Here is a 57029-nt window from a genome sequence, read left to right as displayed (position 1 = left end):
ATGTTCCGGCTTTAGCATTATATTTATGTGGAATAATAGGCCTTGCAGTCTACTTAAGCCGTAAAGTAATACCGAGCCAAAGTAAACCGTCATAGCTTGTCGGTCGAGATATATATTTGTGCAAACCAACAAGTAAGTCTTTATAAATAGACAAAGCGTCTTTTAATAAGCTCACCCCGCTACGACCACCTCCTATCTATATTAGAATTTCCGCAAAACACATGGTGAGTAACGCTATCCGCAATCGAATACATCTTGCTGCGGCTGTCATCTGCACCGTCGGCATTGGACTCGCCTCAAGGAAGTTTCCGGCGCTGTTTCCTGCCGTTCTGGAAAAGTACCCCGGCGACGCTCTTTGGGCGCAGATGGTTTATTGGCTGGTTTGCCTCTTTATACCAAGCGCATCGGTCATCAAAGTCGCCTTGTACTCACTCGCCATCTCGTACGCCGATGAAATTAGCCAGTTGTATCAGTCACCTTGGATCAACCACATTCGCGCAACAACGCCAGGTCATCTGGTGCTCGGATCGCGCTTCTCATGGCTGGACATGCTCTCTTACACTATTGGCATAGCCATCGTTGCGCCGTTCGACGGGTGGTTCTTTAAGGCAAAAAATGCATGTAAATCAAAGGAAAATGCAAGACTATGAGGCAAACGGTGGGCAAAAAAGCCTGCCCACCCTACATCTAATTGATCCCATTCATGCCATTCGTCAAGCTCAGTGCCGACAGGCATAAAGCCGAACGGTAACTAATTGATTCCGTTCGTGCTGAGCTTGTCGAAGCATGAGCGGAAGCGATTAGTTCAGCACTTCCTTAATTTATCAACGCGTTAAGCCATCGCGGCTGTTATTACCGATTCCCATGTAGCAAGTTGCCTGCCGATAAGTTTGCTCAACTGCTGCCCATCATCAAACAACGCACTTTTAGATGCGCCTGTATCAGAATTCGCCAGAAGTTCGGCAAGAAATTCTGGCAAACCCGCATCAAGCAATGCTTTTTTATACACTTCTTCTGGTAAATTGACGTAGGGAATTGTCTTGCCACTTTGCTTGGAAATCTCAGCGGCAAATTCGCTTAACGTGAAGGCGGTGTCGCCTGCCAGTTCGTATATTTTTCCGGCCTGATGGTCGCTGGTTAGCACCACAGCGGCGGCTTCTGCGTAATCAGCCCGCGCAGCAGAAGAGATACGCCCATCACCTGCACAGCCATACAAAGCACCTAGCGACAGTGCCGCAGGAATGCTCGCCGTATAATTTTCGGTGTACCAGCCATTCCTCAGCATAACAAACGGCACGCCAGAAGCTTGAATAGCGGCTTCGGTTTGCCGATGTTCGTCTGCGAGTCCAAGTACCGAGGTGTCCGCATGGAGAACACTGGTATAAGCCAGCAGCTTTACACCCGCTCGCTTAGCTGCGTCGATAACGGCACTGTGCTGTTTGACGCGCTGCCCGATCTCGCTCGACGAAATCAATAAGACTTTGTCTGCACCTTGGAGCGCAGTATCCCAGCTGGCTGGTTGATTGTAATCGGCGTAACGGACCTGCACGCCTAACGCGGCAAAGTCCTTAGCTTTTTCCTCATTGCGGACCGCAACGACCAAGCTGGCGGCGGGAACTTTTGTTAATAGCGAAGTGATAACGTGGCGACCGAGTTGTCCGGTCGCGCCTGTGATAACGATCATAATGTCTCCTTTTGTATTTACAGTTTCGTAGTTGGATTGTGCAAACGGAGTATATCTTTTACAATTACTTTTAGTAAGTACATACAAAAAGGTAAGTGCAATGGATGAAACAAAAACAGGTCAACTGGCAGAGATGATGCGCCACGGAAAAGTGCTCGCCAAAGAATGCCCTTCGCGCGAAATTCTCAAGCATGTCACCAGTCAGTGGGGTGTTTTGGTGTTGGTGGTGCTAATCGGCGGCACACACCGATTCAGCGAATTGCGCCGCAAAATCGGTGGCGTCAGTGAAAAAATGCTGGCGCAAACCCTACAACAATTGGAACAGGATGGCTTTGTTCAGCGGGTATCGTATCCGGTGGTACCGCCGCATGTGGAGTACTCGCTCACCCCGTTGGGTGATGGTATTGCTCGTCAAGTGGAGGCACTGACGAACTGGATAGAGACGAATCTGCCGGAAATCATCAAGGGGCAACAGGCGGTGTCAGATCAGAAATGACGGTTTATTTAAGTGTCCGCGCACTGCCTAAACTGAAAAATCTGCCTTTGCATTGGGGTTCGTTTACAAGGTTAAAAGATTAGGGCATTATCTGGCCTGTCCAAAAAAGCAAAATCAGAGCTGTTGTTTGATTGATTCGCCTGAAGTGTAATGCAGCGTTTTTAGGACAGGCTGAGTGTTGGTAAGTGAAGGATAAAAAGAGTTTTTATTTTAAAAAATTTATGGGCAACTTTTTGACGTGTTTTTTTTCGTCTATAAGGATGCCCAATTAACGTTGGGCAAATTTAGGTAATATATGGCTAATTTTTACAATCTAGTTTTTTATAACGACACAAATGGAAGCAAGCAAATCCAAAAAGAAAAAGTTAATTTTTCAGGGCTGCTATCCGTATGGATTGATGGTTTACCAAGACGGCTTTATAACGCCCCATTTATTGAGAATCGCCCTCATGAGAACTTAAAACTTGAAGCACTTTGGTTTGGAAATGACAAATTTGAGTCTAACGGAAATTACGAAATTGACGAGTTTTATGAAGGATTGACGTTAATTCTAATAGATGATCAGTTAGCTCCATTAGAGTTTGATGAAATCAATACTTATGCCGGAGCTTTGTTATTGGAAGGCGGGTTCACGCCAAAAAAACTAAATAAACCAAAGAATGTGAAAATATTTCTGAGCCACAAAGGAATTGACAAACCTGTTGTAAGAGATTTTTTCAATATTCTTAGGGATTTTGGCTTTAATCCTTGGCTTGATGAGGATGCAATGCCTGCTGGAGTTCCACTTGAAAGAGCGCTATTAAAGGGAATGCAGGAGTCTTGTGCGGCTGTTTTTTTCATAACCACAAGCTACAAAGATGAAGATTTTCTTGCAACAGAAATTAATTACGCAATAGAACAAAAACGGGAAAAGAATGATAAATTTTCTATCATTCCATTAGTTTTTAAAGACTCTAGCGGAAATAAGGGTGTTGTTCCTGAACTTCTCAAACAGTATGTTTGGAAAGAGCCGGGTAGTTACATAGAGGGACTACGCGAAATTCTCGGATCATTACCGATTGAAGTTAAACATATCGGATGGAAGCAAAACTAACCCGTTAATATATTAGTTCGTAGGTTAGGATAAATTTGTGAACCCCAACAACTGAAACATCTGCCTTTGCGTTGGGGTTCGTTCCTTTTATGCCCTTGGGTACACCCCAACCTGCAAACTAAGGCTAACAGCAGAGGCGTCAATCCCATTACCGTAACAGTAGACAACTGAAGCGCGAACCACATGAAAACGTACCATCAGATTCGTAAGTATCCAGCTGATTTCATCGTCAGGTACCGCCTCTACGCACCATCAGAAGGTGGTCGAAAGGTGACATACCAGCATCTGCGTTGCGACTTCATGTACGAAGGCGACGATCCGCTAAAAGATTCGATCTACATGATTCATCCAGAATTCCTAGACGAATCAGGAACGCCATGCGATGACGAGGTGGTTGTTTCACTTTCAGGAAGGGCGTCTATGTGGATTCTTGTTCCCGAGATGCGGGAAATTGTCCACCGATCGAGAGCCAAAGTCGGTGTTCGAGGTTATTTCATGGAAGGCTCCCGAAAGATCGGTGATGTAGAAATCGAAGAAATTGCAGGCCTGCATACGAACCCAGACACCTAACTTGTAAGGATTCGCGCTAGCAATCCACCCTTTTGGACTACCGATGGCGGTTTGCTAGCACGAAACCGCCCTACTCTCTTAACATCTGACCACAACATTGAGTATCGCCATGACTGATCCATCGTTTTCGAAATTGACAGAGTTCCTGAAAAAAGTACCCGCAATATACGGTGCAATCGGTAGCGGTAAAGGCGAGGACGGGCGTTGGTGGGTTAAATTTTCAATCGACATCAACCACCCGCTTGCGTGGCATACCGTTCAAGAGTTCGGTCATGTTCTAAACTACCTGTCGCTAGATAATAGATTGCCCACTTCATTTCAGCCCGTTTCACCCCCGCCTTATATGAATGGTGGGCCAGACGATTTTCTGTCATGGGTTATCGAAGGCCATGACCCCAACTTCGGGCCGGATGATTGTGCAGAATGGTTGTTGGGTCGCCTTCCTAAGCCAGTAGATGATGAAAGCCAATGGATAGACTCAGACGATTAGGATGCAAACGCCTCCTCATTTATTTGGTTTTGCAAAAATCACCCAAATTGCCGCCGAAACCGCCAGACCCCAAAATTAAAAAATACCAAACCCAGCACCGACAAGCCTAACAGCGAATCCCACACAATCTCTATACCTGCGCCTTTGAGTAAAATCGCGTAGCTCATTTCGTTGTAGTAATACAAGGGCGAGATGGTCATGCCCATACGCATGGCGGATGGCATGGCTTCGGGCGGTGTCCAGGCACCGGATAACAACAGGATTGGCATGAGTAACATAATGCCTAACATGGTCATTTGCGCCATACTTTTACTGATGGTAGCGATGAACAAGCCAATCCCAGACGTGGTAAAAACATACAAAGCCGTCACCGAGAAAAACAATCCGAAGCTGCCTTTTACCGGCAAATGAAACAGCGGGATGATGATGCAAAACAAACACACCGCTACGCCCAGCAAGATCACCAAACCCATTGAGATGACTTTGGGCAATAAGATTTGCAAGGAACTTAAGGGCGATACGGCGAGCTGTTCGATGGTGCCGCGCTCTTTTTCGCGCACGGCTGCGGCTGCGGGTAGCAACATGGACAGCAGGGTGATGACGGTCAGTAATTCCGAGATCGACATAAACCAGCCATCGACTTGATTGGGGTTGTAGAGAACCCGAAAGCGGTTTTCGATAATCGGCAAGGCGGCTGTTTCGGTGTTAGTCAAACCCAGCCGACTGGTGACAAAATCTTGCCCAAAATCAGCGGTGATTTGCGTGGCATAAGCCGAGGCCAACGTGCCTAACACCGTATTGCTGCTATCGACTTGCAATTGCACAGCGGTGGCTTGGCCTTGGAGCAAATGCTGTTGGAAGTTTTCAGGAATATCCAGCACCGCCAGTATTTTGCCTTTATTGAGCAAATCTTCAGCTTGGGTTTTGCCCGTCACTTCGCCTTGAAAATGAAAATATGGTAAACGGAAGCGGTAAATCAATTCCCGCGAGGCTGCGCTGTGATCATTGTCTATCACCATTACCGCCGCATTGCGTAGGTTTAAATTAATACCAGAACCAGCCATGTAAACATCGGCGGTAAAAAAATAGGCGATGATTAACAATAGCATCGGGTCGCGTAGCAATTGTTTTAGTTCTTTTAGGGTCATGGCGATGATCCTATCTAAGTAGGTGTGCATACATTTTTAACCCTTTTATGAGAAGTCGTCATTCCGGCAGGGATTGCCGGAATCCAGATGCCAAGGATGGTGATATTTAAAATTACTGACTGTTTTCAAGTGAAAAAATATCAAGTTTCAGTCGAATTACACGTCCATGTGACCTAGATTCCGGCAATCCCTGCCGGAATGACGATACTTTGAAGATATTGCGGTGAAAAATAATAGTCGGTTCATGACGACGGCCTTTTGTGGAAATTCAGAAAACCCACCACCCACAAAATCAACGCATATACCACCAAAGCCAGCACATCAAACCAAAGCTCCCTCCAACCCAAGCCTTTTAAAAAACTGCCCCAGGTAATCCGCAAGTAATAAATCGGCGAGAACAAATGCGATTCGATTTTGGTCGCGAGGCCCATGGATTCAATCGGCACTAACAAACCGGAATACAACATGGCGGGGACAAATGAAAACACGACAGTGAGCATCACAGCGGCGACTTGTGTACGCACCATCAACGACACGACCAAGCCGACACCCGCTGTGCAAATGACGTAAATCACCGAAGCCAGATAATAAAACAGCGGATCGCCTTTGAACGGCGTACCGAACACCATCATCACCAAGCCCCAGAGAATGAAAATGTTCAGGCAGGAAATCAGTAAATACGGTAGGAATTTGCCTAAAATAAACTCACTTCTGGAAATGGTCGAGGCATAAATATTGTAAATCGAGCCATTTTCCTTTTCCCGCACCACGCCTAAGGCGGTCAAAAACGGCGGCGTGACCATTAAAACTAGCATCATCAAGCCAGAAGAAATCGACCATTGGCTGCGTAAGGCTTGGTTGTACAAATAGCGAGATTCCAAACGCACGGGTTGCACTTGGCTGAGTGCTTGTTCCTTGGCAAGGCCGCGCTTCAAGGCGAGATAGTTGACTAAAGATTGAGCGTTGAAATTGGCGATAATCGCCGATAAATAGCCTTTCGCCACTTCAGCGCGGTAGGGAAAAACGCCGTCGATCAAACTCTGCACCGACGTGGCTTGACCCGCCAGCAACTGTTCCTGAAAACGCGGAGGGATGATGATGGCAAAACGAATATCGCTGTGCGCCAACAACGGATCAAGCTCACGCTCGCTTTGCACATGGCCTTTGTAAGCAAAATAACGCGAATCCATAAAACGGTGCAGGAAATCGCGGCTCATCGCCGAGCCGTCGCGGTCTAGCACGGCGAAGGAGATTTTTTCGACATCGAAGGAAATGCCGAAGGCTAAAACGAGAAAAATGCCCACGGGTAGGATAAATGCCATAGCAAAGAACAGCTTATCGCGGAAAATTTCTCGCCATTCTTTATAGGTGACTGCCCAAACGCGGTTTAGATTCATGGGTGCAAATTATTCACAATGTAGGTCGGGTTAGCGATAGCGTAACCCGACAAATGTGGCGACGGGATTGTCGGGTTACGCTGACGCTAACCCGACCTACGATTTTTTATTCTCAACCGCCAAAACCCGATAAACAAACACATCTTCCAGCGTCGGGGCTTGGGTTTCGGTACTTATCAATTTAATCGACTGCTTTTCCAACAACTCCCGAATCTGTGTTTCAGTGGCTTTAGCATCTTTCGCCAGCAAATGGATATGCTTACCAAATAAAGCCACGCCCTGAAATTTAGCTTCTTGCAACAAGCCCAAAGCGGCCAATGGCTTGTCGGTGTTAATCTCTAACAATTGCCCAGCTTCATCTTGTAAGGCTTGGATCATATTGACGGGCGTGTCGTCGGCGATGACACGGCCTGCGTACATCAGCACCAAATGATCGCAATGTTCGGCTTCGCTCATGTAATGCGTGGTCACTAAAATCGCCACTTTTTCGATACGGGCGAGATGCACCAGAATTTCCCAAAAATGCCGCCGTCCGACCGGATCAACACCTGATGTCGGTTCATCCAAAAACAACACGCTCGGTTGATGCACCAAAGCACAACCCAAAGCCAGCCGTTGCCTTATGCCCATCGGCAAGCTGCCTGCCAATTGCTGGGTGACTGCCGCCAAGCCAGTCAGTTGGATCACCCAATCGACACGCTGTTGGCTGATGTTTCGCGCCACGCCATAAATGCTGGCAAACAGGCGGATGTTTTCGATGACGGTCAAATCCAGATACAAAGAAAATGCCTGCGACATATAGCCGATGCGCTCTTTAATGGTTTGCGCGGCATCGCGCATATCGGCTCCGGCGACTTGGCCTTCGCCTTCGGTGGGCGGCAAAATCCCAGTCAGCATTTTGATGGCGGTGGTTTTGCCCGCACCGTTCGCCCCTAACAAGCCAAAGATTTCGCCTTGTTTGACAACAAAATTCAGATGGTCAACCGAGCGGAATTTTGCAAAATCGCGGGTTAATTGTTTGGCTTCAATGGCGATACCTTCGGTATTGGGCAAGGGCGTGTCGAAGCGGGGAATAGTGTCATCGACAACTTTGGTTTCGGCGTTGGGACGCAAGCGCAACAAGGCAATAAAGGCATCTTCCAACTCTGCAGCAAATGCACGGACATTGCTGATTTTTATGTCCTTAAGCAAATCGGTAACGGTTTTTTCCGCATCAGCAATGTTGCTGTGATCGACAAATACACGGATTTTTGCGCCGATGGATTCTGTTTGCGGATAACGGGCTTTTATTTGCTTTAGCGCTTCTAGCTCTGGTTCGGCAGTCAATTCCAACAAACAGCCAGGCGCTTTTTCGCTGATGGCATCAGGTTCGCCAGCGGCTAAAATTTGCCCGTCGTACATCAAAGACAAACGCTGAAAACGCGCCGCTTCATCCATGTACGCAGTGGACACTAAAGCGGTAATGCCGCGTTCGCGCAACAACTCCGCCAAGATAGCCCAAAAATCCCGCCGCGAAACCGGATCAACGCCCGTCGTGGGTTCGTCCAAAATCACCAATTCGGGTTCGTGTATTAAGGTGCAAATCAAGCCCAGTTTTTGCTTCATGCCGCCGGAGAGATTTTTCATCGGGCGACCTCGAAATTCATCCAAGCGCGTCATGGTCAGCAATTTTTCTTTGCGCTCGCTCAGTTGCTCGCGGGTGACTTGGCGGAGTTGGGCGAAAAAATCGATATTTTCTTCCACCGACAAATCGCCGTATAAATTCAGCCCCAAGCCTTGAGGCATAAAACCTAATCGGCCTTTGACCTGTTCTGCCGCTGCTTCCGAATTGATCTCCACGCCGAACACTTGCAGATTGCCTTTTTCAAACGACAATACGCCCGCGATGGCTTTCATCAAACTGCTTTTGCCCGCGCCATCGGGGCCGATCAAACCATAAATTTCGCCACGATTGACGCTTAGGTCAACCGTATTCACCGCCAGTTTCTTTTTATAACTTTTGCACAAGCCGCTGATCGTGATAACAGCGTCGTTTACCAGCGCGGCTTCGCCCACGGGGTTTGCTCCTGCCAGCGGATCACCGCATCGGCTGGCAAGCCAGGGGTGAGTTGATGACCGGGGTTTTCATTCAAATACAATTTAACGGCGTAGACCAATTTCACCCGTTCATCCGGTGTTTGCACTTCTTTGGGCGTAAATTCGGCTTGCGAAGCGATGTAGCGGATGACCGCCGGAAAGGGTCGATCGGGATAAGCGTCAGTATAAATTTGTGCGGGCAAGCCTAAACGGACTTTGCCGACTTCTTTTTCTGGCACATAGACTTTCAGATAGAGCTGGTTCAAATCGACAATATCAAATAAAGGGCTGCCAGCGGCGACCATTTCGCCGTTGTCGGCAATGCGCGTGGTAATCATGCCAGCGGCGGGAGCGAGGATAATGAAATCATCCAACACGCTTTGCGCTTCTGCCAAAGCCGCTTGCGCTTGCCGGACTTTCGCAGCTAAGGCATCTACCTCTTCTTGTTTGGCTAGGATTTGCTCGCCGCCTAATCCCGCTTCTGCCAAGCGTTTTTCCGCTTGTATCCGTACCGATAAGGCTCCGCTATGTTGGGCACGCGCCACTTTCCAATTTAAATAAGCTTGTTCGCTGCGCTGTTCGGCAACGGTTTCCCTGCTGAACAATTCACGGAAGCGTTCGGCATCTTTATAAGCTTGTTCTTGATTGGCTTTGCTGGCGTACACATCGGCATCAGCGCGGCTTAGTCCGGCTTTTGCTGTGTCTATCGTCAATTGGACATTCTTTTTATAAACCGATAAAACCGCAAACGCGGCTTGGTATTGGGCTTGGCTGATGTCTACCGCCGCTTGAGCCTGGCTGACTTTGGCAAGAATTTGGGCATCGTCCAATTCCATCATGGCTTGGTCTTTTTCGACCAAATCACCTTCATGTACCAGTAAAGAAACGACCCGCCCAGGCCATTTGCCGGAAACCGTGTAATGGTCACCTTCAATACGTCCGTTGGCTTGTACCAAACCTTCGGGGAAAGGCGGCACACGCCACCCAATCCACCAACCGGACATCATAATAAGCACGCCGCCGATAGCGAGGGCTGTGTAGGTTAAAAATTTAGATTTCTTTTCCATAATGGTTGCTTAAGCTCTGAGAGGGTTTGTGTCAACGAAAAGCACGAAAAACTTGAGCTTCTTAGCAGTAACGTCACTGCCCTGAAGAGTTTATGTAGGTGCGAATTCATTCGCACTGTGCGGATAAATCCGCACCTACAACTTGTACCCTTGTGTTATCGTCTCAAGGCCGGATTTTTCCGTTCATGCTTCGACTAGGCTCAGCACAAACGGAAAAATCCTCTCGGGTTACCAGGCTTCTGCTTAATGACCGAAGTCCCAGAAGTTCTCGCTCCGAGAAGAATCCTTATCTTCGTATTCTCTGTATTCTTCGTGGTTTTCGTATTTACAAAATCCCCATCGCCCGCCGCAAACGCAGATTAGCCAAAGCCTCGTCATAATGGGCGTTGTTGAAATTGTCATGGGTCTTCGCACGTAATTCTTCGGCTTTCAGTACTTCGGTGTTGGTCGTCAAACCCTGCTGATAAAGGTCAGTGGTCAGTTTCATATTCTCATCGCCTTGGGCAATCGCTTGTTGCGCGACGTGGATGCGCTCATGGGTTTCCTGACTTTCCAGCCACGCTTGGCGCACCTGCAAATGAATCAAACTGTTCAAATCGTCACGCTGTTCTTTTAAAGACATGGCTTGTTTAACCAGGGCATCGCTGTTGTGGCGAATACTGCCGTCGAACACTTTCCATTGCATCCCGACATTGACCATCCACAAACCCTGAAAAGCTTGATACTGGTTTTCCTGATACTGATAACCGCCATTGAGGCTGACTTGCGGCAAGGTTGCGGCTTTGACACTTTGCGCTTGTTGCTGCAACGCTTCGATTTGCTGAGCTAACACCAGTAATTCAGGCCGTTCGCTGACGGCGTTAGTGGTGAGCGCCACCAAGGTGCCTTGCGGAATTTGTGGAAACTGGGCGGCTAAATGCACGCTATCGGTCAGTTCACGAACTAATAATTGGTTGTAATGCGATTTGGCAAAATCGACTTGCTTACGTGCAACCAAGAGCAATTGTTGGGCGTTTGCCAATTCCACTTGAGCGGCTAGCAGGTCATTTTTCGCCACCACGCCTTGCTCAAACAGATTACAGACGTCTTTAAAATGAGCGCCAAGGCTATCCACATGACCTTGCGCCACTTGCAAACCGCCTTCGCTACGCAACACGGCGATATACACTTCGGCAACTTGCATCTTAATGTCCAACACCGAACTGCTTTCAATATGCTGGGCAGCCTGCAAAGCCGCTTCCGCCGCCTGAATGCCGTGGCTGATGCGCCCGCTGGTAAAAATCGGTAATGAAGCCATTGCTTGCGCTTTGACACTGCCAGCTTGCGCGGTAGTAAATTGCGCCGTTTGCCCCAAAAAATGGGCTTTCGCGGCAGGGCTTTCATTCAATTGCGTGTAGCCTGATGCGACATTCAGCTCCGGCAAACGCTGGCCTTGTGCTGCATACAATTGCTGTTCCGATGCGCGGGTATCGGCTTCAGCCGATTTGATCTGATGGTTTTTGCCCATTGCCGCATCCCAAGCCTGTTCTAGGGTTTCTGCCTGACAATAATCCGCCGCGAAAAATGGCGGGCAGCCGCTGAGCAGAACAATTATCAAGCGATGTTTTAACTGCGTAGGCATATAAGGCTTAATAAATTTTTACCCAGTATTGACCGGTTTGACCCATTGGCGAACAGCTTAAAGGCAAAGTTGGGGATTTTCCGTTCGGTAACGAACACTCTATTTAAGGTGGATTTTGCCCTGAATTTATGTGAGTCAACGCACCGACTTTGTTCGTTTTTGCGCTTACTATTTTTCCCAAGCAAATGGGAAAAGAGTCCTTTGCTTGACTGACGACGAATCTACGGAGGCGTGGAAGGTGGTTTTCAAAAGTACGCAGGTAAGGGTCGAATTGGCTTCAGTCATCCTTCAGCTTTTATCTGCGATTCAGTCTGCCGTCAATTGATGGCCCATGATGGAGATAGATATGCTTGAAAGTATTGCGATTATTCTCATTGTTCTGTGGATATTGGGGCTAGTTTCATCGTACACCATCGGTGGTTTTATACATGTCCTGCTTGTCATCGCCATCATTGTCATCATTCTACGAATAATTCAGGGGCGACGTATCTAGTACAAAAAATGCGCGGCCTTGTCTCTCAGCAACTGCCCAAACCTAACAATTTTATTGCTAATGTTCGATATATAACCACATTAAGGAATTATCATGAACCAAATGAAAACGCTCGAAAAATTGCTAAAAAACGAATTGTCTGCAACGGAAACCTACCAACAAGCGTTGGATAAACTCAAGGTAGATGTCGAAATGGGCGAAGCGGACGACTTAATGCCCCTTTATGAATGCCATAAAGAAGCTGTTTCTTCCTTACAAGCATTAACCACAAGACTTGGCGGAACACCCGCCGTCGATTCTGGCGCTTGGGGAGCGTGGGCTAAATTGGTTTTAGGAGGGGCTAATTTATTAGGTAAAAAAGCTGTCTTAACGGCTTTGCATGAAGGGGAAAAAAGTGGCGATGATGATTATAAAGAAGCCATGCTTGAAGATGAGCTACCGACTGATCTGCGTTCTTTAATTGAGACCAAATTACTGTCCGCCCAGACATCGCACCTAGCAAAATTAGACCAATTATTAGCGGCAGCCGCGTAAATCGCTGCTTTTATTTGAATTGAAGGGTGGATTCGCCGAAAGGCAATCCACCTTTTTAAGACCAACGATGGCGGTTTGCTATCGTAAAACAGAAGCCGGACGTCACAACACCTCAGCCCTGGCAATCTGCACAATTTTTTGAGCGATATTTTCCGGCGATAAGACAAAATCGATACAACCACTCGCCATTGCCGATTCCGGCATGTCTGGCTGAATAGCGGTGTCAAGTTTCTGGGCAATGGTGATACCACCCACTTCTTTGATGCCACAAAGAGCATCAGCCCCGTCACCGTCATAACCTGAAACAATCACCGCAATCAGCTGCCTCTGCCAGTGCTGGGTCAATGAGCGCAGGAAGACCGTGATGACATCCGGCCAGCCACGAGGCTTGGAGATTGGCCTTAAATGAAACTGTCCGTCGGTAAGATGTAAGTCCCGATTCGATGGAATGATAAATACGCAGTTAGGTTTAATTAGCAAACTTTCCGTGATTAACTCAACGGGCATGGCGGTATAACTTGGCAAAACTTCATGCAGCATAGTCGGCATCATCGTGATGTGATTGACAATAACAATAGCCACACCCAAGTCAGCCGGTAGATTTTGCAATAACCGGATATACGCATCCAGCCCGCCAGCCGAACCTCCTACACACACGACAGGAAAATCGTTCATCAAGCCAGCGCTTTCATTCAGTCGAGTGTCGTTTTCGTTCCCTAGACGGCCTGATTTTTGAACGGCCCTTTCTATCTTGTGGATCACTTTCACCTCTTTTTCAAAGCGGACGGGAGGTCTGCTGAAAGTTGCCGAAAAATGGCAGACAAACAACACTTAAGCTACTTATTTAAAAAATCACCTATGCATTGTTAGCGTTATTCAACATCCACATGCACTTCATTACGACGCAAAAACGGCAAAGTCCACGGTGGGTCATATGCTGCAGAGCGGCTCTCAGAGAGCTGTTTGAAATGGTTTTGCGCCAGCCACGCCAACAAAACTTGGCTTTTCTCGGCAATCCGTTCTTGATTTAAGCTGCCGGAATAACGCAATACCGCCACTTTTTTAGCCGGCATTTGTTTGATGATAACTTGATCGTCTAAAGGCTTCGGCAAAGTATCCAGCGTATAAATGGAGGACATCACAAATGTCATCACCCACTGATTGCCCTTTTTTTGCTGCAAAACCGGCGCAGTCATCGCAATAGTTTCGCTGGCGGCTTCGCGTAAAACCGGTGAGGTCATTGCCATTTGTTGCTTCTGGACATTGCCACCGAAAATATAACCCGCCAAGCGTTTAAACCCAATGCTGCCACTTTCCGCATAACTGGATTCAATCAATGTTTCCGCCACCAGCACAGGCGGATACAACCTGATTTGGATATTGCCGCTTTCCGACAACAAACTGTAAGGTGCTTCTTCGCTGCTACGTATGCCCATGACCGTACATCCCGTTAAAAATAAACTCACCAAAATTGTAATTGGGTTTTTCATATCATCCATCCCCTGTTAAATCTTTCTAAGGCATTAATATTAAATAATTTTATCCCGTTTGTATGTGCGTGTCCGCACAGAGGGATTTACTTGGATTGTATATAGTCACCGCACAGATGAATCATTTATCTGAACATCCCACCACATCCGCCCAGATCGGGCCAAGGAAAAATACAATGATAAATATCGACGAGATAAAACCTGAAATGCCTGTATTTTGCTCTCAAGACGGTCAGTTTGCCGTGGTTGACCACATGGAAGGCACAAGCACAATCAAGCTTAATAAAGACAGTTCTGGTCAACATCATTACATTCCACTGACTTGGGTGACGTCAACGGCAGGTGGCAAAATCAAAATTGACCGTCCTGGCGACCAAGCGATGCAAGAATGGTCGAAAGTGTCGCCAAACTACATTGCAGAATAACCAACTGACGTTACGCAGTAACGTGTTTTTGTTCCCGTTTGCTGCGTCGAGCACCGCAGCATTTGCCGGGAATAGCCCGAAGGGGTGCGGCATGGATGCCGCACGGCGGCAGATGGGCAGGAAGCCCATTCTGCCGTCCCCCGACAAATGCGAGGAGCGCAAGACATCAGCGGCAATAGGGTCGCTTTTTCTTTGGCTACTTTCTTTTGGCGGCACAAAAGAAAGTAGCTCGCCTTCGGGTGCGAGAACCCGATTAGAAAAACTGTCGTGACAACGACTCATCATTATTTGTTTTTATATCGCAGGATATGTCTACGTAACATCAGTAACCAACCCTCCACCGTCTACTCAACTCAAGGAAACTGTTATGGAAAATAACTTTGTAAAACCACAAACAATCACTCGGATATTACGGTCAAATTCGGGATTACTGGCTTTAGTAATGGGCTTTTTTGCCAGCCTCCCGATACAAGTAAACGCTGAAAATGACCATCCTAATTATCGCTATGTCGAATCCGTTAACGAAGCCACAACCAACTCAAAACCCGTTGAAAAGCCCAGCGACGGTAAAGGTGCTATGCCTACCTTCGCCGAGGCCGATGTGGATAGCAACCACTACATTACTAAAACAGAATTGAAAAATTTTCCGTATTTGCTGCAAGTGTTTGATAAGGTCGATGCCGGTGAAGATGGCAGATTGGAGCAACACGAATACCAAAACCTGAAAATGGAAACCAAACGTGAAGCAGAAGTCAGGTAAACCGCCCTGCCCTAAACATTCTGGGCTTTTTACCGTAACCGGCTAAAAAGCTTCAGATGTTGCTTAACTGCCCCGCCCCCGCTAAAAACAAAGCACCAAAGCCCTTTAAAATCTAGGTTCCCGAACGGCTAAGTAACTCTTCGGACATGTAATTACGGTCACCCAACACATCCAGCATTGGCCCGTACGGCCCGAAAGTGACAATGCTGACGGAGGCCGCCAGCGCGTTGATCCGATCACGGTATCGGCCTACGTCGATACCTAGCAAGCTGCAAAGAATGATACGAATGGTGGCTTTATGGGAAACCAGCAACACATTGCCGGTCGGGTGTTTCGCTTCAATTTCGGTAATCACTGGCAAAGCACGTGAGGCAATTTGGATAGCGGTTTCCCCGCCCGTCGGCGCATGCCAAGCGGGGTCGGTTTGCCAGTGCAAATAATCTTCTGCGTAGTGTTTTTGAACAGCGTCCAGTTCTTGGTCTTCCCAAAGGCCGTAATGGATTTCTTTCAGACCCTCCCTTAATTGTATGGGCAAATCCAAGGTGTCACACAAAGGTCGGGCCGTCGCCACAGCCCGCTTCATGGGGCTGCTGTAAACGGCTGTCCAAGGGAAACTGCAATACGCCGCTGCAAATAAGACTGCCATTTGCTTACCAGACTCGGTTAACGGCGCATCTAGCGACCCACAAAATGCCCCGCGCTGACTGTATTCGGTTTCACCATGCCGAAGCAGATAAATTTTTAAACTCATCGGATAATCTCCATTGCTTAAAAGGGTTGACCACGAAAAGCATTTCCTGCTTTGAACACGACATTTACAAAGAAGTTCGTGTCCTTCATGGCGGAAAACGCTAAAACCCTAGGTTTTCGCCGTTTTCGATGCATCAAAATGCCCCACTGCTTTTTTCATTACGCAAGTGTCCTAACCTTGGCTTCCCTATCCCATTGCCGGGTTTTAGCCGCTGCAATAAAACAATCCAAAGACGTTAAAGCGATGACACCGGCATCAACCTCTATGCCTGCTTTTTTCAGCAAAGCCAAACCGCCCGTATCAACGGCGATCGCTTTTAGATGATTGAAAGCATCACGGACAAAATCAATAGCGGCGGCTTCTTTACCCAATAAAACAACCGCTTCTTCAGACAGGACAATGGCAATGGCATCAAACAAAACCGACGGCGTACCCGCCAGCTGATTGTCAACGGGCAAAAGCCAGTCATCGGCAAGTTTGGCATCTCCCAGCTTCATCGCGATAATTTTCACTTTCGCGCCCGCATCGATAACGGCATCTTTAACCGCGTATAGCGTGTCCGACTCCGAGCCATCGGCAATCAAAATACCGATCACACGCCCGGCGAGCGTGTCCTTCATTTTGTCGATGAGCTGCAAGGCTGGCGATAAATCTAAATTTTGCACCACCCTAGCCGTAACAGGGGCGAGTGGTAATTTTTCAATACCCAAGCCCGAGGCAACGCGTATAGCCAGGTTTTCATTGATATGGCGTAAATGCCCGACCATCGCCACACGGATATGCGGATGCTCAACTTTTGACAATTCAAACACTAAAGCGGAAGCCAGATGCGCTTGTTCGTAAGCACTTTGGCTGAGATAAAACTGCCGCGCTTGGCTGTAATGGTCGGCAAAACTTTCTGCACGAATACGGCCTTTTACGCCTGTTTCTTCGACTGCCGCGCTACGAAAGCTTGTTGTCGCTTGTTCATGCGGAGAATTTGCCGCCAAAGTATTGGGTTCGTAAGCCACGCGTCCTTTCGGTTGCGCCATTTGCATGTGTCCGTCACGTTGGTGATTAGCGAACGGGCATTGCGGCGCATTGATGGGGATTTGGTGAAAATTAGCCGATCCCAAACGCGATAATTGTGTATCCAGATACGAAAACAAACGACCTTGCAACAAAGGATCATTGGAGAAATCAATGCCTGGCACGACATGCGACGGACAGAAAGCCACTTGTTCGGTTTCGGCAAAAAAGTTATCAGGCCAGCGGTTTAGTACCATGCGCCCGATCACTTGCAAGGGAACCAGTTCTTCAGGAATGAGTTTGGTAGCGTCGAGATGGTCGAACGGAAAACTGTCGGCTTGGGCTTGCGTGAACAATTGCACTGCAAAATCCCATTCGGGAAAATCCCCGGCGCTAATGGCTTCAAACATATCGCGGCGATGAAAATCGCTATCTGCTCCAGCAATTTTGACCGCTTCATCCCACAGCGTTGATTGCAAACCCAGCTTAGGCCGCCAATGGAATTTCACAAACGTTGATTCACCCGCTGCATTTATCAAACGGAAACTATGGATACCAAAGCCTTCGATCATGCGTAGCGAGCGCGGCAAGGTGCGGTCAGACATGATCCACATCACCATGTGCATGGTTTCCGGCGTTAGGGAAATGAAATCCCAAAAGGTGTCATGCGCCGACGCCGCTTGTGGAAAGCCACGGTCAGGTTCCATTTTGACCGCATGGATCAAGTCAGGAAATTTAATGGCATCTTGAATGAAAAACACCGGAATATTGTTGCCGACCAAATCCCAATTGCCTTCTTTGGTGTAAAACTTAGTGGCAAAACCACGGACATCACGCGGCGTATCCGCCGAACCCGAACCACCCGCAACCGTTGAAATACGTGTGAATAAAGGTGTTTGCACACCTACTTCGGTGAGCACTTTCGCCGTGGTGTATTTTTCCAAGGAATGGGTCAATTCAAAAAAACCGTGTGCGCCTGTGCCACGCGCATGGACGATGCGTTCGGGGATGCGTTCATGGTCGAAATGGGTGATTTTTTCGCGCAGGATGAAATCTTCCAACAAGGTTGAGCCTTTCGGATTCGCCCGCAAGGAATTTTGGTTGTCGGCAATCGGCAAACCTTGGTTGGTGGTCAATACGGGTTGGCCTTCGGTGGCGGATTGATGCCATTCGCCACCATTGCCGACGGTCATAGGCGGCGTTTGCGCGTCTAACTTTGCTGGACTGCCTGTCATCGTTTGTGCTGTGGTCATTATGAATCTCCAATAGTGTCGCTTAAGGAATCGGTGAACAAAGCCTTTAACAAGCTCCCGGCAACTGACCAGGATTCCTTAACGTTAAGGTAACGGAACGGGCTTTTGAGCCGCACCATTCGATTTTTCATCGATTAAGCGGCTTTTGCGCTCGGTAACGGTTTAACAGGCTTCTGTTCCTGAGGGATTGCGAACAGTAAATCAGCCAAGTCATCGGCATGTTCCTCTTCCACGGCAAGAATGGATTCCAACAGTCGTTTGGTCGTTGAATCATGGTCTCCGAGATATTGGATAAATTCGCGGTAACTGTCGATGGCGATACGCTCGGCGACAAGGTTTTCCTTAATCATGTCGGCTAACGTAACCCCTTCCACATATTCGGCGTGGCTGCGCGCCGTTAATTCTTGCGGTGAAAAATCAGGTTCGCCACCTAGCTGAACAATACGTTCGGCGAGCAAATCGGCATGTTCCAGCTCTTCATCAGCATGCATCAGGAATTCTTCAGAAATGGCTTGCGAATGGATACCCCGCACCATGAAATGATGGCGACGGTAGCGCAACATGCAGACGATTTCGGTCGCGAGCGCATCGTTCAATAGTGCCAGTACTTTCTTTCGGTCGGCCTGATAACCCGCCGTTACAGCCCCTTCTTCAATATGAAGACGGGCGCGTTCGCGTAGCGTTTTAACATCGGACATTACGGTTGGATTTTTCATGGTTGTCCCTTATGTGCGTGAGGTTGGCAGAGTGTGAGAAGACAAACAATAAGGCTAAGTCCAGCGGGCGTCGGTTCGTTGTGACACATAGAGCCCGCTATGGAGGCTGCAATCGATCGGACACGGGATGATTGTGCGATAGCGTACCGACTACGTTAATTTTGTTGGCTAGAGTACGTCCTGAGATTGTCGGGTGAATGGCTAAACCCAAGAGTAGAAAAGCCGAACCTAATCCGACACACCACCCGGTTTTCTATTTAAGCGGCAACGCCTTAAGTGGCTAGCCGCTTTTTTAAGCCCACCCGTTGCCAGCTCGGAGCATTCCATGAATCACTTAAGCCAATCTGTAGAAGCCATGCAAGCTTGTATAAAAGCTTGTTGCCATTGCCATAAAACCTGTTTGGAAACCGCTATGAACCATTGCCTGGAAACAGGCGGGGCGCATGTCGAAGCCAACCATTTTCGTCTGATGATGAACTGCGCCGAAATCTGCCAAACCTCAGCCAATTTTCAGCTGAGCAACTCCCATTTTCACCATCAGGTTTGTGCCGTTTGCGCAGAAATCTGCGAGGCCTGCGCCTTAGATTGCGAAAAAATTGGCGGTATGGATGATTGTGTTGAAGCCTGTAAAGCCTGTGCTGAAAGTTGTCGGCAAATGGCGGGCATGAAGCATTAAGACCCTTTGATGATAGCCGTGCGTAATGTTTGCTTATCCGCGCTAATAACGATAGGGCTAGTGGCGTGCGGTGAAGTGGCAGAGTTGCCGCTTTCAGCAGGTATGGGTAGCCATCCGCAATTGCCACCCCCGCGTCCAACCTTGTTTCCCACGGTAAACATCGCCCAGGCGGTAGGTTGGCCTGCGTATGGAATACCTACGCCAGCTCCGGATATGTCAGTCATCGCTTTTGCCCGTGGACTCGACCATCCGCGCTGGCTTTATGTCTTGCCCAACGGTGATGTCTTGGTCGCCGAGACCAATGCGCCGGCAAGGCCGGAAGATGGGCAAAGCCTCAAAGGCTGGCTTTTGGGACAGTTTATGGACAAGGCCGGTGCAGGCGCACCCAGTGCCAACCGCATCACATTGTTACGTGATACCAATGGCGACGGTATCGCGGATCTACGGACAGAATTTCTAAAAGGGCTTAACTCGCCCTTCGGCATGGCTTTGATCGGCAACGATTTCTACGTCGCCAACACCAATGCACTGATGAAATTTACCTATCAATCCGGTGCCACACAAATCCTCCAGCCAGGTATAAAAATTGTAGATTTACCCGCAGGGCCCATTAATCATCATTGGACGAAAAACATTCTCGCCAGCCGTGATGGCAGCCGCATTTATGTGACGGTCGGCTCGAACAGTAATGCGGCTGAAAATGGCATTGATAACGAGCTAAGCCGCGCCGCCATTTGGGAAGTGACATTAAAAAGCGGTAGCCATCGCATTTATTCATCAGGCTTGCGCAATCCGAACGGACTGGCTTGGGATTCGGATTACGGCAGCTTGTGGACAGTGGTCAATGAACGCGATGAGATCGGTAGCGATTTGGTACCCGATTATCTGACTTCAATTACTGACGGCAGTTTTTTCGGTTGGCCCTTCAGCTACTTTGGTCAGCATTGGGATGAACGGGTACAGCCGCAACGCCCGGACTTGATCGCCAAAGCCATCGTCCCCGATTACGCATTAGGCCCACATACCGCTTCATTGGGTTTGGCGTTTACAAAAAACACCGTCTGGCCCGCACCTTTTAACAATGGCGTTTTTATCGGTCAGCACGGTTCGTGGAACCGCGAGCCGCGCAGTGGCTACCGGGTTATTTTCGTACCGTTCAAAAATGGCAAACCTTTTGGAATGCCTTTGGATGTACTGACGGGATTTCTCAGTGCAGACGGCGAAGCTTTCGGAAGGCCGGTAGGGGTTGTGTTGGATAAGCAATCGGCGTTACTGGTTGCCGATGATGTCGGCAACACGGTCTGGCGGGTAACAGCACCCTCCAAACCCAGACAATCAAACTAAGTTAACAATCTAAGGAAGCCCCTCATGAGCCTATTCACCACCACAGACGGTACAGACATTTACTATAAAGACTGGGGAACCGGTTTTCCTGTCGTTTTTAGTCACGGATGGCCGCTAACGGCTGATGCTTGGGAAAACCAAATGGTTTTTCTTGCCAGCAACGGCTATCGCTGTATCGCCCATGATCGGCGCGGTCATGGACGTTCTAGCCAACCCTGGCAGGGTAATGATATGGATACCTATGCCGACGATTTAGCCGAATTGATTGAGAGCCTAAATTTAAATGACATGACGTTAGTCGGCCATTCCACAGGCGGTGGCGAAGTCGCCCGCTACATCGGACGTCACGGGACAAGCCGTGTCGCCAAAGTCGTGCTGCTGGGATCGGTGACACCGTTGATGCTGAAAACACATAAGAATCACGAGGGCTTAGCCATGAAAGTGTTTGATGACATCCGCAAAGGTGTTTCGACGGACAGGGCGCAATTTTTCAAAAATTTGACCAAAACGTTTTATGGCACTAACAGGCCAAACGCGGACATCAGCAAAGGCGTTTGTAACGCTTTTTGGTTACAAGCCATGCAAGGTGGCCTTAAGAATGAGTTGGATTGCATTGCCGCATTTTCAGAAACGGACTTTACCGAAGACCTTAAGAAATTTGATGTTGAGACGCTGATTATCCACGGCAACGATGACCAGATCGTACCGATTGATGCTTCGGCACACGCGTCCTTCAAACTGATAAAAAATGCGGTACTGAAAATATACCCCGACGCACCGCACGGCATCGCCGACACCCATAAAGCCGAGCTGAATGATGACTTATTGGCATTTCTCGGCAATTAACGGGAGTGGGCGACAGTGTCTGTCTTCAAGCATTTTAATATTGGGAAAGGGTTGGTACTGCTTACAGTGATGCTATCGCTTGCCGCTTGTTATCCCTTGACGGTGAATTTAAATGTGGTCACCGACAAACCGATTTCCCTTTACATGGTGGTTGAAAAACCGATTGAAGTAAAACTCGACACCCAAGTTGCCATCACCAAACTGCCCTCTATAAAAGCGGACGGCAACATTGGCATTACCCAAATGCCTGCGTTAAAAATCGGGCCTTAGCATTTTGGTGGTGATGGCTACAACGGCTAAATCATAGACGCGTAACGGTCACCCAAATTGCTTAGTGAACGGTCGTATTGCTCCGAATCGGAGTGATATTTTTCCACCTTCAATCATTTGGAGAGATTTCATGAACACATCAACAATTACAAGTGCCAACCCGCTCGGGTACGAACCGGCATTGCCCGAATTCCCGCCAGAAACGCTGCAAACCAGTGCAAATGCCGTTTCATGGGGAGCTATTATGGCTGGTGCTACAGCGGCAGCCTCTCTGTCTCTTATTTTATTAATGTTAGGCACAGGTTTAGGATTATCCTCAGTATCACCCTGGGCTTACAACGGCATTAGCGCGACTGCATTTGGTACGTCTACCATCATCTGGCTGACATTCACGCAAATTGTTGCCTCCGGTATGGGCGGCTTTCTGGCGGGTAGACTGAGGAAACGATGGCTTGCCGTGCAAACGGATGAAGTTTACTTTCGGGACACCGCACACGGTTTTCTGGCTTGGGCCATTGCCACACTGGCGACCGCCGCGCTGCTCACCTCGGTTATTGGCGCTATTGTCAGCGGCGGCATCCAGACGGGCACCTCCAAGTCGGGCGATACCGGATCAATGCGCTTTGATAGGATGAAGCCTGACAACGAATCCATGAAATATTTTGTCGATTCGCTATTTAGGAAGGAAATCGTAGTGGTTCCAAGCACGGAGAGTTTCACCGAAGGTGTTTTGCCGCTAAGGGCTAATGATCCCATCATTATCGAATCGAACGCTGAAGTTGCCCGTATCTTGAAAAATGCCCAACAAATAGGCGCGCTGCCCGTAGAAGATAAGCGTTACGTCGGACAACTGGTGTCACAACGCACCCGCCTGTCTCAGCATGATGCCGAAAAGCGGATAGACAACCTGTATGCAAGTTTGCAAGCCAAGCAGCTTGCGGAAGAAACGACCGCCAAAAACCTTGCCGAAACCACACGAAAAGCCTCTGCTTTCGCCTCCCTTTGGCTATTTATTTCGTTGCTCATCGGTGCATTTATAGCCAGTTTAGCGGCTATTTACGGCGGGCGGATGCGAGATTTGTAACCCCCCAAACTTTCCAATTTTCTAGGAGATCAATGATGCGCTCAATCCTTTTATATTTTCTCGGCATTCCCATTCCAATCATTATCTTGATTGCGTTGTTCGTGCATTAAGTGCTTTACATGCTGATCGAAAACCCAAAATAGGCTGTCGATCAGCAGGGTTTGGCCTTTTGTTCGTTAGCGTACCGACACTTTTAAAGCATACCGTTAAGCTGTTTCTCCATCCCTACCCTTCTGTTTTATGCAGATAACTCAGCCAAAATCACTGATAACGAGACCACCATGAAAACTAAAAACGAATACATAGAAAGTCTGGCGGCAGAGCTAAAAGAATGGTCCGCGCAGATCGACCTGTTGACCGCCAAAACAGAGGAGTCCGTCGGCATGGTGAAACTTAAGTACACGCAGGAGCTGAATTCCGTTCGCGCCCATCAGCAAGCGGCAACCATCAAGTTGCATGAGCTGGAAAACGCCAGTGATGACGCGTGGGATCAAGTGAAAATAACGGCGGATAAAATTTGGGATGACCTTAGAACAGGACTGACCAGTGCCTCCGCCAAATTCAAATAGATTGTCGCCTAGCGGCTAGCACAGGAAAACAATGACCCTTGCATTCGAACCATTACTGGCGTTAGTAATCGGCATCCTGATTTTGATTGTGCCCCGGTTTTTAAATTATTTCGTGGCGGTCTATTTAATCGTCCGAGGCATTTTGGGGTTAATGCCGATCACTTTAGTTTGAGTTAATGCCACTCTTATAACGAAACCGGCACTTAACCGGTTCTGCCTTTCTTTGCCATCACAGGAATCTAACCATGTCACTCGGCACTCTTTTACTCATCATAATTATCCTTATGCTTATCGGTGTGATCCCAGCGTGGCCTCACAGCCGTAATTGGGGTTATGCCCCCAGCAGTGGCTTAGGCGCCGTTCTTCTCGTTATTTTAGTCTTGATTGCGTTGGGCAGAATTTAGCGTTGTGCCATTCGGGTTTACGATGCCTTTGGGCTAAAACACCCTTACCTAAAGTCAAAAAAAATGATAAAGCGTAATGCTAAAAACCGACGTACCAGCATCATCCATCCTGGTGGCGAAGAACCGATACGCTTTGAACTGTTCAGCACCGAACGCTTAGAGCAACACGCGGTCAGCCTGGCGCAGGCGCAAAAAGTCAGCTTGCAAAAACAAGGCTTTAAACTGCTGCCGCGCGTTGATGACAATGCCCAAATCTTACTTGAAGCCTACCAAGCCGTCGCCAAGGCGGTGCGTGAGCAACATGCGATTACGCCAGCGGCAGAATGGTTGCTGGATAATTTCCATATCATCAAAGCCCAAGTCAGTGATATTCAAAGCGACTTGCCGGAAAGCTATTATTTGGAATTGCCAAAATTAGCCGACGGTGTGTTGGCGGGATTTCCGCGCGTTTACGGGATTGTTTGGGCTTTAGTTGCCCATACTGACAGCCGATTTTCAGCGGAAATGCTGACGCATTTTGTCCAGGCCTATCAATCGGTTGACCCGCTTACCTTAGGTGAATTGTGGGCCATTCCGATCACTTTACGCCTGTTGCTGGTTGATAATTTGCGACGGATTGCCGTGCGCGTGCTGGCGTCGCAAACAGGCCGGAAACTGGCGGATGATTTTGTCGATCACATCGAACAAATCGCCGCGCTCAACGACCAGCCGGAGATGGTTTTTCCTGCGGGGGATTTGCCGGAAGCCGCCTTGCGCCAATCTTACGCCGTGCAAATCCTGCAACGTTTACATGATCCGCATTCCGGCGCGATGCCATCGTTGGCGTTTTTGACGGAATGGCTGGATAGCAAACACCTCAGCTTAGACGACGTCGTGCATTTGGAACATGCCGAGCAAATTGCCGACAATGCCACGGTGCGTAACATCATCACCAGTATGCGTTTGATTTCCGCGTTTGATTGGTCGTTGTTTGTCGAAAACGTCAGCTTAGTGGATGCGTGTTTGCGTAGTCATCAAGGCTATACCGACATGGATTTCCTCACCCGCGACCGTTATCGCCATGCCATTGAAGATTTAGCCAAACATTCGCCGCATTCAGAATTGTCAATTGCCCAGCAAGTGCTTGCAAAAACGCAGCAAACTAGCGCAGAAGCCACCAGCAATCCACGCTTACAAGAACCTGGCTTTTATTTGCTAGGTTCAGGCCGTTATGGCTTTGAAAACTGCGTGAAATACCAAACCACTTTCCGGCAACGCTGCTTGCGGACGACTATTGCCCATGCCGAAATGGCCTATATGGGCGGCTTGTTGTTATTGACAGGTGCGTTGCTGGCTTTGCCTTTAGCCTTAAGTTTCGCCGCTGGCCTCAGCGAATTGCAGTTGGTTTTACTGGCGTTGTTTGGCATATTTCCGGCATCAGATATTGCCGTTAACCTCGTCAACCGCCTCATCAGCGTAGGCTTACCGCCTCGGCATTTACCGCGTTTGGAATTAAAAGACGGCGTACCAGAAGCCTTAAGCACGTTTATCGTCGTGCCAACCTTGTTCACCAGTGAATCCGGCGTGAAAAAGCAAATCGAGCAAATGGAAGTGCGTTACCTCGCCAATCCCGAAGGCCACGTGTTTTTTGCGTTGTTGTCAGATTGGACCGATGCCGACCAAGAAACCCAAGCTACTGATGAGGCATTACTTAATACCGCAATAGCAGGTGTGGATGCGCTGAACAACAAATACGGCGGGCAACGTTTTTTCGTTTTCCATCGCCAGCGTTTATGGAATGCCAGCGAAGGCAAATGGATGGGTTGGGAGCGCAAACGCGGCAAACTGCATGAATTCAATCGCCTATTACGTGGTGCGACCGACACCAGTTTTCTGCCGATTGCCGGCAAAGCCGCCGCTGCGCCGCAGGGCATTTGTTACGTCATCACCTTAGATGCCGACACCAAATTGCCGATGGGCGTGGTCACTCAATTGGTCGGTGTTGCCGCCCATCCGCTCAACCAACCGGTGTTTGATGCTGAATGCCAGTGCGTGGTCGAGGGTTACAGTATCCTGCAACCACGGGTCACGCCAACTTTACCGTTGCGCCAGGAACATTCGATGTTCCATCAGATTTTTGCCGGGACATCCGGCACGGATGCCTATTCCAGTTCAGTTTCCGAGGTCTATCAAGATTTGTTCGCGCTCAGCACTTACAGCGGTAAGGGTTTGTATCATGTCGATAGCTTCGAATCCGCGTTGGCGGGGCGTGTGCCGGACAATACCCAACTCAGCCATGATTTATTCGAAAGCGTTTACGCCCGTTGCGCTTTAGTCAGCGATATTGAATTTTATGAAGAATTCCCTTCGCATACTGACGTTGCAGCCTCGCGCGAACACCGTTGGGTGCGTGGCGACTGGCAATTATTACCGTGGATTTTTGGCAATGGCGGCAAAGGCATGCCGACTATTGGGCGTTGGAAAATGCTCGATAATTTGCGCCGATCTTTATCTGCGCCTGCCAGTTTTGTGTTGTTGGTGCTGATTTGGGCAACCCCAAACGCGCCGCTGACTGTGTTGATGGGTTTTGTCCTACTCGGTTTAGCGTTTCCGGCTTTACTGACCATCGCTTGCGAATTCACCTTACCGCGTCGTGGCATTACACTGTTTACCCACATTCGGGCGGCGGTGGAAAACATGCTTTGGGCGATAGTGAATAGCCTTGTCGCGTTAACCTTGTTGTCGCAACACGCGTGGCAAATGCTCGATGCCATCAGTTGCACTTTAATTCGCCTGTTCATCACCCGTCGGCAATTGCTGAAATGGGTTACCGCCTTACAAGCCAAAGATGCGGCTGGCAATGCGTTAAAAAGTTTGTATGCGCCATTGCTGGGTTCTTCGATTGTGTCGCTAGGTTCAGCGGCGGTGATTATGTTTTTTAATCCGGCGGGCATAGCAATAGCAACGCCATTTTTATTGCTGTGGTGGCTCGCGCCTTTTGCCGCGCGTGCATTAAGTTTGCCGCCGTTGTTGGATACAGCCGAATCCTTGTTCGCTGGCGATAGTGCCGAACTGCGCTTAATCGGCAGACGAATCTGGCGATTTTTTACCACCTTTGTCACCGCTGATGAACATTATCTGCCACCGGATAATTTCCAAGAAGATCCCGATCCCGTTATCGCGCACCGCAGTTCGCCGACCAATTTTGGCTTGTATTTGTTATCGGTGGTCGCGGCGCGCGATTTCGGCTGGTTGGGTTTGACCGATACCGTCACCCGTTTGGAATTAACACTGGCGACACTCAACAACTTGCCACGTCTGCACGGGCATTTTTACAACTGGTACGATACCCAAAGCCTGCAAGTGTTAGAACCGCGCTATATTTCCACGGTAGACAGCGGCAATCTGGCAGGGCATTTACTGACGCTTTCAGAAACTTGCCAAGAATTGCTTAATAGTCCGCTCGCTTTATCTAATGCCTTGCGCGGCTTGCTCGATAGCCAACAACTGTTGCTGAACGCACTGGCGCATATCACCGATGACAAGCGTACGCTGACCGTCACCTTAAAAGAGCTACAACAAAAAACCAGCCTGATTGGCGAATTGCTAGCCAGCCGTCCAACGGACAACAGTAGCTGGGGACGTTTGTGGCGGCAATTGACTTTTAACACCGAAAACCTCTACGACTTGGCGCGCGCCTTCGCGGTTGAGCGTGATGAAATGCCTTACAACGAAGTGCTGGCCTGTGCAAAACTGCTGCGGAATGACACCCGCTCCCATGTTATCGACATCAATGCCTTAGTGCCGTGGCTGCTAGTCGGGCAACGCCTTGCCGAAACTGAACACTCACCCATCCAAAAATTGACCTTAACAACGCCCTTACACGGCTTGGCGAATGCCTACCAATTGGTGTTGGCAGATTTAAAGTGCAGCACATCGCCAGCCGTGGAATCCAATCCACTGGCGGTATTATTAGAACAAGCGCAACCGGAAGTAGCGGCGCTGATTGTGCGCTTAGAAGCTATTGTCACGCAGGTGGAAAAACTCTTTCACGAGATGGATTTTGCTTTTCTCTACGATAAAGAATGCCATTTATTTTCCATCGGCTATCGCGTTAACGAAGGCATGCTTGATCCCAGCTATTACGATTTATTGGCATCGGAAGCGCGGCTAGCCAGTTTTATCGCCATAGCCAAACGTGATGTACCGATGCCGCATTGGTTTCATTTAGGCCGCCGCGTTACCCGTGCCGCCAAAGGTACGGTATTGTTGTCGTGGTCGGGTTCGATGTTTGAATACCTGATGCCGTCTTTGGTGACGTATACGCCGCGCTACAGTTTGCTCGACCAAACTTGCCGCTTGGTGGTCATGCGCCAAATTGAATACGGCGAAGAACGCGCTGTGCCGTGGGGGGTTTCCGAATCGGCTTATAACAGCCGTGATATGCAATTTACCTATCAATATTCAGCCTTCGGTGTACCAGATTTAGGCATGAAGCGCGGCTTGGATGAAGATTTGGTGATTTCACCTTACGCCACGGCGCTGGCGGCGATGTATCTGCCCCACGCCGCCGTGGAAAATTTCGCCCGCTTAAAAAAGAAGGGTGCAATAGGACGTTATGGTTTTTATGAAGCCTTGGATTTTACACCCAGCCGACTTGCCGAAGGCCAAACCGTGGCGATGGTGCGCTGTTACATGGCTCACCATCAAGGCATGTCTTTGGTGGCTTTTGATAATGTCGTCCATGACGGCATCATGCGCCATCGTTTCCACCGTGCGCCGCTGATCCAGGCCGCCGATTTGCTACTGCAAGAACGCATTCCACGCGGTGCCGACACCCAAAGTTTGCCGGTACTGCAAGCCCTTGCCGAAGTGAAAGATTCGGTGCAACCACCGGTACGCCGTGTGCCGTCGCCAACGTCCAGCATTCCGTCCGCGCATTTGCTGTCGAACGGACGTTACGCGGTGATGTTCACCGCCGCCGGTTCAGGCTACAGCGCGTGGCGCAATTTGGCAGTGACGCGTTGGCGGGAAGATGTTACCCGCGATAACTGGGGGAGTTTTATTTATTTGCGCGATATTGCCAGTGGCGACGTGTGGTCAGCAGGCTACCAACCAACCGTCGCGGTGCCTGATAGCTATGAAGTGTTGTTTGCGGAAGACCGCGTCCGCATCATCCGCACCGATGGCGATATAGTTTGCACCTTGGAGATTGTGGTCTCGCCGGAAGACGATGCTGAAATTCGCCGTTTGAGTGTCACCAACAACGGCTCGCGCAGCCGCGAAATTGAAATCACTTCTTACAGTGAAATTGTCCTCGCCACTATGGCAAGCGACATTGCCCATCCGGCGTTTTCCAATCTGTTCGTGCATACCGAACATCTGCCGCAAGCGCACGGATTAATGGCTTACCGCCGACCACGCAACAGCGGTGACGCTATCATCTGGACGGTACAAGTCTTGGCGGGGCGGCAAAACGGTCAAGGTTTCCAATACGAAACCGACCGCACGCGCTTTGTCGGACGTGGGCAAAATTTACGTTCCCCAATTGCGGTGATGGATGGCAGGCCGCTGACCAATACCGTTGGCGCGGTATTAGATCCGATTTTTAGCTTGCGAACCCGCTTGCGTATCGCCCCTGGGGCAACCGAACACGCCACGTTCACCACATTGATTGCCCATTCACGTACCGAAGCGGAAGACTTAGCCGATAAATACCATAATGTCGCCGCATTTGAGCGCGTCTCCGCTTTGGCATGGACGCATGCCCATATTCAGCTGCATCATCTGCGCACCAAAGCCGACGAAGCACAATTGTTCCAAGATTTGGCAAACCGTTTGCTGTTTACCGACCCGTCTTTACGTTCCGCCAGCAAATTGATGCAAATGAACACCTTGAGCGTCACCGGATTATGGCGGCACGGCATTTCTGGCGACCGTCCGATCCTGCTGTTGCGTATCATTGAATTGGAAGACCGCAGCATCGTCGAGCAATTGCTCCGCGCCCATGAATATTGGCGCATGAAAGGTCTGGCGGTGGATTTGGTGATTTTGAACAGCAAAGAAGTCTCCTACATTGAAGACTTGCAAATGCTCTTGGAAAACATGGTGCGCGAAAGCCAAGCCTTGTCGCAGCATCAAGCAGCGGAAAACCAAGGCGCGATTTTTGTCATGCGCCGCGACCAATTGACGCTAGAAGATAGCCAATTATTAAAAACCGCAGCGCGGGTGGTTTTAGTCAGCAGCCGTGGCACTTTGGCTGAACAATTATTAAGGCGACCCACGCCGATTGCCGCTTACGTCGCGCCGAAAATGCTTGCCGTTAATAAAACCGCCTCCGCAATAGTGATACCGCCACTATTATTTTTCAACGGCTTAGGTGGTTTCAGCGAAGACGGACGCGAATATGTCATCGTCTTAGATAACGGTCAGTGGACACCCGCGCCGTGGCTGAATGTCATCGCCAACCCTGATTTTGGCTTTACCGTCTCCGAAGTCGGCAGTGGTTGCACGTGGTCGGGCAATAGCCGTGAGAACCAATTGACGCCGTGGTCGAATGATCCGGTCAGCGACGCGCCTGGCGAAGTGTTGTACATCCGCGACGAAGACACGGGCGAATTGTGGACACCAACCGCCTTGCCAATTCGGGTCGAAAACGCCAGTTATGTCATCCGCCACGGGCAAGGTTATAGCCGTTTTGAACATGCCTCGCATGGCATCCACAGTGAATTGCTGCAGTTTGTCAGCCCTGATGACCCGGTCAAATTTTCGGTATTGACCTTAACTAACGTCTCCGGTCGCCACCGTAAATTGTCGGTAACAGCTTATATTGAATGGGTGTTAGGGGCATCGCGTAGCGTTACTGCGCCACACATCATCACCGAATTGGATGCCGTCACCGGCGCTTTGTTTGCTTATAATTCCTGGGATGCGGAGTTTGGCGAACGTATCGCCTTCGCCGATTTGCACGGTTTACAAAAAAATTGGACCTGCAACCGCGCCGAGTTTATTGGACGCAATAGCAGTTTGGAAGCCCCTGCCGCCTTGCTGACCACCAAGCCGCTGAAATGCCGTCTTGGCGCAGGCTTAGATCCGTGCGCAGTCTTGCAAACCATGATTGAACTCGCCCCCAACGCGCGCATAGAAATTGTCTTGTTATTAGGTCAAGGCAAAGACCGCCTCCAAGCCAGCGATTTGGTGCAGCGTTACCGCACCATCGCCGTTGCCGACACCTTTAGCCAAGTCACGCAATCGTGGGACAAGGTGCTGAATAAAGTGCAGGTAAAAACGCCAGACCGCGAGTTGGATATTTTGCTGAACCGCTGGTTGTTGTACCAAACGCTCAGCTGCCGGATGTGGGCGCGGGCGGCGTTTTATCAAGTCGGCGGCGCGTTTGGTTTCCGCGACCAATTGCAGGACAGCATGGCGTTGACGGTAGCACGACCTGATTTAAGCCGCGCCCATATTTTACGCGCCGCCGCACGGCAATTTGCCGAAGGCGATGTGCAACATTGGTGGCATCCACCGACAGGTCGAGGTGTACGCACGCATTTTTCTGATGACCGTGTGTGGTTGCCTTATGTGGTCGCGCATTATTTAACAGTCAGCGGCGATGTAAACGTGCTGGACGAAGCCTTGCACTTTTTAGAAGGTGCAGTACTGAGTCCCGAACAAGACGATGCCTATTTCCAACCCAACCCATCCACGCAACAAGCCAGTCTGTTTGAACATTGCGCCCGTGCTTTGGATGTGAGTTTAGCCACCGGAGCGCATGGCTTGCCACTGATGGGCAGCGGCGATTGGAACGACGGCATGAACCGTGTCGGGAATCAAGGCAAAGGCGAAAGTGTCTGGCTGGCGTGGTTTTTAATCGCCACCCTGAACGAATTCGCCAAAGTGGCAGACTTACGCAGCGAAAGCGAACGCGCCACGCGCTGGCGTGACCATGCCGCACAATTGAAAATCGCCATCGAAGCCGAAGCCTGGGATGGCGCTTGGTATCGCCGCGCTTATTTTGACGACGGCACGCCCTTAGGTTCAGCCGCCAATGCCGAATGCCGCATTGATTCCATCGCGCAAAGTTGGGCGGTATTGTCCGGTGTTGCCGATGATGACCGTGCACGGCGGGCGATGAATTCGGTGCAGGAATATCTGGTGCGCGACGGCGAAGAATTGCTGTTGCTGTTCACGCCGCCTTTCGATAAAACCGAACACGATCCCGGCTACATTAAAAGCTACCCGCCCGGCGTCCGCGAAAACGGCGGGCAATACACCCACGCGGCGGTCTGGTCAGTCATGGCCTACGCCCAACTCGGCGACGGTGACCAAGCAGCGGAACTACTGCGGATGCTCAACCCGATCAAACGCACTTCCACAAGAACCGGGGTTTATGCCTACAAAGTCGAACCCTATGTCATCGCCGCCGACATCTACGCCGAACCGCCGCATGTCCGCCGTGGCGGCTGGACTTGGTACACCGGCGCAGCGGGTTGGTATTACCGTGCGGGTGTGGAATCCATCTTAGGCTTGCAAGTACGCGATGGTACGTTGGTATTTAATCCCTGCATTCCTAAAGCTTGGCGCAATTACAGCCTAATTTATCAACACGAAACCAGCCGCTATGAAATTAACGTCGAAAATCCGAATGGCGTCATGCGTGGGGTGGTAATGATTGAAGTGGATGGAAAGCGGCAATTGGAAGCCAGTGTGGTTTTGGTTGATGATGGCTTGCCGCACGTGGTGCGGGTGGTAATGGGGTAGATAAAACATGCCTAAAAACGAATCGACCAACGAGCAACAAGACAAATCCGGAATCAGTAACGTCATCGAAGGCAATATTCGCACGATTATCCAGCTTCGTGAAAAAGCGGCTAAGCAACGGCATTTTCAAGACCGCATCGCCGATACCATTACCTCGTTTTCCGGCTGCATGTTTTTTGTCTACATCCACATTGGTTGGTTTTGGGTTTGGATAGTGCTGAACAATGGCTATATAGGTATCCCTCCTTTTGACCCATTTCCTTACGGACTGCTGACGATGATCGTTTCCTTGGAAGCGATATTTCTCTCGACCTTTGTTCTCATCAGCCAAAACCGTCAAAGCGAAGAAAACGAGCGCCGGGCGGATTTGAACTTACACATCGGCTTGTTGGCAGAGCACGAATTGACCCGAGTCTTGCAGATGCTGGATGCCATTCAAAAAAATCTGGGGATTGTCGATGATGAAGACAGCGAATTGGCTGACTTGGAAATGGAAACCCGACCTGAAGACGTACTGGCTGAGATTGAACGCCTACATCGCTTGGATTTTGAAAATAATAAACGGAAGTTTTTTAGGTAGTGGATTGTTTCTGGCGGAATGTAGGGTGCAATAGGCGATAGCCGTATTGCACCGCATGTTGGCTTTCAAACATCCGGCGCATGACGCTATCGCTAATGCGCACTACGCGCTCGAAGCTAGAGTTTATAGGATGTGCCGACGATAGGAGGCGCATCTTCGAGTTACCACTTCATGAACGGAGGTGGACTGAACGGATGTTTTGCAAACCACTCGCGTGCGCCTTTCATGAGAAATCGGTGAAAACCATTGTTTGGTATAGTCTTCTTGACATTACTGACATAGGCAGAAGGAATGCCGAATTTGAAAAAACCAAGAGAAAAATCAACCAAATCGCCTTTCCTGAAGAGTTCCACCAGCGGATAACGGTCATTCTTATAGGTGCGTACCTTGTGGTGCATCTCGACCATTAGGCCAATTTCCTCAGCCCATGCCTGCCGCTCCGTTTCTGTTAAGTACCGCTTTACTTCGGATGCAGAAGGCGGGATGTAATCTACGGTATGGGCGGACCAAAGACCAATATCGTGAAAACAGGCGGCAATGGCTAATTTGATCTTTTCTTCCTCGGTGCAGGGATGAAGCGCCAAACAGAAATTAAACATCCGATAGACATGCCCCTTATAGCCCAAGTAGTCATCTCCAATGCGATTTTTCCATGCAGCGAGAATCTCTTCGATGAGATCGTTCTTGGTCTCAATATTCATTCATACTCCCGAGGCGTATAGTGTTAGTTTATAGGATGGGCCGACGATAGGAGGCGCATCATGCGCGTTTGGACACCCGACAGATGCACTTCGTACCTTTTATGCCCTTTGGGTACAGCACATCCTATGTGGCTCATCTTATCGAGTTGCAAATTCATCGTAGAAAACATACTTGGCTTCTTGATTAGCGCTTCCTTCGAATGACATAGGCGTTGTCTGCAAGCGAAAAACCAACCTTTGGATAATAGGCCATGGCATCGGGTGCGGACATCAGAATAAGAGAGACTTCTTCTCCAATAATGACCTGGGTGCGTCGAATTAGCTCACGGCCAATGCCATGTTTCTGATAGGCGAGGTCAACTGCAAGATCGGAGAGATAACAGCAATAACTGAAGTCCGTCAGCGCCCGACTTACGCCGATTAGGCGGGCTCCGTCCCACGCAGAAATGACAACATTTGCATTCGCGAACATTTGCGCGATGCGCGGAATATCTTTCGTTGGTCTGGCAATGCCCGATGCCTCGAAGACACGAGCGACTTCGACAGGTTCAAGCGGTTGGTTCTCACGGTATTCAATCATTCGATACAAATTCCATTATCTGAAGCGTTGGGCGTGCCGAGGGACGTAGGTCACAATCACCAACGGGCATTGCGCTGAACTTAGCTAGTTCCCAAGCTGGAGCTTAGGAACTAGCGAATTCCGATGTGGTGCATGGCGCTTCGCTTATGCACCCTACGAGCTAGGGACGAATTGGTTTCTTCTTGCATTGAGCTGTGAATCGTGATCGATCCGCCTGCAGGTACTGATTGACGATCGGCTTGCCACCGAGTTCGTATTCCGCCGTATCGACAGAATAGATCTTCAACTCGCCGACCTTGCCACCGCTGGTCGTACATGAGCGCGACCATTGCTTCGACTGGCCGAGTGGGCATGTAAATGACTGGTACCTGAACTGCCCGACCACCGTGCAAGCGATCTCTTTCTCAGTTTCTCGACAATCGGCCCAACGCTCAGTTGATTGTGGTGCGATGTAGAGAGAGAAAAAGGACGCTCTGTCAGGATGTTTTGCAGATATGTACGCTTTGTACTCTGCACTGGCCTGAGGCGAACTTGCATCTGGAGCAACGGCGTCCGAGGAAATCGAAAATGACTCGCACGCAGGCAGTGCCAAAAAGTGGTACTCGGAGTAGCCTGCTTGGCAGGAGAGGCTTGTCAGGAATAGCGTGGTAGTTAGGGGGAGGATTCGCATTCTGATGCCTAATGTTACGGTAAGGGGCACGCCCCTTTGACTGACTTGATGGGCTTGGTAATGCTCGCCAAAGCCCAACCACTACCAACTAAAACATGATATTTGGCAAACACGAAACCTACCGATTCTGTGCGTTTTTTCTGAATTCCAGAGCTTCTTTACTTTCACCCTGACCAATTTCTTTGAGGGGGTTTCCATTAGGAGAAATAAGCCATAAATATAAATCCCGTCCTAGGCTATCACCATCTTTATCGAGTTTTATAAGTGCCTTATCAACGAGAAGAAAGCCGTTATATTCGCCTTTATTAGAGATTACCTCAAGTGTTACGCCGTCAGTAAGAAATTGAATTTTTTTAGTGTCAAGCTCAATTTTTTGAATCGAGCCTGATGTTGCCCAAGCTGCGCTAATGAAGTAAATCGATCGGTTGTCTGGAGAAAAACGAGGGGATTCAAAGCCCGCAAGCGTTTTTTCTATTTGCGCATCCTCTTTTCCCCTAACTAATAAGTCAGCCTTTTGAGTTTCAAGATTCAGCAACCAAAGCTCTGTGGCCGATACATCACCTGAACCAGTGCTAACAAATAAATTTAGTGTGTCCCGCACAAAAGCAATAAGTTTTCCATTTTGGGAAAGGCTTGGAGCATAATCTTGACCGGATGTTGTCACTTGGACAACTTTATCCTGATTGTCTTTAAAATAGACATTCCCATTTTTTGTGAAGACTTCCTGTGCCCATAAATGGGTAGATGCCAACAAAAGGGCGATAATTGACCATCTTATTTTCATCAAATTTTCCCGTGCTTTTGTTGCCCAACGTTAAGTTCAGCGGCAGGTTTTAAGTTGCAGTTTTGTGGAATAATGAGCGAAGCGAACCACAAAACTGCAACTTAAAACCTGTCCAGTGGAGGCGCGCAGCGCCGGAACGAGCTGCAACGCCTTGTTAGGCATGTTTTTTAAGTATGCGCCGAAGCCTACTTGTGTGCCTTTTAACTGCCGCCCAATTCCATAAAGACGGTGGGTCTATTTCACGGTTGGTATGTTCCCATTTGATGGCTCGAGCTTCCGAGTTTGCGTTCACACTCGAGGGTAAGCCAATTTCTGTTGATGCTACTTGAATTGATATTAATCCCCAGCCTTCCCATGTATACCTGAATTTGTGATTCGGAACTTTTAAAGGATTAAGTTCAATTTTCCTTTTAATTGCTTGACCTTCCATATCTGGGTAAACAACATATATATAAGCAAGTCCCTTAGGTAAAGCCAATTTATGTTTAATGTAATTAGACAATTCTGACGAAGAACTAAAATAAATCGGCTCTAGATCATATTCCGAATACGCTTCAACAACCTGCGGGTTTTCAACAACAAATACAGCCTCTGCTAAACAATCAATTCCACTCTCAGAAATTTGCATATTCACTATTCTTCATATGCCTAACGTTACGGTAAAAGGGGCGTGCCGCTCTGAGAACTTAAGCGAAGCCACCGAACCCTGATTTAAAACCATGCGCCAAACACCACTACGGGCGGCTCGTCCATTTGACTGACTTGTTATGTGCTATCCCTGCTACCGACCAAATGCTGCTTCAATTGCTCTACCGTCAATGCTGGTTGAGTTTTGTGGATTATTGCATGGCAATTTGGACACACAGGAATTAAATCTTTCACTGGATCTAACTCATATTCCTTTTTAATTTCAGACAAAGGAACAACGTGATGGACATGAATATAATTCTCACCAATTGCGCCATAGAACTTTTTGAAATCAAAGGAACAAACTACACAAGCGTAACCATGGTGTTTAATGCACTTTGTTCTGGCTTCGGCATTTCGCTCATAAGTATTGACTGACACTTTTTTGGATGCGCCCTCAAAATAATACTCCGGTGAAGCCACCTCTTCGGGAAGTATGCCTCTGATTGTATTATCAGTGGCATACCAGTTCTCTCCAACTTTTGCTAATGACTTAGAGCTTAAAGTAGGTTCAAAATCTTCTATTTTCGGGGGGCTATTTTCATCTTCTACAGCATCTGAGCGTTTCAGTTTCATTGGAAAAGTTTTTAATTGATACCCTTCCTCTTCAATCAGTCTAATGTGTTCTCTCGACTGATTGTAACCGAGCGGTTTCCTACCATTGCGAGGAACTTGCCAGGCTTCACTGAAAATAAGTCCATCTGTGTAGATGTCCCAAACCCCAAAAATAATTATTTTTTCTTTTTCATTTATGAATGACCAGCTCCACTGCCAATTACTGCATGTGGCACCTTGAGATTCAATGAATTGCTTTCGACTCATGCTAATAACTGATCCTACACATAACGTTAAGTAAACACCTTTTCAGATGTCATAGAAAACTCAAAAAACGGCGTATATTTTTACCCACAATTTTTTGAATCAAGAACATAACAGCTTAGTTTTCTGTTAACAACCTTTTTACCCAAAACGCTATACACCTAAAAAGTGCTGCGCTAACTATACAGTCATAATCTCCAAAAAATCCAATGTGCCTCATCCCAATTCCCACCTACGCAGGCATCCACCAACAACCGCGCAGCCAATTCCACTGCCGCGCACATTAGTACGCGTATTTTGGCGATACAGTCTTCCAAACAATCCTCGGCAGTTTCAAACGCCAGTTTGTCATGCACCTGCATAATCATTTTGGCGTTGGCTTGTACGGTTTGTAGCCAGCGAGGTTGGTCGCAATAACCATCGGGTATTGCGCCGAATTTAAATCCCATAAAGGCTCCAAAACCAATTGACCCGTGTTTTTTTGAATTCGACCAAAACGGTTTTTTGAACCTCTAAAACAGCCACGACATCAGGCTTTATTTTGCTGCCCCACCCGAAAACAAACGGTATGCCGGATTGAAAGTTTCTTCTTTATAAACAAAGCCTAAGTCTTGCAAACATTGCTGGAAAGCGGTTTGTTCGGCGGGGGCAATCTGCAAGCCCATCAAGACTTTGCCAAACGCGGCGCCGTGGTTGCGGTAATGGAACAGGCTGATGTTCCAGCGCCCGCCCAGCTCGGTCAGAAATTTCAACAGTGCGCCGGGGCGTTCAGGGAATTCAACGCTGTAGATGATTTCGTTCAGTTCGCAAGGCGCGTGTCCGCCGACCATGTAGCGGATGTGTTCTTTCGCCAGTTCGTTGGCGGTCATGTCGGTGATGGCGAAGCCGTGCTGCTGCAGTTGCCCAATCAGGGCGGCGCGGTCCGCTTCCAGACCGCTGCTGGAAACACCGACGAAGACTTGCGCGGCGGCGGCATCAAAATAGCGGTAGTTGAATTCGGTAATACTGCGTCCGCCCAACAGTTTACAGAAATTTAAGAAGCTGCCCGGCACTTCAGGAATAGTGACCGCCAATAAGATTTCCCGATGTTCGCCGACTTGGGCGCGTTCGGCAACATAGCGCAGGCGGTCAAAATTGATGTTCGCGCCGCTGTCGATAGCCACCAAGGTTTGCCCTTGCGCTTGTTCGCGTTCGACGTATTTTTTTAAACCGGCAACCGCCAACGCACCGGCGGGTTCGGAAATGGAGCGGGTATCATCAAAAATGTCTTTGATAGCGGCGCAAATTTCGTCGGTGTTGACGGTAATGACTTCGTCCACGTAGCGTTGCGCCAAGCGGAACGGTTCCTCGCCCACTTGTTTGACCGCCACGCCATCGGCAAACAGGCCGACTTGTTCGATGATGACGCGTTCGTTGGCTTGCAGGGCGCGGTTAAGGCAATCGGCATCGTCGGGTTCAACGCCGATGATTTTGATGTCGGGGCGGACAAATTTGGCATAGACCGCCACACCGGCAATCAGACCACCGCCGCCGACGGGAACGAAAATGGCATGCAAGTCGCCGGTTTGTTGGCGCAAGATTTCCATCGCCACAGTGCCTTGTCCGGCAATGACATCAGGATCGTCATAAGGGTGGATGAACACGCGCCCACTTTCTGCTGCCAGTGCGTGGGCATGTTGATAGGCATCGTTATAGGCATCGCCAAACAAGACCGTTTCTGCGCCCATGGCTTTGACGGATTTGATTTTGATTTCCGGCGTGGTGGTTGGCATGACAATTAAGGCATTGATACCTAAGCGTTTGGCGGCTAAGGCCACGCCTTGGGCGTGGTTGCCTGCCGAGGCGGCAATAACGCCGCAGCTGCGTTCGGCGGCATTGAGCAGCGACATTTTGTTGTAAGCGCCGCGCAATTTGAACGAGAACACCGATTGCAAATCTTCGCGTTTTAAGTAAACGTGGTTGTTGAGGCGTTCGGAGAGCGAGCGGGCAAAGTCCAAAGGCGTTTCGGTGGCGACGTCGTAAACTTTGGCGCGGAGTATTTTTTCTATGTAGGTTTGCGGCATTTGCTAAAAAATCGGCTGAAGAATGTGTGTTTCTGGGTTATTATCGCACACCCAATTTATGACTTTACTGAAATTACGGTAACTACTATGACCCAAGACGAGTTAAAACAAAAAGTGGCTTTTGCCGCCTTAGACTATATTAAAAATGTGCCTGTCATCGGCGTAGGCACAGGTTCCACTGTCAACCATTTCATCAATTATTTGGCAGACATGAAAGGTTCGATTGATGGCACTGTGTCCAGCTCAGTCGGCACTACCGAGCGTTTGAAAAGTTTGGGCATTCCAGTATTGGACTTGAACGAAGTCGGCGAATTGGAAGTGTATGTTGACGGTGCTGACGAAATTAACCCGAACAAACAATTGATTAAAGGCGGCGGCGCGGCGTTGACCCGTGAAAAAATCATTGCTGCCGCCAGCAAAAAATTTATCTGTATCGCCGATGACAGCAAACGCGTAGACGTGTTGGGCAAATTCCCGTTGCCTGTTGAAGTCATCCCCATGGCAAGAAGCTATGTGGCGCGCGAGTTGGTGAAATTGGGCGGTCAGCCCGTTTGGCGTGAAGGCTGCGTGACCGATAACCACAACCACATTTTGGATGTCCACAATTTGACTATTTTGGAACCCATTAATTTGGAAGCCGCTATCAACCAAATCACAGGTGTGGTTGCCGTCGGCTTGTTTGCCGCACGCCCTGCCGATGTCATCATGGTTTGTAAAGGCGAAGAAATTATTACTTACTAAGCGGTGCTGGGTGTAAACCCGATCTTGGCTTTTTAAAGACTAAGGCCCTTCAGGTTTTGAAAACCTGAAGGGCCTTTTTTTATGCCGATTAACGACGGTAGTAGCTGGTGGTGGGGCGGGTGTCGTAAATGCCCGTCAATTTGCGTTTGAATTCATCAGAAATCAGACGCGAATCCTGTTTGCTTTTCACCACCCGTGGGGTAATCAGCACCACCAATTCGTTGCGGTCATTTTTACGTGTGGTTGAACCAAATAACGACCCCACCCAAGGCAGTTCTTGCAAAAACGGAATGCCATTTTTTGTATCGGTGTCGGAGTTGTCAATCAAACCACCCAAAACAATGGTTTCGCCATCTTGAACGGCGACCGAGCTTTCAATCTCTTTCTTATTGATGGTGGCGGTACTAGTAACGCCTTGGCTTTGTTCGACCACGTTACTGACGATTTGCGTGATTTCCATAATCACCATGCCATTGGCGTTGACACGCGGTGTGACTTCCAGCGTTACCCCGGTGTCTTTGTATTGTATGGAAGCCGTTTGGGCTAAGGATGCGCCATCGGTACTGCTGGAGATGGGTACAGAAGTGGTGCTGGTTTGGATAGGCACTTGGTCACCCACGTTAATTTTTGCTTCTTGGTTGTTCAGCACCATTAATGAAGGCGATGAAATGACTTTAACGTTATTCAGATCCGATTGCGCGTTTAGCAAGGCTTTAACTGTGCCGGAACTGTAGACGGTACTGAGGCCACCTGTTGATGCGGCTGCGGCTGCGGCAGCTACCGATGTTAATCCGGTTGAATCGGCCTTGTTGCTGCCAATAGAAGAGTTTCTGTTGGATAAATACCAAGAAATACCGTATTGCAAATCATCTTTCAACTTGACTGAAACAATGGTGGCATCAATCAGCACTTGTAGCGGCAAGATGTCCAATTGTTTGATGATGGGCAAAATCACTTCGTACTCGCGCGGTGTGGCAACGACTATGATGGAGTTGTTGGCCTTGTCGGAGATGATCCTGACGTTATCAACATTGGAAACTTGCACATCGCCGCCCGTACCGGACGAAGAACGGCGGCTACTGCCACCAAGCGATGCGCTTTTTTTGCTTCGGCTGGACGACAACGACGAGCCGGTACTGGCATTGGAACTGCCGCCTGCCGCGTTATTACCGGTATTGCCGGCATTGCCAGTGGCGTTGTTATTGCTGGCAGATTTATTGGACAACTGGCTAGAGCGTTGGCCTGGCGAGACTTTTGCCGAACTGTCGCGTTTTTGGGTGCCGGTAAAAATTTCGTTTAAGGTGTCCGACAATTCTTCAGCATCGGCATGTTGGGCTCGGTAAACATAAACGCCGCCACCGGTTGCCGAACTGGCTTTATCCAAGCGATGCACCCAGGTTTCAATATCGTTTAAATAACGTGCCTGATGGGTAATCGCCATCACGGCGTTCAAGCGTTCAATGGCTATAAAACGGAAAAATTCCGATTCATCGCCTTTGCCGTCTTTATCAAAAACCGCTTCCAGTTCTTCAATAATGGTGTCGGGTTCGACATGGGCCAATGGGAACAGGCCAAATGAACGGCCTTTGAGCACGTCAATATCGAAAGTGGCCACCATATCCAGCACCCGTGCGATTTCATCGGCGGTGCCGGAAGCCACCAAGATGTTGCGTGCGCCATCGACAGTTAAGATGGTTTTTTCGCCCACCAAGGGTTTGATGACTTCAACAATGTCCTGCACGGCAACATTACGCACCGGCACGACACGGGTTTGGTAACCAGGTTGGCTGGTTGAGGTGATGTCGGAGGTTAGCAAGGCATCGGAAGCCGGTTCGATATGATAAATTTTTCCGACTTTGACCAGCGCGGCATTGTTCATCCGCAACACCATTTCCAAGGTGGGCAGCAGCTCTTCTTTGGCAAGCGAGTGCGTGGTTTGTAAAGTGACTTTACCAGTCACTTTGGGGTTGATGACGTAACTTTCACCCATGATTTCGCCTAAGATGGTTTTGGCAACTTCGGCTAAATCCGCTTCAAAAAAATCCAAGCCGTAACTGCCCGTTTTGCTGGCATCGACTTTCCGGTAGCCAGGGGTGTTGGTGATAAAACGGTCGTTGCCAGGAAACAGTTCGCCTTTTAAAGGCTGGGCGGTTTTGCTGGTTTTATTCTGGGTGTCGATGTTTTTATAGGTGTCCGACGCTTTAGCGACAGGTTCCAGCGGCAGAAGACGGGAAGGTCTGGGGCTTAATAGTTCACAGCCGGTAAGCGTTAAACCCATCGTGACCAAGCACGAGGCGGTTGCTAGTTTTTTTAAGGTTTTCATAGAGGCCATTGTCAAGTCAGTCTTCAATAAGTTCTTCTTCAGGTTGAATGTCGGGCGTTTCCGGTTGCGGCTCTGCGCCAGGTGGCGGTATGGCAGGCAAGTTGGGCTGCGTTGTCAATTTGGGTTTGGCTTTAAATAAAGGCAGTTCTTTTTTGTTGTCGGCAAGCGTAAGGACGACTTTATCTTTGGTAATTTCCGCGAGCTTCCAGCCATCTAGGTTGCCGTCAAGTGTAATACGACGAAAGTTGTCTTTAGGCACTTTGGTGGTGGCACGGTTAAATAACGCGGCGGGACCTTTGGGGGTAAAGTAGACGCCACTGAGCTGCCAGTCAAAATTAGCCTGCACAATGGCGTTTTGGCTGGAATCGGTTGCCGTTTCTGGAACGGGTCGGCGGCCTTTAAGAAACAAGGGGCGGCTGACCAATTGGTCATAGTTTTCTTCGTTAGAAGCGCTTAAGTCTAAACTGGGCATTGCCGAGGGCGCTGTGTTTTTGATGTTGCTGGCTTGGCTGGATAAAGCCGCTTCCCGGCTGTGCATGGCGAACAGCCATTCCACCGTGATTATCAAGACTAACGGCACGCAGACGGCGAGCAAAAGACTGAGGAGTTTGTTGTTCATTCGGGCTTTTTCCTCATGAAGCTGACGGCTTGGAAATTGACGCTCAGCGAATTGCTCAGCTCCAATTGGCGCGTGACAGGATTGCGGGTGCCACGTAAAGGACGCAGGTCAATTTGGTCGATCACAATAAAAGGTGCCGTCGTTTCCAAAGTGTGTAAGACCGTGCGCAGGACTTCGCTGTTGGCAGTCATTCTGACCCTGACATTAATGCTGTCAAAATCGAGTTTGTTGTTGGTCGATGGCACGACTTGCGTACTGCTCAGCTGACCGCCGGCTTCTACAATGGTTTTTTTCAGCAATTCCTGCATTTCTGCCGAAGCTAGGGCATCGGTCTCTTGGTTGATGAAATAACCTTGTTGGTCTTGCTGGCCTTTAAGGCTCTCAACAGCAGCCATGACGGTGTTTTTGGTGGCTAAAATGCGTTGGTACTGCGCCAGTTTAAACTCCAAAGCTTCTTTTTCTTCGCTCAGCGCCAAATACTCACCGACTAAAGGCACGAGTACCGCACTGCCAAAGATGGCCACCACCAGCACCAGCAAACCGACTGCCAGCCAGCGCTGCTTTTGTTTGTCGTTATTGTTTTGCATCAGGGTTTCCGGGTTTGGTGACATCGACAGTAATTTGGAAGCGTTCGAGCTTGCTGATGTTGTCTTGGGTGACGGGCGAGACAAAACGGGCATTGGCGAACAATTCGGAGGCTTCCAAGATGGAAATCAGCGTCGATGCTGAAGGCGATTCACCTTGGATTTGCAGATGCCCATCGGCATATTGGGCATAGGCCAGCCAAGTGTCGTCTTTTATCAGCGTACTCAATTCGTTAAGCATTTGTACCATGGGCGGCAAGGCGTTTTTGTGGTCGATGAGCTTTTGGGTTTCATCGGCAGCGGCACTGACTTCGGATTGCAAGGCTTTGATATTTTTGGCATCTTTTTCAATGTCTTTAACTTTTTCTGCCAAAACCTCAACCGTTTGGCTTTCCAGCCAGATAGGCAAAATCAGCGTGCCTGCAAACAACAGCAACAGCAAGGCCAGCACGCCGGAGTAGATCAGCTGCGGCGTTTTGGCAACTTTTTGCCGGAAGGCGTCGGGCAGCAGATTGTAGTGGTGGCGGTTGTCGTCCAAGTCGTTGGGCTGGTCGCTGCAATCGGCAAATACAGGAGCAATGCCCAGCTGTTTGAGGTCGTCGTAAAGGCCATCGAGCTGTTCTTTGGGCGTCATCACCAATAACACATTGATTTGCCCGTTTTCATTGTGGCTGTTCGGCAATGGTTTGACGGCAAAATAGACTTGCTCGGCTTTAAATGGCGAGTATTTGTCCAGCTCGTAACTGACCACTTGCGCAAGGTTTTCTTTAACCGCGGATGGTAATGTTAAAAAAGTGTGGATGGCTTCGTGCTTGCCAAGCCTTAAGATGGTCGTGGCTTTTGCCAAGCGTTCGTCTTTTTCCAGCAAGTCTTTATACTGCGCCACACCTAATTCATTGCGCTCCAGCAAGGCCAAGGTTTCGGTGTGCTGATGGTTGTAAAAGCTTAAGGCCAAGTGGTTGTTTTCGGCGCTGATAATCAAATAGCCTTGCTTGTCATTAATAAGCCGTTTGATGCGTTCAGGCACAAGAAAACCCAGCTCGCGCTGCCACCAACGGAAAAAGGCTTTAACATCCAGATCAATTGTTGAATTTAGGTTCAGCATATTGTTTAACTAAAAAATCATCCATTGCCTCGCTAAACAGCGAGGTGTCCGTTGTGGCGTTACGCTGCCACTGTAAAACCGTAAACGGCATTGTTCCTGCATTGGCTTTGCTGACGACAACGTTGACGGTTGCGCCAAGCGGCGGTTCGTCATCGGTATCTGGATCGGTGCGGTCGGCAATCCAGATGGCTTCAGCCAAAATACTAATAGTTTCTGTTTTTCCGCCGCCTCCTTGTTTCGCCGATTTGACCGGAAAAGCGGGGGCTGGCAGGTCATTTCTGGCACTGTCCAACCTTGCCAATAAATAATCATTCATTTGCCCAGGGTCGATGTTGCCTAAAGTTTGCAACATTTCCGGCGCGGCTTTTTGCAAATCCACTTGAGCAAGCCCCGAATGCACGGTGGTCAGTGGCTCCAGCCAGCGGTAAAGGTCCGTATTCATACCCATGACCCAATTCAATTCCGCTTGCGTTTGGAACGGTTGGTTGGCGGGTTTGTAAGGCAGCCCGGCTTTTTCGTAGTCTTCCTGTTCGGCGCCGTTTAAATGGGTCAGGTCATCGGCATCGCGCCAATCGATGATTGCTCCCACCAATTTGTCTTGGTCTTCGCGCTCTATGGGCGCGGTTTTGAACAAAGCTTGCAAGACTTTTTCATCGGCAGTGTTCAAATCGACTTTGCCCGTTTCCGATTGCAAGCGAATCCTTACCCGCCATTCGCTGATGCCGTCAGCGCTCGGGTAGAGCATTTCGTAAAGGCTTCCGTCGGTGCGCCAACGTTTTTTGCTGTCGGGGTCTAGCAGCATCAGTTCGGCGATGGCGATGCCCGATTCGGCGACCGCCGCCGCTTGGATGTTGTCTTTTTCGCCCGCGACAATACTGGCTTCACGGCGCATACTTAAGGCAAAGCTGCCACCCATAATGGTCATCAGGCTAAGAATCCACAGCACCAAAACCAAGGCCATGCCGGTTTGCCGGTTGCTACGCAACATTATTGGCTCGCCTCGCCTTCAGTTTCACCATCACTATTTTCCTGCCCCGCCAGTTCGGCTTCGGTGGGTTGGCGGGTGATTTTCATGGCGATTATCATGTCGGGCCAACTATCGCCGTTAGCCATCGTAATGTTGATTTTTACCAAGCGCGGCAATTCAACTTTATCCAGCCATTCGTCTTGCCAAGTGTAACCGTTGCCGGTGACAAGGTCGGTACCAAAATACGACAGGGAAATGTCGTCAACATGGTTGAGCAAGATGACCTCTTCGCTGGGTATCGCCGGGCCTTTTTTAGCGGGGGCGATAAAGGGCGTTAGCTTGACTTGCAGGTAACGGCTGTCTTCATCTTCCTTACGTTCGATGGTGAACAATTGCAAACCAGTTTTGGCGGCGCTTGCCGGAAATGCCGATACAAAACTTAACCGGTGCCGCCCGCCTTGAAAGGCGAATTTGCTTTCTGACGGCTCCAAATTGTTAGTGAGCGGTTCGGCGGTCGCCAAATGCCGCTTAAAAAATTGGTAGACCACGGCGGTTTCGTTGACGTTGGCAATTTTGCGTTCGCCTTTTTCCCAGCTGTCCGCCCCAGTTTTTAAGCTGGCAAACAGCAAAACCACCATAATGCTCAGCAAGGTCATGCCAATCAGCACTTCCATCAGTGTAAAACCGTAGGCGGCTTTGGACGTTTGCATGTTTATTGGACTTTACCGAAGGCTGGCTGGCTGGCTAAACGCAAGGTTTGTAAATCCAATCGCCGTGGGTTTTGTTCGTCTTCACCCCATTCCACCGCAACACTGATTTTAAACAGCTGCACCGTGCTGAGCGTCAGCGGGTTGCCGTTGGGGTTAAAATCAAACGGCTCAACGGTGACTTGCCAACGGTATTTGTCCGCTTCAGTGCCTTCGCTGCGTTGTGCCGCCAAATCGGTTTCCACGCCCACTCTGTCCAGCAAAGATTCGGCAATCTGCATGGCGGCGCTGTAATCTTCGGCGACTATCGCGGTGTTGACCCCACCGGAAAATATCCGCAGCAGAATGCCTAGCGATAAAGCCATAATGGAAAAGGCGATCAGGATTTCTAATAAAGAAAAGCCTTGTTGCTTATTTGCTTTCAAGTTCAACGTGACCGGTCAACCAATTTAAATCAATTTGCCTGATGGCTGCGCCACGGGTCAGGGTGATCCTGCCGCCGGTACACGAACCATCGGGAAAAAACCGCACATTCGCTTGCGCTTCGCCGGTCAATTCGCTTTCGGCGGTGACGAGGGTCAGTTCAATGTCAGGGTCTATGCGGTAGTTTTCGTCACGGTTGCTCAGCTGGTAGCTGTTGTCGTCCAAATCGAAAGCCAGCGTGGTTTGCTGCCGTGTCATCAAAGCCTGACCACGGGCATAGCGCAAGGCCGAGACCATATCCCGCGCGGTGGCGTTCAGTTTTGCGGTATCCGTTCCCGAAGAAACACTGAACGCCAGCGCAGTAAACCCTAAAATCATAATAAACAGCACCACCAGCAATTCAATCAGGGTAAAGCCTTGTTGTTTTCGGCGGGCTGTCATGTGGGGTGGCTTATTGCCAGCTGACCAAGTCTTGGTCTTCGCCTTCGCCGCCTTCTTTACCGTCCGCACCTAGCGAGTACAAATCGAATTTGCCGTGTTCGCCGGGTGATACGTAGTGGTATTCCTGTTGCCAAGGATCCAGCGGCACTTTTTGTTTGCGCAAATAGGGGCCGTTCCAAGGTTTGGAGCTGTCGGGCGATTCAATTAATGCGCTTAAGCCTTCTTCGCTGGAGGGATAACGGCCTAAATCCAGTTTGTACATATCTAAAGTGGCGGCGAGGTCTTCAATTTGCACTTTGGCGGCCTTGGTTTTCGATTCGCCCATGTGTTTCATGACTTGTGGGCCGACAATGCCTGCCAGCATGGCGATAATGCCCAAGACGACCAGCAATTCGAGCAAGGTGAAACCCGTTTGTTGTGTTCTGATATTTTGTTTCATGGTGGTTAGGTATGTTTAATTAAAAAGCCAAGTCGTTAACGCTTAAGATTGCCAGCAGAATTGACACGATAATGCCGGCAATCATCAGCCCCAAAGTAATAATTAAAGCCGGTTCCAGCAACGCCAGCATCCGCGAGATGGCGACGCGCAGCTGTTTGTCGTAAATGGTGGCGACGCGTAGCAGCATTTCTTCTAGGCGACCGGTTTCTTCGCCCATTTTTATCATTTGCATCGCCATTTTAGGGAACAGGCCTTTGTCCAACAAGGCATCGGACAGGTGTTTGCCTTGTTTAAGCTGTTCTTCAGCCTCTTGGATGGCGGCGGCAATGACCAAGTTGTCAACAGTTTCGCGAACGATCACCATTGCCGAAATAATGGAAACACCATTACCCAGCAAAGTTCCCAGCGTACGGCTGATGTTGGCGGTTTCTTGGTTAAGGAATATCGTGCCTAACAAAGGCATTTTTAAAAAACGGCCATCCCAGACGATTTTGCGGCTGGCTTCTGCCATCTCGTAACGCATAAAGCTGGAGATGCTGATAACCACCAACAATAAGGCCCACCAATAAGCTTGCAGCCATTCGGCAAGGCCGACCACGATTTGTGTCGACACCGGCAAGGCTTTGCCGGCGCTTTCGAACATTTCGGTAAACTGTGGCACGACAAAAGTCAGCATGATAAACAGCGAGGCCAATGACATCACCAGCAAAATAGCGGGATAAATCAAGGCGGTACTGACAGTGTCCTTGAGTTCTTGCGAGCTTTCCAAATACTCACCCAGCCGCGCCAGCACTTCACCCAAGTTGCCACCGGCTTCACCGGCGCGGATCATGTTCAGATAAAACTTGCTGAACACGCCAGATTGCATTTCCAAGGCATCGGCAAGCGATGTGCCGCTTTTGACTTTTTCCAGCACTTTGCCAATCAGCTTGAGCAAGCGTTCATTGTCATCCGCCAATTCTTTTAACACCAGCAAAGACTTGTCTAGCGGCAAGCCCGATTCCAATAAGGTTGCCAATTCGCCGGTGAACAAAATGATTTCTTTTTGCTTCAGCTTGTTTTTGCTTGCGCCCAAACCTAAAAACGAACGCGGCGAAGCTGGGCTGACTTTAATCGGCATATAGCCTTCCGCTTGCAAGGCGGCGACCAGCTGCTTTTCGTCGGCGGCATCACGGACGCCGTCTTCGGTCTCGCCCAAGGTGTTGATGGCTTTGTAGGCAAATAAAGTCATTAGCTTTCGGAGGTCACACGCAAGACTTCTTCTAAGGTGGTGATGCCTTGGGCAACTTTCTCCAAGCCATTTTCGTACATGGTCGTCATACCTTCGGCAATGGCGAGTTTATGGATATTACCGGATTCTTCGTGCGCCATAATTTGTTTGCGGATGGGATCGGTCATCGGTAAAAACTCGATAATGGCTAGGCGCCCGCGATAGCCTAAACCGCCACAAGCTGGGCAGCCGACCGGTTTGTAAATAGTGGTTCCGACCGGCACAAAACGCCTGAAGTGTTCATCTTTCAGCAAGCTATCGGCAGGCGGCATGGCTTGTTTGCAGGCGGTACAGAGTTTTCTGACCAAGCGTTGCGCCAAGATGCCGTTAACAGTGGAGCTGAGCAAATATTCTTCCAAACCCATGTCCAGCAAACGGGCAATACCACCGGCGGCATCGTTGGTGTGCAAAGTCGATAACACCAAATGACCGGTCAAGGCCGATTGCACAGCAATTTTTGCCGTTTCCAAATCGCGCATCTCACCAATCATGATGACATCAGGGTCTTGCCGGACGATGGAGCGCAAAGCGGAAGCAAAGGTCAGGCCGATTTGCGGTTTGGCTTGGATTTGGTTGATGCCTTCCATCTGATATTCGACAGGGTCTTCAACCGTGATAATTTTGCGCTCGGAGGTATTGAGCTGTTTTAGCGCCGCATAGAGCGTGGTGGATTTACCGCTACCGGTCGGCCCGGTGATGAGGATAATGCCATGCGGTTGCGCCAACACGTCAACGAATTGCTGCAAATGGCGTTCGGAAAAGCCCAGGGCGACAAAATCGAGTACCGTGCTTTCCTTATCTAACAAGCGGATCACCACACTTTCGCCGTACATGGTAGGAATGGTGGAGACCCGTAAATCCAGCTCTTTGCCCAACATTTGCACTTTGATGCGCCCGTCTTGCGGCAAGCGGCGTTCGGCAATGTTGAGCTTCGCCATGATTTTGATGCGTGAAATCACCGCTGCGGTGGATTTGACCGGCGGCGCGTCGATGGCCTGCAAGACACCATCTATGCGCAGCCGCACCTTAAGGCTTTGCTCAAACGGTTCGATATGAATATCGGAGGCTTTGGTTTCAATGGCCCGCTGCATAATCAGGTTGACCATCTTGATGACCGGCGCTTCGCTTGCCAAGTCTTTCAAGTGTTCCAAATCTTCTTCGCCGCCTTCGTCCAAAACCAAGTCATCGACGATTTGGTCCATTTGCGATTTACCTTCGCCGTACTGCATTTCCAAGGCGCTGTCGATTTCGGAAAGCAGGCCGACTTTGACGCCGATGTTTTTGCCGGTTGCCAAACGCAAAGCGTCAACCACAAAGTCATTTTCAGGGTCCATCATCGCCACTTGGCAATCAGCATCGCTTTGGGATAGGCCAACAACGTGGTAATGCTTAAGAAAGCGCAAGGAAATGGCATCGGGAAGCTGGCTTTCCAACGGAATGTCGCTGGCTAGGATGCGTTCAAACTGCCCCGATTCGACAAAGGCATCGGCGACATCATGCTCGGAACACAACCCCAATTTAACCAGTAAATGCGGCAAGCTTTCGGAAATGGTGGTTTTTTTCACGCGTTCCACTTTTTTTAATTCCGAAGCCGACAGCTTGCCTTTTTCCTGAAGGTTTTTTAGCAAAGATTCATAAGCCATATGCGTTTTGATTTATCCGTAAGGCAAGGTGCGGTTGACTGGCAATCTGTTTAAAGCCTTCTATCATGACAGTTTTTAAGCGGGATTGCCATTTATGCAGCAAGCTTTATAGGGGCATTGCTATGCGTTGGATCCTTTAAAAATAACATGATTGAATGAAATTAAAAACAGGTGATTTGCCATACTGTAGTGTGTGATATGCCCTAAAAATCGGTTTTATCCGCAACAAAAAGCCCAATTTAGAATAACTATCAATTTTCGTGCCATTACCTTGTTTTTCAAGTTTGCTAAAACGGCATAAGAATTGACCAATCTCTTTCATAATTTCGTGGGACTTAAATGGCTTTTTTGAATAGGTGCTTGATCCTATGTGGTTTGGTAAATGTTAAGGGGTAATATAAATCAGTGCTTTCACAAGCCTGACATCGGTAGCCGGTGGTTTCTTCTGCTACCCTATGATGAATTATCTATCATCACTATAAATTTAACCGCTACTCCATTTTTTACGCCTTTGCATCGGTAACTTATTTTTCTAAAGGCTTTTTTTGATAATGACCAAATGCATTTGGGCTACGGTATATTCGAAAGGTTTTTCCTAAACAGCCCATCCAAAGCTACGATCATTTTTTGATTTTCCTAATAAAGACTAAAATAGCTGATCAGTAAAACAACAATTCCAACCACAATAACAACAGGGGCAAGCATGAGTTATAAAACTCGTTTAATCAAAATGGCGGTCAAATGGACACCAAAATCAATGGTCGTTTGGGTAGCCAACAAAGTGCTTAAGGGCATCGCCGAATTAAGCGACTTTAGTGTCGATCTGGACACCCGCAAAGTCTATGCAAAAACCACGCTGTACGGGGAATCCGAAGCGATTGAAGTCTGGCTGGAAGACTTTTCCATCAGCACTGACGGGGAGTCTTATCATTTCAACCTGCAACACGCTCGTTCTAACCGCCCTTGGTTAACCAATATAATGGCGTATGTTGTGGGCAGGGCTTGGAAAATTCCAGTGACCCCGCAATTGCAGGCTTACGTGGCGTTGGTTGCTGATTTGCTGAAAGCCGAGCAACCTGTCGTTGAAGAGATCGCTTAAAGGTTGTTATCCGCGCTGGACTGGCATCAGGTCCAGCGCATCCCTATCGCCACCAATCGAGTAGAGGCAAGCACAATGTCCCAGGCAACTATTTATAGCTTACTCATTTGCATAGCTTTTACTGCCCTAATGGCGGCTTGGCGAATTTATAAACAAGGCCGTGAATCCGTCAATGTGATGCTGTTGCTGTTATGGGCATTTGGCTTTTATGCCGGTCAACAAGCACTTGGTTTTCTGTTTAAGTCAAATCCAACCCAGTTGTATTGGGTTCAAGAACGCGATCCTAATAGCCCTGTCACTTTCCAATTGGAAAGCAGCACATCCCTTTACGGCCTTGCCGTCACGCCTGATGGCAGCACAGCGGTCACCTTGTCAACGGCGGGTGTTGATGTTTGGGATGTCAAAACAGGCAATGGACGCTGGTCTGTAAAAAACTTGGAAGGCAAAGCATCGCTCAGCCGTTCAGGGGATTTGCTTGCTGTCAGGGAAAAAGGCGAACGCTTCGAACACACGATCAAAATCTATAACCTCGATAAGGGCGCTTTGCTGGCAACCCTTACCGGTGAACCCGCTTCTGCATGGACAAAGTACCAAATGTTCAGCCCGAACGGAGCTTATCTTTTAGTCGGCAGCGAAGACATGAATGTTGCCATTTACCCTTTAGGCACGCTGGACAGCGACCCTGACGCTGCCGAACAAACCATCCAACCGATTATTGTGCCAAGGGAAATACCGGCTTCTGGCTACGGCCTGCCCGCCAGCTACCAGCACATGGGCTTTGACGGCGATAATGAAAGCCTTTTCGTACACGCCTACGACCGGCTGGAACAGTGGACGCTTGGCGAACAACCACAAAAGCTGAACGACTACCTTTTTGCCGATACCATTAACTTCAAACCCTCGCATTTTTCCGACGACGGCAAACAGGTGTTTTATTGTGGTACGTCCACAATAGAGCTGGCAGGCACTTACAGCTCCACCGAAAAGGAAGTGCTTAAACTGGACGTTCCGCAAAAACTGGCTCCAGGCAGCCATTCCATTTCCAGCCACTGCGCAACCAGCCCTGATAATGCGTGGTTTGCCTTTGGCATGGAAGAGTCTGGCGGCAACCAAAGCATTGTCTATACACTCCATATTTGGAAAAATGACGGCACGCTTGCCACGACCGACACCGACACACAAGCCACCAAAGTTATTGCGCCGCAAGTGGCAAACTTAGCATTCAGCCCCGATTCCAGCACTTTATACGTCATGGATGACTTTTTGCGTCTGCATGTTTATGGACTGGGCGACAATGTAAAAACCGCCATGCTGACGCCCGACCAATTTGGCTGGGCAACCGGCCCGTCAGCATTACCTTTGCTGGCGGCAGCCGACAACGGCGTGCTCTTGTCTTATCACAATGCCAATAAAGCCGTTTGGATACCGCATAGCCTATCCAGACCCGACCACTAAACACCACAGGTTTTCCCTTTAGACCCAATACCACTCACAGGAACCCCCTGTCGGGTATTTCACATTTATTTTGCAGTAACACAAGAATATCCGTACCATCATCCAACAGATTTGCAGCTATAATTCATCCATATATCCATGATTTACCGCATAGCGCTTACTTTGGACCCTAAAAACCCATCATGACCCTTCCCTGTAAAGCTAAGCATTGGCTATGGCCTCTTTTGTTGCTACCGTTATTCAGCCTACACAACAGTTATGCGCAAACAAAAACGCCACACGCCGCAAAACCCATGCAGTGTGTGGCGTTTAGCCCTTATGTCGGCACACTAAGCCCCGACTATGGCCCAGCCCCTTCAAAACAATTGATCGACCAGCTGCTGGATACCCTAATAAAAAAAACACCTTTCCGCTGCATTATGACTTACGGCGTGCTTAATGGCCTCGATTACACCTTTGCCGCCGCCGAAGCCCGAAAAATCAAAGTCATTGCCATCCTTTGGATCGACAAAGACCCCGCCGTCAACTCGCAATCGATCAGCAAAGGCATCGCCGTTGCCAAAGCCTACCCAAAAACCATCATCAAATTAAGCTGCGGTTCGGAAGTCAGGACACGCCATGATTATGCGTTTGATGGCGAAATCAGCCGCTGCCTGGCAGGTTTGCGGGAAGCGGGCGTCAAGCAACCTGTCACCACTATTGATACGTGGTGGGAATGGTGCAACCGCTCGCAACCTTGCGGACAAACCCAATTTGGCGCGCAAGTCGATTGGATAGGCATTAACATCTTTCCGTGGTGGGAAAGCATCCATTCCAGCCTGCACACTTGTGTACCCGCCGAAAAAGCCGCCGATTTCCACTTGGCCCGTGTTGAAGAAGTGCAACGCGCCTATCCAGGTAAAGAAGTTGTCATTACCGAATTTGGCTGGCCCAACGGCCCGGATGGCCTAAGCGTCGCCAATAAAAACAGCGGACAGGCCTGTGTCAAAGCCAGCCAGAAAAACCAAGCGCTGGTAGTGCAGTCCACCTTTAAAAAGTTACAAGCCAAAGGCATCACCGGTACCGTCTTTGAAGCTTTTTCAGAAAACTGGAAGCCAAACAGTGAAGGTGATGTCGGGCGTTATTGGGGGATTTGCGAAAACAATGCCCCGTTTGCCTGTCATGCCCTGACCCATAAACCGTAAGCTTTTAAAAAACAGAGGCTTCCGCCTACTGAAATACAGCCTTTTGAAAAATTAAAACCTTAGATAAAACTGGCTTGTGCCTAGCCGTTTGTTTTATCTTCACAAACCGATTTTGTAATTCTGCTCTTCCGCACTGCCACCACAGTACCCACACGTAACTGTATATTTTTAATTTTGACTTTATTTCCATCCGTCAATGTCGAATCTTAAATCCTTCCTGACTATTGTCCTGACCGCTATCTTCCTCACGGTCTCTACAAGCAGCCACGCTGCCCATCATGCCGCCATTTTGATTGACGCCAGCGATGGCAGTGTCATCTACGAAACCAATGCCACCCACGCTTGGTTTCCGGCCTCGCTGACCAAAGTGATGACGTTGTACATGACTTTTTCGGCACTGAACGACGGCCTGATTAGCCTGAACGACCGGATGACCGCCTCGCCTAACGCCGCACGGCAACCCAACAGCAAGCTAGGGTTGCGGACGAACGAAACCATCACTGTTGAAGAAGCCATCTTGGCCTTAATTACCCGCTCAGCTAATGATGCCTCTGTTGTGCTCGCCGAACATATCGGCGGTAGCGAAGTGAATTTTGCCGTCAAAATGACCGCAAAAGCGCATGATCTGGGTATGTTCGACACCCATTTCATGAACGCCACGGGCCTTCCTCATGACTGGCAAGTAACCACCCCGCGCGATATGGCGATGTTGGCTTGGAAAACCCAACGCCATTTCCCCAACTACTACCCTTATTTTGCCGCCCATAGCTTTTACTTTAAAGGCCGTGAAATGCCCGGCATCAACAAATTCACCGCCAAATATCCCGGCGCAGAAGGCATGAAAACCGGCTTTACTTGCGGCTCTGGCTACAACTTAATTTCTTCGGCTTCACAAAATGGCCGGCACTTGATTGGCGTCGTCATGGGCGGTATGACCAGCGCAGAACGTTATCAGTTGATGACGCGCATGATGGATAACGGCTTCGCCAATCCTTACGGCATAGGCAAAAACATCACCAGCCTGACCAGTTCTTATGCCGGATCAGCACCTTATCTGCTGGGTTGCGGCAACCACGCCTCCACAGTATTGGTAAATCGCCCAAGCCCTGCCAGAAGCGCAGCCCATCATGTAAGAAAAGTATCGGCAGTTAAGCACTCTGCAAGCAAACACAGCAAAGCAAGCAAACATTCTGTCAGCCATTTTGCCAGCAGTAAAAAAGCGCCCAGCCATAGCCATAAAGCGATTGTCAAAACCAAACTAGCCAGCAAAGGCAAAGCGTCAAAAACCCGTTATCGACGCAGTTAACCCCGTCCATACCGTGCGGCAGGCTCCAAAACCTGCCGCTACCGCCCAAACCTAAACCTAAACCGGTTTGCGTTCCATACAGCTTGCGAAAGCAAAACGTATCATCAACAAAGTCATCATCACCGGAAAAAGCAAATAGTGTTCAGTAAACGCTAAGCTTGCCAACACACCCGGCATCACCAACCAAGGCTTCAGCAACGTGGTATAGCTAAGATAGCCTTGCATGTAACGCAAAGTTTCCTTATCGATCTTATCGACTTGCGCCAACAGGTATAAGGTCATAAAGCTGCCGACAAAAACAAAATACAGCGGAAAGAAAAAGAAAATCGGCGAATCATCATTAAAATCCGGCTTCCAATAGGCAAACCACAGCACCAACGCCGCCGCCGAAAAACCATCGTAACAAAGATAATTAGGCAATTTTTTTGACAGCTCCCCTAAAAAGCAAAGCAACGCAACGCCCAAGCACGCGTACATCACCAGAGAATCCTGCAAATAATCCAAGAATGGACTGCCTATTTGCACCAAGACACACAAAACTAAACTCAACACAATAAAAATTAACATGGCTTTGGCTTTATTTAGAGGGGAAAAAAGATAAAAAAGACTTGCAAAACGTACTAATCCCTTTTGCTTATGCACAATGGTGAAATTCTTAGATCAATGGCTTAGCAACGCCATCATTTTCTTCCGTGAAACCAGACAAACAACACAAGCAATTGATTTTTATAACTTAAAAAAACGTACAAAAAGACTACAATCCAAGAATCCCTTAACAGGAACGGACACTTAGCAGCCTTATCCAGATGTTATGCACACACTTATCCACAGCCTG

56 protein-coding genes (1 of these 56 cut by a window edge) are annotated in these 57029 nt (G+C 49.1%); 25 read left to right on the top strand and 31 right to left on the bottom strand.

Going from position 1 to position 57029, the window contains the following annotated elements:
* Together ACYQ1O_RS06500 and ACYQ1O_RS06495 are read left to right on the top strand one after the other, a co-directional pair.
* Positions 1 to 95: the end of a hypothetical protein gene (locus ACYQ1O_RS06500; protein ID WP_459990848.1), read on the top strand. Its footprint begins 307 nt before the window's first position; only the last 95 of its 402 coding nucleotides appear in the window; its start codon lies beyond the left edge, outside the window; its stop codon occupies positions 93 to 95.
* A gap of 126 nt (positions 96 to 221) precedes the next feature.
* A complete protein-coding gene (locus ACYQ1O_RS06495) occupies positions 222 to 650 on the top strand; it encodes a ribosomal maturation YjgA family protein (RefSeq protein ID WP_459990847.1) in 429 nt (142 codons plus the stop codon).
* 182 nt (positions 651 to 832) lie between these two features.
* Here ACYQ1O_RS06495 and ACYQ1O_RS06490 read toward each other — a convergent pair whose 3' ends face one another.
* On the bottom strand, positions 833 to 1684 hold the full coding sequence (locus ACYQ1O_RS06490; RefSeq protein ID WP_459990846.1) for an SDR family oxidoreductase: 852 nt from the start codon (positions 1682 to 1684) through the stop codon (positions 833 to 835).
* 100 nt (positions 1685 to 1784) lie between these two features.
* On the opposite strand from ACYQ1O_RS06490, the gene ACYQ1O_RS06485 reads away from it, so the two are divergent.
* The 4 genes from ACYQ1O_RS06485 to ACYQ1O_RS06470 all read left to right on the top strand — a co-directional run bounded on the left by ACYQ1O_RS06485 (position 1785) and on the right by ACYQ1O_RS06470 (position 4333).
* Entirely contained in the window at positions 1785 to 2180 is a 396-nt protein-coding gene (locus ACYQ1O_RS06485) for a winged helix-turn-helix transcriptional regulator (protein ID WP_459990845.1), read from the top strand.
* A gap of 295 nt (positions 2181 to 2475) precedes the next feature.
* Positions 2476 to 3273 carry a toll/interleukin-1 receptor domain-containing protein gene (locus ACYQ1O_RS06480; protein ID WP_459990844.1) on the top strand — a complete coding sequence of 266 codons (798 nt, stop codon included), beginning with the start codon at positions 2476 to 2478 and terminating at the stop codon, positions 3271 to 3273.
* A gap of 183 nt (positions 3274 to 3456) precedes the next feature.
* Positions 3457 to 3843: a hypothetical protein gene (locus ACYQ1O_RS06475; RefSeq protein ID WP_459990843.1), complete on the top strand. Its 387-nt coding sequence runs from the start codon at positions 3457 to 3459 to the stop codon at positions 3841 to 3843.
* 109 nt (positions 3844 to 3952) lie between these two features.
* The gene (locus ACYQ1O_RS06470) at positions 3953 to 4333 is read left to right on the top strand and encodes a hypothetical protein (RefSeq protein WP_459990842.1); all 381 of its coding nucleotides are present in this window, start codon (positions 3953 to 3955) and stop codon (positions 4331 to 4333) included.
* A gap of 38 nt (positions 4334 to 4371) precedes the next feature.
* Here the strand turns inward: ACYQ1O_RS06470 and ACYQ1O_RS06465 are convergent, their stop codons facing one another.
* The 5 genes from ACYQ1O_RS06465 to ACYQ1O_RS06445 all read right to left on the bottom strand — a co-directional run bounded on the left by ACYQ1O_RS06465 (position 4372) and on the right by ACYQ1O_RS06445 (position 11642).
* Positions 4372 to 5511 (bottom strand): ABC transporter permease, encoded by a 1140-nt coding sequence (locus tag ACYQ1O_RS06465; protein ID WP_459990841.1) that lies wholly within the window; start codon positions 5509 to 5511, stop codon positions 4372 to 4374.
* A 212-nt stretch (positions 5512 to 5723) separates the two neighbouring features.
* Positions 5724 to 6878, bottom strand: a complete 1155-nt coding sequence (locus ACYQ1O_RS06460; RefSeq protein ID WP_459990840.1) for an ABC transporter permease — start codon at positions 6876 to 6878, stop codon at positions 5724 to 5726.
* A gap of 96 nt (positions 6879 to 6974) precedes the next feature.
* Complete coding sequence (locus ACYQ1O_RS06455) at positions 6975 to 8933, bottom strand: ATP-binding cassette domain-containing protein (protein WP_459990839.1); 1959 nt, start codon at positions 8931 to 8933, stop codon at positions 6975 to 6977.
* Positions 8912 to 10021, bottom strand: a complete 1110-nt coding sequence (locus ACYQ1O_RS06450) for an HlyD family secretion protein (protein ID WP_459990838.1) — start codon at positions 10019 to 10021, stop codon at positions 8912 to 8914. The genes ACYQ1O_RS06455 and ACYQ1O_RS06450 overlap by 22 nt, the downstream gene beginning before the upstream one ends.
* Before the next feature lie 325 nt (positions 10022 to 10346).
* Positions 10347 to 11642 (bottom strand): TolC family protein, encoded by a 1296-nt coding sequence (locus ACYQ1O_RS06445; RefSeq protein ID WP_459990837.1) that lies wholly within the window; start codon positions 11640 to 11642, stop codon positions 10347 to 10349.
* 331 nt (positions 11643 to 11973) lie between these two features.
* Between ACYQ1O_RS06445 and ACYQ1O_RS06440 the strand changes: the two genes are divergently transcribed.
* The gene (locus ACYQ1O_RS06440; RefSeq protein WP_459990836.1) at positions 11974 to 12135 is read left to right on the top strand and encodes a lmo0937 family membrane protein; all 162 of its coding nucleotides are present in this window, start codon (positions 11974 to 11976) and stop codon (positions 12133 to 12135) included.
* A gap of 93 nt (positions 12136 to 12228) precedes the next feature.
* A complete protein-coding gene (locus ACYQ1O_RS06435; protein WP_459990835.1) occupies positions 12229 to 12669 on the top strand; it encodes a ferritin family protein in 441 nt (146 codons plus the stop codon).
* Positions 12670 to 12771: 102 nt separating this feature from the next.
* Here the strand turns inward: ACYQ1O_RS06435 and ACYQ1O_RS06430 are convergent, their stop codons facing one another.
* Positions 12772 to 13500, bottom strand: coding sequence for a chemotaxis protein CheB (locus ACYQ1O_RS06430; RefSeq protein WP_459990834.1), 729 nt, complete (start codon positions 13498 to 13500; stop codon positions 12772 to 12774).
* A 41-nt stretch (positions 13501 to 13541) separates the two neighbouring features.
* Positions 13542 to 14159, bottom strand: a complete 618-nt coding sequence (locus ACYQ1O_RS06425; protein ID WP_459990833.1) for an SOUL family heme-binding protein — start codon at positions 14157 to 14159, stop codon at positions 13542 to 13544.
* A 176-nt stretch (positions 14160 to 14335) separates the two neighbouring features.
* Here ACYQ1O_RS06425 and ACYQ1O_RS06420 point away from each other — a divergent pair, with 176 nt between their 5' ends.
* Together ACYQ1O_RS06420 and ACYQ1O_RS06415 are read left to right on the top strand one after the other, a co-directional pair.
* Positions 14336 to 14584, top strand: coding sequence for a DUF2171 domain-containing protein (locus ACYQ1O_RS06420; RefSeq protein WP_459990832.1), 249 nt, complete (start codon positions 14336 to 14338; stop codon positions 14582 to 14584).
* A gap of 367 nt (positions 14585 to 14951) precedes the next feature.
* Positions 14952 to 15344, top strand: coding sequence for an EF-hand domain-containing protein (locus ACYQ1O_RS06415; RefSeq protein ID WP_459990831.1), 393 nt, complete (start codon positions 14952 to 14954; stop codon positions 15342 to 15344).
* 112 nt (positions 15345 to 15456) lie between these two features.
* On the opposite strand, the gene ACYQ1O_RS06410 is transcribed toward ACYQ1O_RS06415, so the two are convergent.
* The 3 genes from ACYQ1O_RS06410 to ACYQ1O_RS06400 all read right to left on the bottom strand — a co-directional run bounded on the left by ACYQ1O_RS06410 (position 15457) and on the right by ACYQ1O_RS06400 (position 19072).
* Positions 15457 to 16095, bottom strand: coding sequence for a histidine phosphatase family protein (locus ACYQ1O_RS06410; protein WP_459990830.1), 639 nt, complete (start codon positions 16093 to 16095; stop codon positions 15457 to 15459).
* A 158-nt stretch (positions 16096 to 16253) separates the two neighbouring features.
* Entirely contained in the window at positions 16254 to 18356 is a 2103-nt protein-coding gene (locus ACYQ1O_RS06405; protein ID WP_459990829.1) for a catalase, read from the bottom strand.
* 134 nt (positions 18357 to 18490) lie between these two features.
* On the bottom strand, positions 18491 to 19072 hold the full coding sequence (locus ACYQ1O_RS06400) for a ferritin-like domain-containing protein (protein ID WP_459990828.1): 582 nt from the start codon (positions 19070 to 19072) through the stop codon (positions 18491 to 18493).
* A 325-nt stretch (positions 19073 to 19397) separates the two neighbouring features.
* Between ACYQ1O_RS06400 and ACYQ1O_RS06395 the strand changes: the two genes are divergently transcribed.
* The 10 genes from ACYQ1O_RS06395 to ACYQ1O_RS06350 all read left to right on the top strand — a co-directional run bounded on the left by ACYQ1O_RS06395 (position 19398) and on the right by ACYQ1O_RS06350 (position 33584).
* Positions 19398 to 19748, top strand: a complete 351-nt coding sequence (locus ACYQ1O_RS06395; RefSeq protein ID WP_459990827.1) for a four-helix bundle copper-binding protein — start codon at positions 19398 to 19400, stop codon at positions 19746 to 19748.
* A 9-nt stretch (positions 19749 to 19757) separates the two neighbouring features.
* Positions 19758 to 21092: a PQQ-dependent sugar dehydrogenase gene (locus tag ACYQ1O_RS06390; protein WP_459990826.1), complete on the top strand. Its 1335-nt coding sequence runs from the start codon at positions 19758 to 19760 to the stop codon at positions 21090 to 21092.
* 24 nt (positions 21093 to 21116) lie between these two features.
* Positions 21117 to 21938 carry an alpha/beta fold hydrolase gene (locus ACYQ1O_RS06385; protein WP_459990825.1) on the top strand — a complete coding sequence of 274 codons (822 nt, stop codon included), beginning with the start codon at positions 21117 to 21119 and terminating at the stop codon, positions 21936 to 21938.
* 51 nt (positions 21939 to 21989) lie between these two features.
* A complete protein-coding gene (locus ACYQ1O_RS06380) occupies positions 21990 to 22208 on the top strand; it encodes a hypothetical protein (protein WP_459990824.1) in 219 nt (72 codons plus the stop codon).
* A gap of 130 nt (positions 22209 to 22338) precedes the next feature.
* Positions 22339 to 23292, top strand: coding sequence for a hypothetical protein (locus ACYQ1O_RS06375; RefSeq protein WP_459990823.1), 954 nt, complete (start codon positions 22339 to 22341; stop codon positions 23290 to 23292).
* A gap of 281 nt (positions 23293 to 23573) precedes the next feature.
* Entirely contained in the window at positions 23574 to 23861 is a 288-nt protein-coding gene (locus ACYQ1O_RS06370; RefSeq protein ID WP_459990822.1) for a sll1863 family stress response protein, read from the top strand.
* 31 nt (positions 23862 to 23892) lie between these two features.
* Entirely contained in the window at positions 23893 to 24033 is a 141-nt protein-coding gene (locus ACYQ1O_RS06365; RefSeq protein WP_459990821.1) for a DUF3096 domain-containing protein, read from the top strand.
* Between the two features lie 73 nt (positions 24034 to 24106).
* A complete protein-coding gene (locus tag ACYQ1O_RS06360) occupies positions 24107 to 24265 on the top strand; it encodes a DUF3309 family protein (RefSeq protein WP_459990820.1) in 159 nt (52 codons plus the stop codon).
* A 63-nt stretch (positions 24266 to 24328) separates the two neighbouring features.
* Entirely contained in the window at positions 24329 to 33004 is an 8676-nt protein-coding gene (locus ACYQ1O_RS06355; protein WP_459990819.1) for a glycoside hydrolase family 94 protein, read from the top strand.
* A gap of 7 nt (positions 33005 to 33011) precedes the next feature.
* On the top strand, positions 33012 to 33584 hold the full coding sequence (locus tag ACYQ1O_RS06350; protein ID WP_459990818.1) for a DUF1003 domain-containing protein: 573 nt from the start codon (positions 33012 to 33014) through the stop codon (positions 33582 to 33584).
* Positions 33585 to 33745: 161 nt separating this feature from the next.
* Here the strand turns inward: ACYQ1O_RS06350 and ACYQ1O_RS06345 are convergent, their stop codons facing one another.
* The 8 genes from ACYQ1O_RS06345 to ilvA form a co-directional block, all read right to left on the bottom strand.
* The gene (locus tag ACYQ1O_RS06345; RefSeq protein ID WP_459990817.1) at positions 33746 to 34285 is read right to left on the bottom strand and encodes a hypothetical protein; all 540 of its coding nucleotides are present in this window, start codon (positions 34283 to 34285) and stop codon (positions 33746 to 33748) included.
* A gap of 184 nt (positions 34286 to 34469) precedes the next feature.
* The gene (locus tag ACYQ1O_RS06340) at positions 34470 to 34865 is read right to left on the bottom strand and encodes a GNAT family N-acetyltransferase (protein ID WP_459990816.1); all 396 of its coding nucleotides are present in this window, start codon (positions 34863 to 34865) and stop codon (positions 34470 to 34472) included.
* A gap of 160 nt (positions 34866 to 35025) precedes the next feature.
* Positions 35026 to 35535, bottom strand: coding sequence for a hypothetical protein (locus ACYQ1O_RS06335; RefSeq protein WP_459990815.1), 510 nt, complete (start codon positions 35533 to 35535; stop codon positions 35026 to 35028).
* 118 nt (positions 35536 to 35653) lie between these two features.
* Positions 35654 to 36319, bottom strand: a complete 666-nt coding sequence (locus ACYQ1O_RS06330) for a TolB family protein (protein WP_459990814.1) — start codon at positions 36317 to 36319, stop codon at positions 35654 to 35656.
* 154 nt (positions 36320 to 36473) lie between these two features.
* Positions 36474 to 36947 carry a hypothetical protein gene (locus ACYQ1O_RS06325; RefSeq protein ID WP_459990813.1) on the bottom strand — a complete coding sequence of 158 codons (474 nt, stop codon included), beginning with the start codon at positions 36945 to 36947 and terminating at the stop codon, positions 36474 to 36476.
* 137 nt (positions 36948 to 37084) lie between these two features.
* Entirely contained in the window at positions 37085 to 37828 is a 744-nt protein-coding gene (locus ACYQ1O_RS06320) for an HNH endonuclease (protein ID WP_459990812.1), read from the bottom strand.
* Between the two features lie 185 nt (positions 37829 to 38013).
* Positions 38014 to 38274, bottom strand: a complete 261-nt coding sequence (locus tag ACYQ1O_RS06315; protein WP_459990811.1) for a DNA polymerase — start codon at positions 38272 to 38274, stop codon at positions 38014 to 38016.
* Positions 38275 to 38361: 87 nt separating this feature from the next.
* The gene (gene ilvA / locus ACYQ1O_RS06310; protein WP_459990810.1) at positions 38362 to 39888 is read right to left on the bottom strand and encodes a threonine ammonia-lyase, biosynthetic; all 1527 of its coding nucleotides are present in this window, start codon (positions 39886 to 39888) and stop codon (positions 38362 to 38364) included.
* Positions 39889 to 39975: 87 nt separating this feature from the next.
* Between ilvA and rpiA the strand changes: the two genes are divergently transcribed.
* Positions 39976 to 40629 carry a ribose-5-phosphate isomerase RpiA gene (gene rpiA, locus ACYQ1O_RS06305; RefSeq protein ID WP_459990809.1) on the top strand — a complete coding sequence of 218 codons (654 nt, stop codon included), beginning with the start codon at positions 39976 to 39978 and terminating at the stop codon, positions 40627 to 40629.
* 88 nt (positions 40630 to 40717) lie between these two features.
* Here rpiA and gspD read toward each other — a convergent pair whose 3' ends face one another.
* From gspD to gspE, 11 genes are read right to left on the bottom strand one after another with little or no spacing between them, the layout of a single operon-like run.
* Positions 40718 to 42952 (bottom strand): type II secretion system secretin GspD, encoded by a 2235-nt coding sequence (gene gspD, locus ACYQ1O_RS06300; protein WP_459990808.1) that lies wholly within the window; start codon positions 42950 to 42952, stop codon positions 40718 to 40720.
* 16 nt (positions 42953 to 42968) lie between these two features.
* A complete protein-coding gene (locus tag ACYQ1O_RS06295) occupies positions 42969 to 43571 on the bottom strand; it encodes a hypothetical protein (protein ID WP_459990806.1) in 603 nt (200 codons plus the stop codon).
* Entirely contained in the window at positions 43568 to 44158 is a 591-nt protein-coding gene (gspM, locus tag ACYQ1O_RS06290) for a type II secretion system protein GspM (protein WP_459990805.1), read from the bottom strand. The genes ACYQ1O_RS06295 and gspM overlap by 4 nt, the downstream gene beginning before the upstream one ends.
* A complete protein-coding gene (locus ACYQ1O_RS06285) occupies positions 44145 to 45260 on the bottom strand; it encodes a PilN domain-containing protein (RefSeq protein WP_459990804.1) in 1116 nt (371 codons plus the stop codon). The genes gspM and ACYQ1O_RS06285 overlap by 14 nt, the downstream gene beginning before the upstream one ends.
* Entirely contained in the window at positions 45235 to 46248 is a 1014-nt protein-coding gene (locus tag ACYQ1O_RS06280) for a type II secretion system minor pseudopilin (RefSeq protein ID WP_459990803.1), read from the bottom strand. The genes ACYQ1O_RS06285 and ACYQ1O_RS06280 overlap by 26 nt, the downstream gene beginning before the upstream one ends.
* Positions 46248 to 46937, bottom strand: a complete 690-nt coding sequence (locus ACYQ1O_RS06275; RefSeq protein WP_459990802.1) for a prepilin-type N-terminal cleavage/methylation domain-containing protein — start codon at positions 46935 to 46937, stop codon at positions 46248 to 46250. Before ACYQ1O_RS06275 ends, ACYQ1O_RS06280 begins: the two co-directional genes overlap by 1 nt.
* Before the next feature lie 2 nt (positions 46938 to 46939).
* Complete coding sequence (locus tag ACYQ1O_RS06270; RefSeq protein WP_459990801.1) at positions 46940 to 47359, bottom strand: type IV pilus modification PilV family protein; 420 nt, start codon at positions 47357 to 47359, stop codon at positions 46940 to 46942.
* Entirely contained in the window at positions 47346 to 47798 is a 453-nt protein-coding gene (locus tag ACYQ1O_RS06265) for a GspH/FimT family pseudopilin (RefSeq protein ID WP_459990800.1), read from the bottom strand. The genes ACYQ1O_RS06270 and ACYQ1O_RS06265 overlap by 14 nt, the downstream gene beginning before the upstream one ends.
* A gap of 10 nt (positions 47799 to 47808) precedes the next feature.
* Complete coding sequence (gene gspG / locus ACYQ1O_RS06260) at positions 47809 to 48237, bottom strand: type II secretion system major pseudopilin GspG (RefSeq protein WP_459990799.1); 429 nt, start codon at positions 48235 to 48237, stop codon at positions 47809 to 47811.
* A 19-nt stretch (positions 48238 to 48256) separates the two neighbouring features.
* Positions 48257 to 49468: a type II secretion system F family protein gene (locus ACYQ1O_RS06255; protein WP_459990798.1), complete on the bottom strand. Its 1212-nt coding sequence runs from the start codon at positions 49466 to 49468 to the stop codon at positions 48257 to 48259.
* Complete coding sequence (gene gspE, locus ACYQ1O_RS06250; protein WP_459990797.1) at positions 49468 to 51150, bottom strand: type II secretion system ATPase GspE; 1683 nt, start codon at positions 51148 to 51150, stop codon at positions 49468 to 49470. The genes ACYQ1O_RS06255 and gspE overlap by 1 nt, the downstream gene beginning before the upstream one ends.
* 703 nt (positions 51151 to 51853) lie before the next feature.
* Between gspE and ACYQ1O_RS06245 the strand changes: the two genes are divergently transcribed.
* From ACYQ1O_RS06245 to ACYQ1O_RS06230, 4 genes are all read left to right on the top strand, one after another.
* On the top strand, positions 51854 to 52249 hold the full coding sequence (locus ACYQ1O_RS06245) for a hypothetical protein (protein ID WP_459990796.1): 396 nt from the start codon (positions 51854 to 51856) through the stop codon (positions 52247 to 52249).
* 75 nt (positions 52250 to 52324) lie between these two features.
* Complete coding sequence (locus ACYQ1O_RS06240; RefSeq protein ID WP_459990795.1) at positions 52325 to 53704, top strand: WD40 repeat domain-containing protein; 1380 nt, start codon at positions 52325 to 52327, stop codon at positions 53702 to 53704.
* Between the two features lie 182 nt (positions 53705 to 53886).
* Positions 53887 to 54888: a glycosyl hydrolase family 17 protein gene (locus ACYQ1O_RS06235; protein WP_459990794.1), complete on the top strand. Its 1002-nt coding sequence runs from the start codon at positions 53887 to 53889 to the stop codon at positions 54886 to 54888.
* Between the two features lie 196 nt (positions 54889 to 55084).
* Positions 55085 to 56194, top strand: a complete 1110-nt coding sequence (locus tag ACYQ1O_RS06230) for a D-alanyl-D-alanine carboxypeptidase family protein (RefSeq protein ID WP_459990793.1) — start codon at positions 55085 to 55087, stop codon at positions 56192 to 56194.
* 57 nt (positions 56195 to 56251) lie between these two features.
* On the opposite strand, the gene ACYQ1O_RS06225 is transcribed toward ACYQ1O_RS06230, so the two are convergent.
* Positions 56252 to 56761 carry a hypothetical protein gene (locus ACYQ1O_RS06225; RefSeq protein ID WP_459990792.1) on the bottom strand — a complete coding sequence of 170 codons (510 nt, stop codon included), beginning with the start codon at positions 56759 to 56761 and terminating at the stop codon, positions 56252 to 56254.
* Between the last annotated feature and the right edge of the window lie 268 nt (positions 56762 to 57029).

This window comes from Methylosoma difficile (assembly GCF_054657615.1).
This window is presented reverse-complemented; position numbering and strand designations above follow the sequence as displayed.

Coding starts and splice junctions, on each gene's coding strand:
- gspD (WP_459990808.1), bottom strand. CDS start 42,952: ATGAAAACCTTAAAAAAACTAGCAACCGCCTCGTGCTTGGTCACGATG.
- ACYQ1O_RS06265 (WP_459990800.1), bottom strand. CDS start 47,798: ATGACAGCCCGCCGAAAACAACAAGGCTTTACCCTGATTGAATTGCTG.
- ACYQ1O_RS06420 (WP_459990832.1), top strand. CDS start 14,336: ATGATAAATATCGACGAGATAAAACCTGAAATGCCTGTATTTTGCTCT.
- ACYQ1O_RS06490 (WP_459990846.1), bottom strand. CDS start 1,684: ATGATCGTTATCACAGGCGCGACCGGACAACTCGGTCGCCACGTTATC.
- ACYQ1O_RS06440 (WP_459990836.1), top strand. CDS start 11,974: ATGATGGAGATAGATATGCTTGAAAGTATTGCGATTATTCTCATTGTT.
- ACYQ1O_RS06480 (WP_459990844.1), top strand. CDS start 2,476: ATGGCTAATTTTTACAATCTAGTTTTTTATAACGACACAAATGGAAGC.
- ACYQ1O_RS06350 (WP_459990818.1), top strand. CDS start 33,012: ATGCCTAAAAACGAATCGACCAACGAGCAACAAGACAAATCCGGAATC.
- ACYQ1O_RS06460 (WP_459990840.1), bottom strand. CDS start 6,878: ATGAATCTAAACCGCGTTTGGGCAGTCACCTATAAAGAATGGCGAGAA.
- ACYQ1O_RS06225 (WP_459990792.1), bottom strand. CDS start 56,761: ATGTTAATTTTTATTGTGTTGAGTTTAGTTTTGTGTGTCTTGGTGCAA.
- ACYQ1O_RS06385 (WP_459990825.1), top strand. CDS start 21,117: ATGAGCCTATTCACCACCACAGACGGTACAGACATTTACTATAAAGAC.
- ACYQ1O_RS06390 (WP_459990826.1), top strand. CDS start 19,758: ATGATAGCCGTGCGTAATGTTTGCTTATCCGCGCTAATAACGATAGGG.
- ACYQ1O_RS06465 (WP_459990841.1), bottom strand. CDS start 5,511: ATGCACACCTACTTAGATAGGATCATCGCCATGACCCTAAAAGAACTA.
- ACYQ1O_RS06330 (WP_459990814.1), bottom strand. CDS start 36,319: ATGAAAATAAGATGGTCAATTATCGCCCTTTTGTTGGCATCTACCCAT.
- ACYQ1O_RS06280 (WP_459990803.1), bottom strand. CDS start 46,248: ATGTTGCGTAGCAACCGGCAAACCGGCATGGCCTTGGTTTTGGTGCTG.
- gspG (WP_459990799.1), bottom strand. CDS start 48,237: ATGAAACAAAATATCAGAACACAACAAACGGGTTTCACCTTGCTCGAA.
- gspE (WP_459990797.1), bottom strand. CDS start 51,150: ATGGCTTATGAATCTTTGCTAAAAAACCTTCAGGAAAAAGGCAAGCTG.
- ACYQ1O_RS06355 (WP_459990819.1), top strand. CDS start 24,329: ATGATAAAGCGTAATGCTAAAAACCGACGTACCAGCATCATCCATCCT.
- ACYQ1O_RS06235 (WP_459990794.1), top strand. CDS start 53,887: ATGACCCTTCCCTGTAAAGCTAAGCATTGGCTATGGCCTCTTTTGTTG.
- ACYQ1O_RS06375 (WP_459990823.1), top strand. CDS start 22,339: ATGAACACATCAACAATTACAAGTGCCAACCCGCTCGGGTACGAACCG.
- ACYQ1O_RS06450 (WP_459990838.1), bottom strand. CDS start 10,021: ATGGAAAAGAAATCTAAATTTTTAACCTACACAGCCCTCGCTATCGGC.
- ACYQ1O_RS06255 (WP_459990798.1), bottom strand. CDS start 49,468: ATGACTTTATTTGCCTACAAAGCCATCAACACCTTGGGCGAGACCGAA.
- ACYQ1O_RS06410 (WP_459990830.1), bottom strand. CDS start 16,095: ATGAGTTTAAAAATTTATCTGCTTCGGCATGGTGAAACCGAATACAGT.
- ACYQ1O_RS06415 (WP_459990831.1), top strand. CDS start 14,952: ATGGAAAATAACTTTGTAAAACCACAAACAATCACTCGGATATTACGG.
- ACYQ1O_RS06495 (WP_459990847.1), top strand. CDS start 222: ATGGTGAGTAACGCTATCCGCAATCGAATACATCTTGCTGCGGCTGTC.
- ACYQ1O_RS06400 (WP_459990828.1), bottom strand. CDS start 19,072: ATGAAAAATCCAACCGTAATGTCCGATGTTAAAACGCTACGCGAACGC.
- ACYQ1O_RS06245 (WP_459990796.1), top strand. CDS start 51,854: ATGAGTTATAAAACTCGTTTAATCAAAATGGCGGTCAAATGGACACCA.
- ACYQ1O_RS06435 (WP_459990835.1), top strand. CDS start 12,229: ATGAACCAAATGAAAACGCTCGAAAAATTGCTAAAAAACGAATTGTCT.
- ACYQ1O_RS06340 (WP_459990816.1), bottom strand. CDS start 34,865: ATGATTGAATACCGTGAGAACCAACCGCTTGAACCTGTCGAAGTCGCT.
- ACYQ1O_RS06470 (WP_459990842.1), top strand. CDS start 3,953: ATGACTGATCCATCGTTTTCGAAATTGACAGAGTTCCTGAAAAAAGTA.
- gspM (WP_459990805.1), bottom strand. CDS start 44,158: ATGCAAAACAATAACGACAAACAAAAGCAGCGCTGGCTGGCAGTCGGT.
- ACYQ1O_RS06335 (WP_459990815.1), bottom strand. CDS start 35,535: ATGCGAATCCTCCCCCTAACTACCACGCTATTCCTGACAAGCCTCTCC.
- ACYQ1O_RS06240 (WP_459990795.1), top strand. CDS start 52,325: ATGTCCCAGGCAACTATTTATAGCTTACTCATTTGCATAGCTTTTACT.
- ACYQ1O_RS06485 (WP_459990845.1), top strand. CDS start 1,785: ATGGATGAAACAAAAACAGGTCAACTGGCAGAGATGATGCGCCACGGA.
- ACYQ1O_RS06405 (WP_459990829.1), bottom strand. CDS start 18,356: ATGACCACAGCACAAACGATGACAGGCAGTCCAGCAAAGTTAGACGCG.
- ACYQ1O_RS06345 (WP_459990817.1), bottom strand. CDS start 34,285: ATGAATATTGAGACCAAGAACGATCTCATCGAAGAGATTCTCGCTGCA.
- ACYQ1O_RS06320 (WP_459990812.1), bottom strand. CDS start 37,828: ATGAGTCGAAAGCAATTCATTGAATCTCAAGGTGCCACATGCAGTAAT.
- ACYQ1O_RS06275 (WP_459990802.1), bottom strand. CDS start 46,937: ATGCAAACGTCCAAAGCCGCCTACGGTTTTACACTGATGGAAGTGCTG.
- ACYQ1O_RS06325 (WP_459990813.1), bottom strand. CDS start 36,947: ATGCAAATTTCTGAGAGTGGAATTGATTGTTTAGCAGAGGCTGTATTT.
- ACYQ1O_RS06475 (WP_459990843.1), top strand. CDS start 3,457: ATGAAAACGTACCATCAGATTCGTAAGTATCCAGCTGATTTCATCGTC.
- ACYQ1O_RS06295 (WP_459990806.1), bottom strand. CDS start 43,571: ATGAACAACAAACTCCTCAGTCTTTTGCTCGCCGTCTGCGTGCCGTTA.
- ACYQ1O_RS06285 (WP_459990804.1), bottom strand. CDS start 45,260: ATGCTGAACCTAAATTCAACAATTGATCTGGATGTTAAAGCCTTTTTC.
- ACYQ1O_RS06360 (WP_459990820.1), top strand. CDS start 24,107: ATGTCACTCGGCACTCTTTTACTCATCATAATTATCCTTATGCTTATC.
- ACYQ1O_RS06425 (WP_459990833.1), bottom strand. CDS start 14,159: ATGAAAAACCCAATTACAATTTTGGTGAGTTTATTTTTAACGGGATGT.
- rpiA (WP_459990809.1), top strand. CDS start 39,976: ATGACCCAAGACGAGTTAAAACAAAAAGTGGCTTTTGCCGCCTTAGAC.
- ACYQ1O_RS06230 (WP_459990793.1), top strand. CDS start 55,085: ATGTCGAATCTTAAATCCTTCCTGACTATTGTCCTGACCGCTATCTTC.
- ACYQ1O_RS06370 (WP_459990822.1), top strand. CDS start 23,574: ATGAAAACTAAAAACGAATACATAGAAAGTCTGGCGGCAGAGCTAAAA.
- ACYQ1O_RS06365 (WP_459990821.1), top strand. CDS start 23,893: ATGACCCTTGCATTCGAACCATTACTGGCGTTAGTAATCGGCATCCTG.
- ACYQ1O_RS06315 (WP_459990811.1), bottom strand. CDS start 38,274: ATGGGATTTAAATTCGGCGCAATACCCGATGGTTATTGCGACCAACCT.
- ACYQ1O_RS06395 (WP_459990827.1), top strand. CDS start 19,398: ATGAATCACTTAAGCCAATCTGTAGAAGCCATGCAAGCTTGTATAAAA.
- ilvA (WP_459990810.1), bottom strand. CDS start 39,888: ATGCCGCAAACCTACATAGAAAAAATACTCCGCGCCAAAGTTTACGAC.
- ACYQ1O_RS06445 (WP_459990837.1), bottom strand. CDS start 11,642: ATGCCTACGCAGTTAAAACATCGCTTGATAATTGTTCTGCTCAGCGGC.